Raw genomic sequence first — 57,671 nt, 5'->3', positions numbered from 1 at the left:
ATTGCCATACTGCTGGGCATCTTCACCACTTTCAATGCAGACTTTAAGGCTATAGAACAGGAATGGGGTAATGCCAAAGCCAACTATGATGATAAACAGGGCGGCAGTGAAAGCATGACGAAGAAGAACAAAGATGGCAGCATCAGTAATAAAGACCAGACAAGACTTACGAGCTCTTTAAGCAAAGGAAAAAGATTGGTGTTTGTAGCAAAGCTGGATAATTTTTTTAAAGATAACAAAACACCTAACCCATTATATTTTACAGCGTATTACTATACAAAATTTGATACCCTTACACAGGCATTTGAAATAGACAGCACTATGCCTGATAATGATCTGTTCAGGCCTGATCCATCAAAGATCCCGATCTATTTTGCAAAAACAGATTCTACTGTTATAAAGAATACACATGCAACGCTTAACAGGAAAGTAGTAACTACAGAAGTATATAAAGTGTTGCTTGCACCAGATGAATATATTGCACCATCTACTGCATTTTTTTGTCAGCCAATACCTGTTGCAGATGAATACAAAGAACAATATAAAAGCGCGTACCGTGCAAAGATGTGGGTGAGCGATCTCAACAGTGCATACTTTATTTATAACCCTGCTGGTAATCCAATACTGGAACAATTCCAGGAACAACGTTTTGAAGCATTGCGCAGTGTAAAAGATTTTTCAGGTGCAGATAAAAAGCTGATGGATTATTACACGTTCATGCCGTCGAATAAAGATTACGATAGCCTGCGTGCATTGGCATTACGTATTACAGCGAATGCAAAAACACCGATCGATAAAATGATCGCAATACGCGATTATTTTTTGAGCAAAGATGAGTTTGGCCAACCATTATTTAAGTATTCAGATAATCCTGGCATTCCCGGTATTCCAAGTGCAAGCAAACTCAATTATTTTTTGTTTGAGAACAGGAAAGGTTATTGCGCTTATTTTGCCGGCGCAACTTTATTTATGTTGCGTGCTATCGGTATTCCTTCACGTGTGGCTGCAGGCTTTCTTACGATTGACAGAAGCTCTAAAAACCCCGGCTGGTATTGGTTTTACGAAGACCAGGCCCATGCATGGACACAGGTTTTCTTTCCCGGTTTTGGCTGGATAGATTTTGACACGACTGTTCCCGATGTAAACACACAGCAGGCACCGCAACCTGATGAAACACCGCCATTAAATATGCAGGATGCCTATTTTGTGGCAGATGGAATTGTTACTTCCGTGGATACAGTTGCCAAAAGAATAAAGCTTGATGTAAAAAGGGTTTTGTTTCATGATAAAGATTATGAAACAGATGCCGCAAAAAATATTGAACTCGATGTATCGATCGCCAGCATTTCGAGAGATACGGGTGCAGTAAAATTAAGCGTTGTAAAAGAAGGCATGCATATAACAGCCGCCTCTTATGCTGAATCATTGAAAGACCTGAAAGCAAATGACGATGATAGCATAAATGCTGTTTTAGCAAAAGTGCCGGCACCTGTACCTATAGATCAAATAAAGATCATTGACCCGGAAAGCAAGAAACAGCAAAAAGAAAAAGAAAATGCGCAACAGGAACAACCAACAGACTGGATAAAAGTTTTGTGGTTATCATTAGCTGTTATTGGTGGCGCAGTATTACTTGTATTATTAACACCATGGTTTATCTGGCAATATTTTAATGCAGCTGCCCGCAACGCAAAAGATACAAGGAGTAAAGCTTTCAATAGTCATCGTGCAGTTATGTATTATATGAATCAGATCGGCTACAACAGGACAAATGCAGGGCCTTACGAATATGCAACAAACATTGATAAAAAATTCAATACAACGTTCGCATCATTCAGTAATGTCTATCAAAAATTGAAATACAGTTCTTTGCCATTATCAACAAAGGAAGTGGAGAATGTACAAACATTTTATAGCCCCTTTATACAAGGCATCAGGAAACAGGTGCCATTCAAAACACGGTTATCCAAATTCATGAACATTTATAATACTATTGCATATTTCACTCAAAGCAAAAACAAATAATAATATGGAGCAGGAAATACAGTTGGAACAGGCATTAAACAATATTCAACGGCTCATAGAAAATATCGAGAAAGTGATTCGTGGCAAAAGAGCACAAATACAATTTATATTAACAGCCTTGCTAGCAAAGGGCCACATATTGATGGAAGACAATCCGGGTACCGGCAAAACGGTAATGGCAAAAACGCTGGCGCAAAGTATTTCCGCCAAAGAAGATCATCATGGTGTTAATTTCAAACGCATCCAGTTTACACCAGACCTGTTGCCAATGGATCTTATCGGCTCGCATATTTTTGATGATGTTCAAAAAGAATTCATCTTTAAAAAAGGCCCGTTGTTTTGTAATGTATTGCTGGCAGATGAAATAAACCGTGCTTCTCCGAAAGTGCAATCTGCATTGCTGGAATGTATGGCAGAAAACCAGATCACCATGGGAGACATTACGTACAAACTCGAAAACCTTTTTTTCACTATTGCTACACAGAACCCGATCGAAATGGAAGGAACCTATCCATTACCTGCAGCGCAACTGGATCGTTTCTTTATAAAAATAATTTTCGGTTACGTGGATGAAGCGACAGAGCTTGATATCTATAAAGATTATCTCGGCATACAAAACAACCTCGACCATATTGAACAGGTGCTGAGCATGGATGAAATTCTTTTCCTGCAAAAAGAAACTGAAAAAGTTTTTATGCACGAAGAGATCATTGCAGCTGTTCGCAATATTGTATGGGGCACACGTAAACACAGCGACATAACATTGGGTGCATCTACACGCAGTGGTATTACTTTCTTAAAATGTTTAAAAGCATTTGCGTTGGTCAACGGCAGAAGTTTTGTTACAGAAGATGATATAAAGATCTTAACGCATCCTGTGCTGGATCATCGTTTGATATACAGGAATAAAGATGCCAAGCAAAAAGCACTGGCAGGTATTTTAGATAATGAATTAGCAAGGTTAAGCAAGCTGAATATTAATAATTAATTTTTTTGAACCAGGCTGCAGAAAAAAATAAGCATCGTTGCGTCGCACTCTTGTACTGAAGAACAGCTATTAGCCCTTGGCTGTTAGCAAATAGCTAAAGGCTAGCAGCTAAAAGCCGCATATAGTTCTAAACGTACAAGTGAGTGACACAACAAAAGATGAATAAACAACAAAAGCCGGCGAACAAAATATTTCTATAAAAACATAATGCTCAAATCAATAACATATCGTGTTCTCTTAATTGTTCTTTGTACATTATTCATTGTCCATTGCTCCTTTGCACAAAGCCTTTCTATGACCTCTAAAAGCAAAGCACAGGCACGATATGAAATTGATGCAAAACGTGCAGGTGTTGATCCTTCATCGAAAGATGCACTGCCAAGAAGCAGGGAATTTATAAGACTTGACAGCACTTACTATGTAGGCTGGATGTATGAAGGCATGTACAAGTATGATCGCAGCGCTGATTATCTCGGTTATAAAAATGCGATCATTCCTTTGCAGAAAGCATTTGACCTTATTGAAAATGATTATGGCAAAGCATTTCATACACTGTATAATAACGTAAATAACCTTATCGCAAATTTCAATCGCTACCAGGATCTCTACATGATCTTCTCTGCATTGAAATTTTGTTATGACAATGTTGAGATGCCTGACAAATCGATGCAGTTAATAGACCGCATACAAGCTTATAATCTTAAAAATGATATCGGCTTTGAGCTAAGCTATCAACGTTCCTGGATGTATCACCGCAACCGTTTCTTAACTTCAAAAGATTATAGTTTTCTAAAAAATTCTGTGCAGGAAAATGAAAAGATGGCCTTTCAATGGTGTTATGCAGGTCTTGCTTTTATTAACAGATATAAAGCAGATAATGATGCCATCTGGGGACCCGCACAAAGTGAAGAAAGAAAACTTACGATCTATCATAATCTTGCTTTGCTGCATTGCTATAATAAAAACTATGACAGCAGTGAATATTATTACCAGCGTCTTGCAGATGGTGGCCGTGTTTCGTGGAACAACTTTGGCGGTATGCAAAGTGAAATAGGAAATTTTGCTATAGCCCAACAGTATTTTACTGAAGATAAAGACAAAAGCTTCGAAAGATTTTTAAGAGAACCCTATTACTATCTGCCGGAGTTGTATATATATGCAGGCAAGACAAAAGAAGCCATTCAGATGTGCAATGACATCATTACTGCAAGTGGCTCCACACCTGGTTTTGGCTGGTATAATATTGCGCTTGCAAGAAGTTATTTGTACGATGCACAATTAGACAGTGCAGAAGCTGCATTGAACAAAGCAGCTAATTTTAAAGAATTGCATATCGGTACAACGCTTACACAAAGTCAGTATGAGTTTACTATAAATTTATTACGCATACAGCTTTTTGATAAAAAGATAGAACAGGAAAAATTTCTGAATAACGGCTGGTGGTATTCGCCAACAAGCCTGTACAATATTGCTACATATAAAGCGCAAAAAATGACCGCTGAATATATAGTGGTAAATCAACTAACTTATAATCCCGAGCGTGACAGGCTTTTATACGATCTCTTTTGTGCAGAAGCAACCACTTCCTTTGATGAAGCATGGTATTTAATGAAAGATTTTAGCCCGAAATATTTTATTGATAAATACACTACATACCAGCAAACAGATAAGCGCAACAATATTCAACGCTATTTTAAATTATTTGCCGCAAAATTTAAATGGGAAAAAGGCGATGAAAAAGATGCGTTGAAAGATCTTGAAAATATAGACAGAATTTCGCTGGTAGATACTGCCAATGAAAAATTATTTATTGCCCGTTTGTATGAAGGGCTTGTAAAAGCCTATGACGATAACGGTAACAAAAACAGGTTTAGTTCTTATTCTAATGCCTTATATGAAGATTACCCGCAATTGCTGCCTTTTACAGGTATAAAAACATCTGTAAAGCTTTCTGTATCTGGTACAGATGATGCCGTGATAAAAGATGTGGTGGATGAGATAAAAGACTGCAATATCAATACCTCCGGAAAAGATGCTACACTTTCCGCCACGATCATATTCAATAAAAGAGGCAGTTCTTATGAAGCTGTTATAACAGTGCGAAGCGCCAATGGTGTTCCGGTTGTAAATAACGAAAGACTGATCTTTAAAAAAGCAGATGGCGCCGGTAAAGAAATTGCACTGCGTATGTTTGGTAAAGGTGGCTCATTGGTGTATGATCCTGAACCGGCGAAACAATGAACAACGATTAAGTAAGACATCCCGCATTACTGCAGGATGCCTGTATTTTTTGCCGAATAAAGTTATGTTGTACAAGAGTGCGACGCAACAGTTGCCGCTATGAAAATGCCAAAGTCAGGTTCATAAATATCTACCCGTAATACCTACTTCATTAATGCAAAGAATCCATGATTGATTGAAAGTAATTTCTTAATTGCAATTGTTCCGCCGTCATCTTACTAACAGGAATATTCGTGTCTTCATAAGGATCGGTAACGATATTATAAAACAACCCCGATGAATCATATAGTTTATAAATACTGTTCTGTGCAAAACGGTAAGTAGGCTTGTCTGTATATCGGTCATTATTATAATGATCGAATACCCAATCACGAATTTTTGTATTAGGATCAATAAGGGAGTTATAAAAACTTACACCATCCAATTGCCCGTAGGTAGTGGGTTTGGGTGTTTGCGCAAGGTCTGCAAAGGTGCTCAGAAAGTCTGTAAAATCTACAAGATTATTATTGATCGTATTAGGCTTTATGTGTCCTTTCCAATACACCAGCATTGGTACATGTGTGCCCCAAATTGTTGTTTGTTGTTTGCCACCTTGCACCGTTTGACCTTTATACTGTGAAAAAATATAATGAGGCGTACCATTATCACCGATGAAAATAAAAATCGTGCTTTTTGTAAGCCCCATACTATCGAAACGCCTTATCAGCTGCCCCACCTTTTTATCCATGTAGTTGATCATTGAAGGGAAGAAACTCGTATCGCTGTTAGAAGGAGAATTATCCCATGTGGCATATTCCGGATCATCTGGTGTTGGACTAAATGGATCATGTGCAAGGCTCATAGGATAATAAATGAAAAATGGTTTTTTCTGAGCTTTACTTTTTGCTGCATATGACGTAATGGAATCTACAAGTATATCATCGCAATATTTTCCTATCACACTATCAGGATTCAGGTAAGCGCCGTTTACATACAGTTCAGGGCTTTTATAACGGCCAATGGTTAGTGGGCTGTTATCATGACTGGTATTCCTGTCTTCGTAAGGATTAAAAATAATATACTCATCAAATCCAAAAGTGTGTACGCCAAGATCTCCATTATCTAATTGCCATTTACCCGCTACATAAGTATTATAGCCCGCAGTCTTAAACATATTGGCAAAAGTGCGCTGGTCAAGCGACAATGCGCCCCATCCCGTATAATTGCGAAAATTATATTTACCTGTAAGTAACATAACCCTTGATGGTGAGCACATGGGCGAAGAATAACATTGAGTAAACTGCATGCCAGCATGAGACAACTTATCAAGGTTCGGTGTAATGTAAGACTGACCACCGGTGTAAGTTGGTATTTCATAACCAACATCGTCTGAAAGTATCAACACGATATTTGGTTTTGATGACCGTGCATCATCAATACCTGTAGCATTTATTGCAGCAGAAGTATTGTTTTCTTTAAATTCTTTGTTACAGCCTGAAAAGAAAATAACCGCAGCAAGCAAAAAGAATAATGAATAATTGCTGCTGCAAAAAGAATTGCGAATGAGTTTTTGGAACGTACGCATAAGGTTCAGTTTACGAGGTTTATAATAATTTTTTGAAGGATATTGTTTATGTACCCGGCTTTTGAATTGCAGTTAAGCTTTGGTTGCGTCGCACTCTTGTGCTTCTCTTTATATTGCAGCAGCTAAAATACAATATAAATTTCAGGCGAATTAAAAACCGTTATACAGTGATCTTTGACTCTGCTATGACTGTCAATTTTTGCATTAACACCGGAAGAATAAATACCCAATACGCAGGGTTACAGAATGCATTGAGTATTTTAGGGTAGAAAATTACGTAAGGCAGGCGATTTTAAAAAATATAATTCTGTAGGTTTGAGCGCAATAACAGGAAAAGATGAATGTAAGCAGGTATATTAAGGCATCTATAAGCGTTTATAAGGAGATAAGCATACAAAAAAAATACAATAAAAACTTCCTTTTACCTTATCTGCATGATCTCGAAAAAAAATATGACGGGCAGTTTTCGGTTGAACAAAAGAAAAAGATAACTGATTATTATGGCTTATTTATTACATCATTCTTATGCAGCAGTTATAAAAGATTGTATGGAAAAAAGCTTACAGAAGCTGAAAGGAAAAGAGCAACATTATTCGGCATTTTAACACCTGTAGGCGATGATCTTTTTGATATAGATAAACTTGATCATAAAAGCATAGAACAGATAACATTTGACCCGGAATCTTTTAAAGCAGTTACTTTTTCAGCACAGGTAGCAAAAGAGATACAAAGCTTTTTACTACATAATGTTCCTCATAAAGAAGCTTATATAAAAGCTTCAAAAGCTGTTTTAGATATACAGGCAGAAACCGTAAAGCAAAAGAATACTGCAATTACAAAAAAAGAAATTGAACAAATCACATACACAAAAGGAGCTGTCTCTGTTATAATTTATCATCAATGCCTGGATGATGCGGCTGATAAAGAGATGCAGGAAGTATTATTTCTTATTGGGAGTCTTTACCAGCTTGGCAATGATATCTTTGACCTTTACAAAGATGTACGCGACAATATTTATACTTTGATAAATACTTGCGATAATTATATTGAACTTAAACAAAAATTTATTGAAAGAATCAAATTACAAAATCAAAAAATAATGGCGCTTCCTTATGCAAAAAAGAACAAAGAAATTTTTTGCATCATAATGAACACAATTAACGCAAGAAGCGCGGTTGCACTTGACCAGTTCATATCTTTTGAAAAGAAAAAAGGAGAAATAAACTGGTGGCAGCTTGAAAGAAAAGATATGATTGTTGATATGGAAAAGCCATCTAATTTTCTTAAATGGTTTTATTATATATGGAAACTGCCGGGATTAATGTGAAAATTTGAAAATGTGCAAATATGCAATTTAAGAAAACATGGCTGACTTTAGTTTCACTACTTTCATTTTGTATTTCAGCGAATGCACACCAAAGTGATTCATTGCTTATTAACGCATTAGTGAAAGATATTGCTGCTGCCCAGGTTGCAACAGATGGTGAATTTTATGCAGGCATGTTTCCCTCTTTTCGTGAATGCGGTGGTGCACCACATAACTATCAGCCGGACAATAATATATTCTTCACGGCTATTGGCGCTTTTGCATTGCGTAATATGCTGCCTTACTTAATCGGCGAAAATAAAAAGGTTGCTCAAAATATTATTTCAAAAGCAACTTCAACGTACCCATATTACAAAGATCAGTTTGGAGAGCCATTCTATAATTTCTGGCCAACGCATGCACCTATTATGCCGCACACTTATTACTTTAAATATTTAAAGAGTGTATTCGGACAAGGAGAAGATGCCGATGATACCGTAATGATATTAATGACAGATAACAATGATGACAACGCAAACACCAATGTAAAAAAGAGATTAATAGATGTCGCTAATAAAAGTAACGGGCGTAAAATTATTTCAACTTATAGAAAGTATAAAGACATTCCAGCATATAGTACTTATCTGGGCACACGTATGACTCCTGATTTTGATTTTGCGGTGCAATGCAATATCCTGTATTTTATGTATGACAAACACTTAACTTTTACTGTACAAGACAGCGCTACACTTGATCTCATCACACAAATGGTGAAGAATAGAGAGCACATGAAAGCGCCTGTTTATCTTTCACCATACTATGTAAAATCTTCGATCTTATTATACCATCTTACAAGATTGATGGGAGCATTTCATATTCCTGAACTTGAAATTTACAAACCACAGCTGGTAGAAGATATTCATGCATTACTTGACAAGAGCACGAATGTTATGGATCAGATAATTTTACGAACTGCATTACTAAGGCTCGGAAAACCTGCACCATCATTGGATTTACAGAGCATTACAGAATTTGAAAAAAGTAACCAGCAGCAATACATTTTCTTTCAGGCAAGAGCGGCATTCTCCTATCCTACACCATTCAAACAAATCTTTTTACATTGGAGTTATATAACCTATTATTTCTATTGCCCTGCTTACAACAAGATCTTGTGGCTTGAATACCTGGTAGAAAAAAACAAAAAGCTGTAAGATTTTGATCTTACAGCCTGAATAACACAGTACCAACTTGCCATACAACTGCTTTATTTAATACCTTCATACAAAAGTGATCTCCTGATGCGAAAAAATTTTTACTTTGCAATTGACATACCGACCCTGCAAAGAGTTAATCTATAAAAACATTTATACAATCGCGGAAATTTAAGCCAGTGAACATCAGATAAATAATATCTTTAAAAAAATCCTTAAAACCGTACTGCAACTTCATGACTAACTGCTTTAAAACCTTTAAAATAATTAGCTGTATTGTTTTCCAGTATTTATTAAACAACGTTGTCTTGTTTGCACAAGCACCGGCAATAATATCATTTTCTCCAACGACGGTTTGCCAGGGTGATGCTGTGACTATAACAGGTACGAACTTTACAGGCATAAAGAGTGTAAAGCTCGGAACTGATACGGCATCAAAATTTACCGTTAACAGCGCTACATCTATTACAGCTTATGTGTCTGTTAAAGCAACAACAGGAACTGTAATTGTTACAACAGGTAATGGGGCTGATACTACAACTGAAAAACTTACCATTAATCCCTTACCTGTTCCCGGCTTGGCTGATATCAATAATCCAGACGCCCCTTTTACTTATTGCAATGGTTTAACAACAACCTATACTTTAGTAGTAGGCAATAGTACAACACAGGCAGGTTCAGGTGCAAGCTATGACATAGATTGGGGTGATGGTTCAGCACATTTTACACAAACGGACTGGGCTGCAAATGCACAAACCACGCATACCTATACCAACCAGGGCTATTTTAAAATAAAATTCACAGTTACTACATCGAATGGTTGCAGCAAAACTGCAACATATAATTTTTATAATGGTACCAACCCCCTGGCAAGCATTACCACTACAGCTTCAACAGTAAATTTATGTGCACCGGCAGATGTTACTTTTGTGATAGGTAACTGGGCCAATAATTCTCCGGGTACAACTTACCAGCTGGATTTTGGAGATGGTACTTCTCCTGTTACTTTACAACATCCGCTAAATAATGCGGATACAGCGCAGCAGGTAACACATACTTATAAAACATCATCTTGTCCGAAAACAGATTATACAGCTATATTACAACCCACGAACGCCTGTTATACTACTACCTATACAGTAAACCAGATCATAATAAGGGATAAACCAATTGCTGATTTTGCTATAGATACGCCTGTATGCGTTACTGACGCAGTTTGTTTTACCAATAAAACAACGGATGGAAGCAGTGGTAATAATTGTAACACCATAAGTAATTATACATGGGATTTTGGAGATGGTTCCACTTCTACTGCAACAACACCGCCATGTCATAATTATACAGATGCTGGTACTTACACTGTTACATTAACAAGTTCCAACGCAACCTGTGGCGGGGATATCAAAACCAAAACAGTAGTGGTAAAAGAAACCTCGCAAAGCCCGGTTGTTTCAGCAACACCAGTTAGCTATTGCCAGGATGAAACGGCTGTGCAATTAACAGCAACAGGTACGGGATTGTTATGGTACACATCTGTTACAGGAGGTACAGGTACTTCAGTAGCACCGACACCTTCAACTGCAATACCGGGCACTACTACCTACTATGTTAGCCAGACCCTGGCAGGTAAATGTGAGAGTCCGAGAGTACCTGTTACCGTTGTTGTTCATGCCATACCAGCAGAGCCCGGAGTAAGCACACCTGTGAATCTTTGTAAGGGCCAGGCAGCAACTCCACTTACAGCAACAGGTACAGGATTGTTGTGGTACACTACTGCTATCGGGGGTACAGGTTCATCAACTGCCCCTACTCCATCAACTGCTGCAACAGGCACTTTTAATTTTTATGTAAGTCAAACAGTAAGTGATTGCGAAAGTAAAAGAGCAGTGATAACTGTAAATGTTGAATCATTACCGGGAGCACCGGTTGTTGTATCACCTATAATTTATTGTCAGAACCAACCTGCTGTACCATTAACTGCAAGTGGTACAGGATTACGTTGGTACACAACAGCTACAGGAGGAACAGGAAGTACAGTAGCTCCAACACCTTCTACAACTACTGTTGGCAATTCAGATTATTATGTAAGCCAGTCAACTAATTGTGGTGAAGGACCAAGAGCATTAATAACTGTAACAACAAAAGCAGCACCATCTGCAACGATAAGTTATCCTGTTACGAATCTTTGTAATGTAAACAATACTGCACAAACACCAAACCCGCCCGTTAATGTAAACCTTACTGGATCTACAGGTGGAACTTATACTATTTCTCCATCACCAGGTTTACCTGTTAATGCATCAACAGGCACCATCGACCCTTCGGGAGCTACTGCAGGAACATACACTATTTATTATAGGATAACAGGAACAGGAGGTTGTTCCGATTTTGTTACTTCCACTACAGTTACAGTAAACAGTACACCAAATGCTTCCATAACTTATCCTTCTATCTGTACTTCAAACGGGGATGTAAAAGTTCAGCTTACCGGTTCATCAGGTGGCTCTTATACATCTACAGCAGGATTAACGATCAATGCTGCAACAGGCACCATTACAGCTTCAACAAGCATACCCGGAAATTATGTTGTTACATATACAATTGCTCCTTCATCTCCCTGCCCAGGATTTACAACAACAACAAATGTTACTGTTACAAAAGCGCCGAGTGCAACTATAACTTATAATGTTTCCAATCTTTGTAATGTTACCAACACTGCATCAACACCAAATCCGCCAATTGATGTAGTACTTACAGGCAATACCGGAGGCACTTATTCTATACAGCCTGCAACAGGCTTACCAATTAATACAATTAATGGAAGAATAGATCCATCGGGTGCTGCGGCAGGAACATATACTATCTCTTATACAATTCCAGGTTCAGGTGGTTGTACTGATTTTGTAACAACTGCAACTGTTACAGTGAACGGAACACCTGAAGCAACGATAAGCTATCCACCAATATGTACTTCAACCAATGCAATAAGTGTACAGCTTAACGGAACACAAGGTGGTAGTTTTTCATCAACAACAGGTCTTACTATAGATGCTGCTACAGGTGTTATAACAGCTTCAACAAGTACTGCAGGAGACTATATTGTAACTTACAGCATAGCTGCATCTGCACCATGCCCCGGGTTTACAACAACAACAAAAGTTACTATCACAAAAGCGCCTTTTGCAACTATTTCATATGCTGCTACAAACCTCTGTAATGTTATTAATTCAGCCAATACACCTAACCCTAAAGTTGATGTAATGCTTACCGGTAACAAAGGCGGTACTTATACTGTTTCACCATCAACGGGATTACCGATCAATACTGTAACAGGTACTATTGATCCGTCAGGTGCAGTTGCGGGAACATATACTATATCTTATACTATTGCTGCTGCAGGAGGTTGTGCTGAATTTGTAACCACAACACAAATAACCATCAATAGCACACCAACTGCTGCTATACAATATCCTGCTTCTTCTTATTGTCGTGGTGTAACAATTCCACAAGCTGTTACATTTTCCGGAACAACTGGTGGAACATATAGTTCAGCACAAGGATTATCTGTTAATTCAACAACAGGTGCAATAAATCCATCATTAAGTTTACCGGGTACTTATACCGTAACCTATACCATACAACCATCTGCACCGTGTCCCGGTTTTGTAACAACTACAACTGTTACAATTAATGATAGTCCTGTTATAACATTTTCATCTTTGGTACAATCAATTTGTTCCGGCGGAACGGCTGTCTTTAAACCTTTATCAACAGTTGCCAATACTCTTTATACATGGTCTGTTACAAGTGCACTACCTGCAGGTGTAACAGGTGTAACTTCAGGAACAACCTCTGATCCAAATGCAAGCATATCATTGTTGTTTACAAATACAAGTTCAGTAAGTCAGTCTATCATCATACATGTTGTACCAACAAATCCTACACAAAATCCCTGCGATGGTGCGCCTACAGATCTTACGCTAATAATTAATCCAATACCTGCTGCATTGGTAACAGATACTTTTAAATATTGCATGCATACACCACCGGAAACATTAACGGTAAATGCCGTACCGGGAAATACTGTTAACTGGTATGATGGAAATTTAAATCCTTTGAATGCAGCACCTCTCATTAATACAAATACACCTGCAACATTCACATTTTATGCAAGCCAGTCGAACTCGTATGGATGCGAAAGCGGGAAATCAAAAGTTACAGCAGTTGTAAATGCAACAGCGAAGATCATTAGTTCAAGCTATACGAATCCTACAGCATGTGGTATTCCTTCAGGCTCTATTGTGTTGAATGTACTTGATCTTAATAATAACGCAATGCCGAACATTTCATTTATTGTTCACTACACAAAATTTCAAACAGCTTATGCAATCGTTGCAACAAGTGATGCAAACGGAAAAATAACTATACCGCTTGTTGCAGGAACTTACTCAAACATATATGTCGAAAGCAATAATTGCCTTTCTCAAAAAATACCTGATGTATTTGTGTTGAAAGATCCTGACCCGCCTGCACAACCAATTGCCGGTTATAACGGCCCTTTATGCAGTGAAAATATGTTGAGTTTATCCGCATCATCACCAACAAGTTCAGAAACATACCCGATAGATTATGTATGGGTAGGACCTGCATTTGGCCCGCTTGCAGATACTACAAGAAATACTGTTATAAGCTTTCCATCTGCGCCTGTATCTTATGCAGGAACATATATTGTCTATGCTATACAGAATAATTGTATTTCACCTGCAACCAATTTTATTGTTACTATAAAACAATCCCCAACCAAGCCCCAGGTAACTACAAGAAGTCCTTTATGTGTGGGAGATAATCTGAGTTTGCAGGCAACAAGTTCTATTCCCGGCAATAGCATATTAAGTTTTGTTTGGAATGGGCCGGGCACAGGCTTTCCCGTAAACAATGCTTATGCTGCTATCAATAATGTACAGGTGCAGGATGGCGGTGTGTATTCAATAACTGTAACGTCGGCGCAAACAGGGTGCAGTTCCACAACAGATACACTTATAAAGATCGGGAACTATCCTATTGTAAAATTTGCACAGGATACACTTACTGTACCAACCGGATACCTGCTGAATTTAGCAACAACTATTACCAATGCAAATGATCCGAATGTGTTGCCCATGAAATCATATGCATGGACACCGTCGCAGAATATCAATTGCAATGATGCTATTTGTTCTGCTCCTGTTGCTGCTGTAAAAAATGCAGGTTGTTATTATTTAAATGCGACAAATGTTTACGGATGTGTTGGCCGTGATACTATTTGCGTAAAAGTTTTCTGCCAGAGTTCGCAGGTGTTTATGCCCAATGCATTTACACCAAATGGCAATGCATCCAATGCGGTATTTATGGTAAGAGCTTCGGGTATTGCATCTGTAAAATCTTTCAGGATTTTTAACCGCTGGGGAAGATTAGTTTTTGAGCGTACCAACTTTTCGCCAAACAGCGCTGCTTACGGATGGAATGGATTAATAAACGGAAGACCCGCAGATGTTGGTGTGTATATTTATACTGTTGATGTTATTTGTGAGAATGGTGTTCCATACACGTACAAAGGAAATGTAACGTTGCTTAGATAACAGCAATGTAATGATGAGTAAAAATATTTTGGTCACCGGCTTTTTGTTCATTGGTTAAGCATCGTTGCGTCGCACACTTTTGCTGCAGGAAGAGAAGCTGCAGTGAAAAGGCAAAAGTGAAAAGTGAAGATGCACGTGCTTGACTTTTGACCTTTCACTTTTCACTTGATCAGAAATGTTCGGAACGATGAAGTGAGTGACACAACAGGCGATGCTATAAAAAACAAAGCTGGTATCATAAAAATGAATTGATCTTATACAAAGTTGTAATAAATAACTTTTATGAAAACGTTTTGCAGGATGATATTGATGCTATGCATTGCAATGCAAATGCAGACTGCCGCAGTGGCGCAGGATGTTGGTTTCTCACAGTTCTATGATCAGCCGCTTTTACGCAATCCTGCACTGGCTGGTATATTTACGGGCGATATACGATTTACGGCATCTTACAGGAACCAATGGCAAAGTGTTACCATACCATACAGAACTTTTGGCTTAAGCTCCGAAATAAAATTTCCGGTGCAGATCATGGGTCGTGATCTTACGCTTACAACCGGCCTTCAATTGTTAAGAGATGTGGCGGGGACATCAGAATTTAGTACCACGCAGGCCATGCCCGCACTTAATGTAAGTATTCCTGTTTCAGAAAATTCTTTTCTTTCTGTTGCATTCATGGGTGGTTTGATGCAGCAAAGATTTGATCCCTCCAAACTCGTGCTGAACGACCAGTTTGTTGCAAACAGTGATGGCAGTTTTTCTATACTTCCCTACAGCGGTCAGGTATTTAATAATACCAGTGTTAACTACTTTGACCTTTCCACAGGCATCTGCTACAGCACTTCTTTTAATGAGAATACAGACTTCTATTTTGGTGCTGGTTTGTTTCATATAACTAACCCTGAAGTTGGTTTCTTTGAAGACAAAAAAATTATGCTGAATAAAAAGCTTGCGTTTAATGTTGGCTTATCATCAAGAATTGATGACCGGAATGAAATTATTTTATATGGTGATTATTTTGGTCAGCATAAGAAAGATTTCAACTATGCAGGCGTAAGTTCTTTCCAGGCAGGCATTATGCTGGATCATGACCTTAGTGTTTTTGATGATGATGATAAAGGAATAACTGCTGGTTTATTATATCGTTTGGATGATGCGATCATTCCTGTGATACAATTGCAACTTGGAAAATTCACCATTGGCACAAGCTACGATATCAACATAAGTAAGCTTTCAGTTGCTTCGCAATCGAGGGGGGGATTTGAAGTAACCCTCTCTTTCAAAAGTTTATTTCAATACAGACAGGGAGATTTGAAAGGAGTTGTGTGCCCGCAATTTGGTGGCAGAAGGAGATAGCTTAAAGGCTTTGGCTGCATACCTGCAACATTGAGGTTGGCTTAAATAAATCTTTATTCAGCCCGGCAGGTAATTTTATTCCTGGTTTTGAAATATCATTGAATAAACTAAATTTAGAAAAAGTAATTACTATCAGGTTGCTCACAAATAAATAGAGACAATGAAAGGCAGCGAAAAAATTCTCGGCTATATTCAAAAAATAGTACCGCTTACGCAGGAAGAAGAAGAGCAATTTTATAATGCATTCAGGCCACTTCATGTAAAAAAAAGACAATTTATTATACAACCAAATTTTCCGGTCAGGCAGAGAAATTATGTAGTGGATGGCGCCTTTCGTGGTTACGTTATAGATGAGGCTGGTATCGATCACACCATTCAATTTGCGGTGGAAGACTGGTGGATATCTGATTACAACAGTTATATTTTTCAAAAACCGGCAACCATGTTCGTGGTAGCGCTGGAAGACAGTCTTGTTTTGGAACTCACGTATGAGAAAGAACAGGAACTAAAAAGATCGAATCATAAATTTGAAACATTCTTTCGTGTTATGGCAGAACGATCCGGTGCGTTTTTTCAGAAACGAATTATTTCTTCACTTACACTAAGCGCAGAACAACGCTATAATGAATTTCTTGCAACGTATCCATCAGTTGTACAACGGCTACCGCAATACGCCGTTGCATCTTATCTTGGCATGACCACAGAATTTCTTTCCAGGATCCGTAATAAAAAAACAAAGAAAAAAAGTTGAACTGGTTCAACTGTTTTTCTTAGCCTGGTTCATTGTAAAACTTTTATTTCTATGCCAGCTTTGTGTTCGAAAACAAAAAATATATGTCACAGAAATTAAAAAACAAAGTTGCAATTGTTACCGGCGGTAGCAGTGGCATTGGACTGGCAACAGCAAAATTATTTGCATTGGAGGGTGCAAAAGTTATTATTACAGGTCGTAATCAGCAAAACCTCGATCAGGCCTTAACAGAAATTGGTAATGCTGCTATTGCAGTAAAGGGAGACGTAGCCAATCTTGCCGATATTGATTCTCTTTACGCAACTATTCATGAAAAATTTGATAAGGCAGACGTTTTAGTTGTAAATGCCGCGGTATATGTGCTGGCACCATTGCCGGTCTTTACAGAAGCGATGTTCGATAAGGTAACCGATATCAATTTTAAAGGAGCATTTTTTACAGTGCAGAAAGCGTTGCCTTATCTTAATGATGGTGCTTCCATAATCCTGCTTTCTTCTACTGTTAATGAAAAGGGGTTTCCTAATCATGCAGCTTATGCTGCCTCAAAAGCAGCAGTGCGTTCGCTGGCAAGAAGTTTTTCTGCAGAGCTGCTTGATAGAAAGATACGCGTAAACGTAATTACACCGGGCCCTGTTGACACACCCATTTTTGATTCCATTACTGATACAAAAGAAGATGCAAAAGCTGTAGCTGCCAATATGGGAAATTTTACACCGGTGAAAAGAATTGGCAAACCTGAAGAAATAGCATCTGCTGCTTTATACCTTGCATCAGAAGATTCATCGTTTATGATAGGTGCAGAAATGTTACTGGATGGTGGTATCCGTTCACTTTAATTTTTCGGGTAAATCCCTTTCAGGTTTTTTGAAAGGGATTTCTCTTTGCAAAGTTCTTTTGCAGAAGCTCCGCCAAGAATGAATGTCCATCAATCCGGGGTTTCAGCAGATTATCAGTAAATTTTATTGTTATTACGCCAGCAGTAGTAATACTATTCATCTTCTCTTGTGTCACTCACTTGTGCGTTTTGTTCTATACTGAGCTTCAAAAGCCTTTATATTTAGATGCTACTTGCTTATACAGTTCATTTTTTATTGGTAAGTCAGTCTCAGCAGTGACACTGCTTGCCGCGGTAAGGAAAAATGAATAACAGCTTCTCCGTTTGCTGTATTAAGCCATTCAGGTGAATTGAGTAATTGCAACTGACCTGCCTGCTCTAATTGCTTGTATTGCTCATCTGTAATATTTTGTGGCGAGCCCATTTGCTTCCATGCTTCATAAGCATTGCTGTGATCTTTGTCTATGCGGTAATGCTGCAGCAATATTTTTTTGGCAGGAATATTTTTGATGGTGACAGTAACCGGCGATGCTTCATTCAAAACATCTGCATCATAATAATTCCACACCATGATGGCTGCCGTATTTTTATCAGCACCTGCCAATGCATGAATATCTGCACTGCTTCCATGCACACTGTTTTTAAGTATGCTGTCTAATGGAATTTGATTTGTGTTCTCAACAATTATTTTGTTGCCTTGCATTAATCCATACATGCGAAAAACATTGAGCACAGGTTTATCAATGCCATTCGTTGCAAGATCTCTGAATCCATCAAACCATTTTTGATTTTCAAATTCAAATGACCAGTTTGTAAGTCCCGCCAGGTTCACTTTATATCGTGCAGCAAGGTCATATATTCTTGCAAAAGAAGAAGCCGTATAACTTGAATATAAAGTACCATTGCGGTATGCATTTTCAGGATTGGTTGCCATACCACACGCTGCACAACCTTCAGGATCGCATTCTGTAATATAGATGGGGAGACGTTTGTAAGAAGATGCGTTTACTATTTCAAAACCTTTTGCAACATCATTTACTTGTGGCGACATGTTCATCTGCACATGACCATCTACAACCTTTGGGCTTCCCTTTGCATGAAAGCTGATAAAATCAAGTGGCGCACCTTTTTTTCCTGTTGCATAATTTTTTCCTTCAGCACAGTGCAGTAAAAAATCTTTTAACCATGCTGCAGCTTTATCCCATCCCGGACCTGTTGTTGCAGGACCGCCAACACGTGCAGCAGGCAATGCCCTTTTTACTGCATCTGCAGCATAATCATAGATCATAAAATATTCTTCTTCCGTGCCTTTCCAGTAACTGATATTCGGTTCGTTCCATACTTCCCACAACCAGGATTTTACTTCAGCTTCACCATAACGCAGAATAGAATGTTTCACCCACTGATATACCAGTTCACCCCATTTTTTATAATCGTTTGGCGGATATGCCCAGCCTGTATAAATACTGTCATATTTCACACCGGGCTTCCAGTAATGACGGTAAGGTTGCGGATGTGTTGACAATGCTTCGGGCATAAAACCAATCTCTGCAAGCGGTTTCATGCCGCGTTGAATATAAGTATCAAAGATGCTGTCAACAATATGCCAATCGTAAACAGGGTTTCCCTTTTCATCTTCTGTATATGCATTCGTTGAGCCCCATTTTAATGCAGCGGTTCCATCACCTGTGGTTAACAAATTGTGGCATCTTACATAAACAGGAACGGGGCTTAATGCAGCAATTTCACTCAACAGTTTTTTGCCGTCTTTCATGTATGTATAGTTAGGCTCATCATAACCGAAATGTGCCCATAAAGGTTGCAATGGTTTGCCTTGTTGTTTCAGATCAACTGTTATCTGCGCAGCAACTGTGTTGTATATAAATGTAGAAATTACAATTAATAAAAAGAGAGAAGAAAATTTCATTGGCACTATTTGAATTGAAAGTTATCATCCTTTCATTTTATAATCTTATTTTTTTAGCCGGTCTGTATTACTACTATTTGGCTTTACTTGCGTCGCATGCTTGCTAAGCACAAGTCACGCCTCATTTCTGCGCTGGTATGTTGTTTTTATATTAACATGCTGGTCTAAGAGGGGAAGAATATTTATGCTTTTATTTTTTTATGCCAGAAATAATAAGACAAGATGCCTGGTATTATCCATGCCAGCAGAGTAATCATCAGGGGGTCAAACTTACCTGAAGATGCAATGCCTGAATAAATAGCCCCGGCAAGATCAAAAAACAAACCCGCATAGGCCCACTCTTTTATCCTGTTGAGACCAGGTATTAGAATAACAATAACACCAAGCAATTTTGCAAAACTGATATATTGTATAAAATACACAGGATAACCAAGTCTATCATGTATCAATTGAATAGCCTGTTGTGTAGGCTGAAGGCCATCTACAGAAGAGAATATCATCAACGCTGCGAAAATAATAGTGCTAATCCAGTAAATGGTGTTGGTAGTTTTTGATGTCATAGGAATGGTTTATTTTCCTGAAATATTTTTTTGGGAATAAAAATAAGTTTTTCATTTTATTTTCATGTCGCAAATTTTTCTTGCCAGATTACGGCACAAGTCGCCCTGCTGCCAGGGTTTGGTTGCCTGCTTGCACCATTTGGTGGGTATCTTTATCTGCAGTATGAAATATATTCTTTAATGAATTTTCCTTTTTCAGCAACGTTTCCTTAAGGGCCTAGCTCATAGCCAGGAGACCTTGCGTATTATAAATACCAGATTATTGGATGCCTGTTAAAACACAGCTATAATACATTACGGTAAGCTATCCGCAACGGCCCATAACCTGCACTCAAAGCCACAATGGAGACCTTTCGTCGAAAGGATTTTTATTTATTGTTCGTACCCGCAGAATCTTTTCATGAAACTCTTCGAAGACTGAAAAATTGCACTTCATACAACAAAACCCGCAAACTACTCACCCTGGTGCCAGCTGATTGCTGCAAATAAGTTTATTTGCTGAATACCAGTTTTAAAAATTACCAGCATGAATAACGAACTCCTTGAATTAAAACTTCAGTTAAACAAACAAAAGAAGAAAATGCAACAGTTAACATTTTTGTTTTCTTCAGTGCTCTTATTATTTATCTCTTTCTTTATTTTTTCCTTCAAGGACAATGATGATAATAAAGTTTTACGTGCAAAAGGTTTGGTGATCGTTGATGAAAATGGTAAGGAACGCATCTTAATAGGCGCTCCGCTGCCTTATGCAAAAAACAGGATAAGAACTGACACAGCAAGGGTACGTGCATTATGGTCGAAAAAATTTCCTGATGCTGACCAGTACATGAAATGGTATAAAGATTATAACCATCAATCTGATGGAATACTGATCCTTGATGAGCAGGGATATGATAAGGTTTGTCTGGGAGATGGTGTTCCTGATGCAAATATTGGTCCGCGCATTGGTAAGCAATCCGGTTTGATCTTTTGCGATGATGAAGGATTTGAACGCGGAGGATTGGGTATTTTAAATGTTGGTGAAAAAACAAATCGTGTTGTGCTGGCACTTGACGGAGCTAATGGTATGGATGCAACCGGTATTTCGGTTTTGGAAGATGGCGAAACCGGGTTCTTCGCTTCCGGTCCAAAAGGTTACCATATGTTCATTGGTTCTGCCCCTGCAGAAAGCTATACACCTGAACCCTTTTTTGGTGTAATGATCAATCAAAAGAAAAACGCATTGTACCAATTAAATACAGCAACAGCAGATACAGTAAGAAAAGTAAAATAATTAGTGATCTTTCAAATTGTTTGCAGTTAATGTGTTAATGCCACCAGCTTTTTTATTTACCCGGCTGCAATACACATGGCATCTTTCGTTGTGTCACTCACTTGTACTTTCTACACTATGTTCAGCATGAAGAAGGTTGTACCCATTTCTAAGGCGAGTCTCATGTGTAGAGCATTGCGTGAAGCGGACTCGCCGTGTTGTTATAGTTAACTATACGGCGAGTGCCACAAAGCCTGCTCACACTGCTCTCAGACACTCGCCTGAGAAGCAAAATCGTTTGGAGACTCGCGGAGTAAGGAGAAAGTAATTAATGGAGCACGTATGCAGGGCAGATTTAACTGAAGGCGAGTGCAACAAAACCTTTGCAAAAAGCTGTCTGACACTTGCTTGAGAACTTGTGTGCGTGAGACTCGCGGAGAAAGGAGAGGATTAATAAAAAGAGCCGAATAAATTTCATTGCTGCTATTTGAGTTGAAAGTTATCATGCTTTCATTTTATAATTTTATTTTTTTATGATCCGGTCTGCATTACTACTATTTGGCTGTGATTGCGTCGCACTCTTCGAGGTTCTGTTCTATACTGTGCATCGTGTATTGGGCTTTTGAAGCTTCGAAGTTCAAATGCAACTAATTACTGAAGCTCAAGTATGCTGCTCGCTTAAGATTGAGGCAAAGCTTTTGAAGCGCAGGGATATTAAGCCTTGCTCAGCTAACCCGCACAGGAAGCTGAGCACGAACCCACACCTCATTCCTGCGCTAGCATGTTGTTTTTATATCGACATTCTTAGGACAACTGGGGCAAAGTCTTGGCTGCATACTTACTCATTTAATAACTTGCATACTTAGACTAGTTGGGGTAGCATTAAACAATTTTATGTATTTGGACTACTTGAGAAGGTAGACCAGTCAAAAGTATTTTCCTTAACTCTCTTATAATTATTATTTAAGTTTTCTTCCATTAGACAAAGTGCTGTTATCCTGCGTGATATATTGACGATCTCTCTTGCCTCTTCCTTCTTAAGTGGTCTTTTTATAATACTTTCCTCTCTATAAGAAAGCCATTTCTTTATAACTTGATAGCCTCCGATATGATAATTCCACACTTTTAGTGGTATATTTTTCCAGTACACATCAGCATTCAGAAAAACATCAATGGTAGTTTCTCCCAGTAATTTATGGATTAATTCTTCACTATAGCCAGTTGACTTGAAAGATGCATACTCATCTTTTGAAAAATTTCGTTCTTCATATTTGCCTTTACCAGGCATTACTCCTTGAACCGTTTTATTTCCCCAGTTTGCTACTATGGCTAAATTATCTAACGAAATTATAGATCCATCTTTTTTAGAAATTATTGCAATGTCTTTATATAATTGAAGAACATTAATCGTTACTCCTTCAATTTCAATTTCTGCGTTCATAAGACCGACAATCTGACTGCCTAATTGAGAAGAAGATTTAAAATCTTCTTTATTATTTGGTAAAGGAATTTTTGGAAAATCAATTGATAAATTAGTGGAATTTTCCTTGAGATATAATGGGCAAAAAAGAATAGAAAAGCAATGAAACAAAATCTCTTTAGATAATTCAACAAAATCTGATTTTTCATCGTACCCTATTGAACTTAAATATTTATATGTATTTACAGATAAATTTGGAATGAATAAATTCTTACCTGATTGAAAAAGATTTTTTTCAATTGACTCTTTAACCTTATAAGGTATAGCAATCGGATTTCTACTTATGGTTTGTTTATCAAATAAATATTTTGTGAATGCGGCTGGTATGCCTTCATTTTTTGATTGTGACTTAAATCTTGTTATCAAGAAAAAATTATCTTCTTCTATTTCATCAATTAGTTCAGGTCTAGGTCGATTCCAAAGTGGGGTAACATCTGAATAAAAAGCCCACACAGTGTCAAAAGGTCTAAGAAGATATTTTTTGATTGAATCTGAATTAAACTTTTCCTTCTTCAGTATTTTAGCTCTTGCATTTTCAGCAACAAATCCAGAGTAATTTTTTGTTAGCCCAACAAGAACAGTTTTTAGTTCTTTAATATTCTTATCAAGATCAAAATATAAATCCATTTTTGATCTAAGTTCCTCAAAGTCAAAATTCATTAAATCGCCACCTCTACATTCTTCAAGACCGACAAAAAATTTAAGAAAAATATGAGTTATTGAAACCCATTTCTGATAGTCGGCAAATGTATTTTCTTTGGGATATAAATTGTGCCAATTTTCTTTGGAAGTATAAAAAGTTGTATAGTTATTTAAATTTTGGCTAGCGATCAAATCCTTTAGTTTCTGTTTTCCCCAAAACTGTCTAAAATTGACTTTCGCAGATTTTTCTGTCAAATCAGACCTTTCTGTTTTTACTAATGTAGTGATAGTTGTACCAGTTCTAATTCCTGCTTTATTAAAAGAAGTTGAAAACACACTCGGGTCTGGTAATCCATCAGGAGTTGTTTTGCCCGTTTCACGACTGTCTCCATTCATACAATCGATCCAAATATTGTCAAAATTGGAAAGAAGGTGTTTTCGCATTACCACAAATGATGGGTCTCTTAAGTAAGAAAAGTTCGAAATAAAACTCACAATTCCCTTTCCAGTAACTTCCGCGACTCTTCTTTCAGACAATCTGAAAAATCGAACATATAGTTCATCTAAATTGAATTTTTTAATCCCCCATTCGCTAATTAATCCTTTCTTATACGGATCAACCAACCCTCCTTCTTCTTCTGGGCTTGCTCCAGCAAAAGCATTATACGGAGGGTTTCCCAAAATCACTAATATAGGTTTTTCTTGTTTTACAAATTCAGCAGCATCCTTTTCTTCTTGCATTTCAGGGTAAGCTATCAGTTGTTTATCTTTCTTTTTAGGAGCATTCCATCCTGTAAGTGAATTAGTGAGGTAAATTCCAACGCGGTCTGATTCTTCTATAAAATTAGCTCCTAAATTTTGGAGTAATAGTCCCAGTTGTAAATGAGCAATGACAAAAGGTGCAGGAAGAATTTCAAAACCAAAAATTCGGTTTCTTGCGGCTTCCTTTAAGTCTTCGCCTGAAAGTGCATCGGCGCCCTCTTCCTCATGTGTTTTATGAATCCTTTTTAGTACTTCTACTAAGTAAGCACCTGTACCACATGCTGGATCTAAAACAAACACATTATCATTAGCCAAACCTCTTTTTATATTAAGTTCTTTACGCAATATGAAGTCCACCTTTTCAACCATATAACTCACAACTTCATGGGGCGTATACCAAACTCCTAAATCCTTTCTCAATTCAGGATCAAAGGCTTCAAGAAATGGTTCATAGAAATAGAGGACTGCTTCGTTTTCTTTGAATCTCTCAAAAAACTCCAATCTTTCAATTCGATTAAGAGTATCAGTTGCCCAGTCAAGCACTTCAATAATTCCCAGGCGTCCTAATTGGCTTGGATTTGCAACTCGCTCAAATAAAGCTTTTATCATTGGCACCTTCAAATACCACCCTGCTAATCGCCAATCAAATTTTTTTGATTGCACAGTTTTATCTTTATTGAATAATATCCAAGCAGAAAAGACTCCATAGAATATCGTTTGAATTAATGTCGATTTAAAGAAATGGCTTCCTTTTTTTCCAGCAAAAGAAACACCTAATGTTTCTTCAAGAGCCTTTTTCACTTCATCCAAAGCAGGCAATTCCAATTGTTCTATTCTAGTTTTTGCGTCCCGAGCATACGATGCTAAAAACCAAGCTACGTCTTTTGGCTCAAGTAATGGAGCCGTATGAAGCATTACCCGTAAAAGAAATTGTTTTAAACTTTCGCCATGAATAGAGTCAATATTTTTTGGATTTGAAGCTAGCTCCCAAAATTCCTTTTCACTTCCTGAAAGGCTATATTTTTCCAGAAATTTAACTTCTTTATTTTCATCTAATACTACCAATAAAAATTGGTAGTAGTTTGTAACTAATACCTGCCCATATCCTTTAAGATATTTTTTAATTTGATCAGACTTAGCAATTTCATCAACATCATCAGACGTACCTTTTATTTCTATCACTCCTCTAGATGGCGGTGTCCCGAGGAAATCATTAATTCTATCCTGATCTTTTAAAAATTGATCTTTTGTAAATAGTCCTCCATCCGGAATACCCGAGCCAGTATTTTTTGTGTTAATTATTGCTCTAATAGTAGGTTTAAGAGAAGAACCTATTTCATTCAAAAAGCTTTCAAGTGAGCCATAATAAGAGGTTTCTTTTACAGCCATCCCAGATCGCTTGATCGTTACTAAATTATGAATGTACTTCTCAAGAAAATTCATTTAGTTATTTTATAATGTCAATACACGCTAGATACAAAAATATGCTGCTAAAAATATGAAACATTTTTACTCTTTGTTCTAAATCATTTTCGTTTCGATATAATCAATTTAAAATAATCCGCCTTAATCATTTTGCCCATTTTAGTTTCTACAGTACAAGTGTGCGACGCAACCACAGCTTAATAGCAGCACTACAGCTTAGTACATAAAATTCTTACACATTTCCCTTCTTCATTTCCTTCACTGCATAATCACAAGCTCTTGCAGTAAGCGCCATATAAGTAAGCGATGGGTTTACACAGTTGCTGCTTGCCATGCAACTGCCATCGGTAATAAATACATTGGACACTTCGTGCATTTGGTTGAATGCATTAAGCACAGATGTTTTGGGGTCTTTGCCCATGCGTGCAATACCCATTTCGTGGTTGGCATTGCCGGGAAAAGAAATGCTGCCGCTAACCTTTACATCTTTATAGCCTGCAGCAGTTAATATTTCTTTGCCTGTTTCAGCAATGTCTTTGTGCATGGCTTTTTCATTATCGCGGAAGTTGCAGTCGATGGTAATGGTTGGTCTGCCCCATGGATCTTTTTTATCGTGGTTGAGTGTAACGCGGTTATCTGCATAAGGCAATGTTTCGCCAAATGCATAAATGCTGAAACTCCATGCACCGGGCTCTGTAAGCGCATCTTTAAGATCCGCACCAATTGTGGCATCGTGCGATTGACGACCACGATAGGCACCACCTGCAAAATGATAACCACGCAGAAAATCCGGAGAAGGTTCGTGTATATTTTTAAATCGCGGAATATAAATGCCCGTAGGTCTGCGACCATAATAATAACCATCTTCAAAACCATCTACACTTGCAGAGATAGAAAGCCCTTTATGATGATCCATCAGGTTGCGGCCCACCTGGTCGCTGCCATTACCAAGTCCGTTTGGAAACCGGTTTGATGTGGAGTTCAATAAAATAAATGCAGTAGCTACCGTTGCTGCATTTAAGAAAATAATGTTTGCATAAAACTCTTCTGTTTGTTTTGTTTCGGTATCGAGTATTTCAACACCAATGGCTTTTTGTTGTTGTTCATCATACAAAACTTTGTTGACCAAACTATGCGGACGCACAGTAAGATTACCTGTTGCATATGCTGCAGGCATGGTGCTTGCATTGGTGCTGAAGTATGCACCAAACGGGCAACCCCTGTGACAAAGATCTCTTGCCTGGCAGTGTCCCCTACCCTGCACAGGTTTCGTAAGATTGGCTGTGCGACCAATGATAACTTTTCTATCGTTATAAACAGATTCAATTTTTTGTTTGAAAGATTTCTCCACGCAATTCATTTCGAATGGTGGCTGAAATTTTCCATCGGGCAACTGCGGTATGTGCTCAACAGAACCACTTACACCAATAAAACTTTCTACATAATCATACCACGGCGCAAGATCTTTATAACGTATGGGCCAATCCACACCATGACCATCTTTTAAGTTGGCTTCAAAATCAAGATCGCTCCAGCGGTAACAGGCTCTTGCCCACAACAGCGAACGACCGCCTACAATATCTCCACGAATCCAATCGAAGCGTTTTGTTTCATCGTATGGATTTTCTTTATCGTTGATGTAAAAATGTTTATTGTCTTCTTTGTAAGAATAATGCCGGCTTTGCACATAGCAGCGTTCCTTGTCTTCTTTGGTTAAGTGCAAATGATGCTCAAACTCCCACGGGGCTTTGGTTGCAGTCGGGTAATCTTTTATATGCTCCACATTTCTTCCCCGTTCAAGCATTAATACTTTCAAACCTTTTTCGCAAAGTTCTTTTGCAGCCCATCCGCCGGTAATGCCGCTGCCTACAATGATGGCGTCGTACGTGTTTTGTTTTTTCGCTTTGTTGTTGAGATGGAGTGTATCGCCTGGCATCTGTCTTTTATTTGAAAATGAGTTTTAAAATTAGGGGAAAATATTTTTATGTACTTAGCAGTTGTGGCACTATTAAGCTTTGTTGTGTCACTCACTTGTGCGTTTGGTTGTTTGCGCGGCAGAGAACAATGTTTGCAAGTGCGCATGATTTTGCTTTATAAGATGCGAAGATCAGATTGGCTATTGCATTTCTTTGCTCCCCTTTAGGGGATGGGGGGCTTTTCTTTCTTTTACTTTTTGTCTTGACACAAAAAGTAACCAAAAAGTCAAGAACGGATGATATACAGCCCATCCGTTCATTCGCCCTGAGTTAGCTGTGGTGCTACTGTGGCTTGTGCTTTTGTGGTTGCATGGGCATGGATTATTGTTTGCAAGTGTGTAAATAATTTGAACTGAAGTAAAAGTGCGAAGATTGAATTATGGAAACGGCATCAGGAAAATGGCGTTACGAAATAATTTTAGCTTTTTCTCTGGAACCTTATCTTTTAGTTCCTTTAAATCAAGGTAAAAGAACAAAAAAATAATATTTTTTTATCCTTATTTAAGTATAAAGTTTATTATTCGTATCACATCTGACAATTATGCACTACTGTGCGTATTTCAATTTTAGAAGATATGAAATTCATTCTAGCTTGCATTCAGTTCATTGATTTCTGATGCTTTCTTTTGTTCAACTCAGTAATTAAAGTGTATTCAGTTACACATTCGAAACGCCCCTCCGCTGCGCGGAGCGTCGGGAAATTAGAAATGCCAGGGTAAAATTAAAGACGCAAATCATTATGAGTATTGAAAGTTTTGGTGGTGCGCGGGGAGTAAGTCTCTCCCACTAAAATTTTCAAATATGAATAAAGGAAATGTCGACAACACACCGACAAACATCAGAATTGAATTAACATTCAATTGCAAATTGTCTTTAACTGAACATGGCAATTTCTATGAAAAAGAGAGATGCTCCAGAAAAGGAAAAAAGCCAAAAAATGTTTTTTGCAAAATTTATTGGCTAGGTTTTCTTAAGCCTGAGTTTATTCTTAAGGTCGTGGAAGTTATCAAAACCATGTTCTAATCCTGGTTTTTTTATGATCAAAAGTTTACCAAATCTATATTCGTTCTTACACTTAACTCGGGCAGAGTTAAATGTTATACTTGATGATATAGGTAAATATTATAAGCCCGTTACTATACCCAAAAGAAAATTCGGGGAAGACCAAATAGACAACAAAGGAAATATAAGATACAGGGAATTACTCGTGCCTAAAGGATCTTTAAAAATTGCTCAACAAAGAATAAATGATCTTTTACAGAACATACCTGTACCTGATTATATGTATGGTTCAATTCCTGGAAAAAACCATATCCTCAATGCACAAAACCACTTAACTCAAAAATTTTTTCTAACTATAGACTTAAAGAAATTTTTTTCCAACATTACTCATTATCAGGTGCATCAAATGTTGCATAATAACGGATTCTCATATTCTACTTCACATATACTAACAAAACTTACGACCTTTCAAAAATCACTTCCCCAAGGTGCGCCATCTTCCCCAGTTATCGCAAATCTTGTTTTCCTAAATACTGCCAAACGACTTTTTGAATTTGGTAAAAGTCATGAAATCACCTACACCAATTATCTAGATGATCAAAGTTTTTCTTCACAATACAGCTTTAAGCATTTAGTACCTAAAATTCTAGAAGCAATAAGAGAAGGCGAATTCTTTCCATCACACAATAAGATACACTATAGAACTCGTAGTTGCGAAATAACGGGTCTCATAGTTAAGGGTCACTTACTGAATCTGATACCAAAAATGAAAAAGAAAGTCGAAACAAATAATTTTGTAAAAGCGTATGCTAAGCAAATTCAACATGCCAATATCCGGTTCAGGAGTTCAACAGTGCTTGGTCATTTCTAACAATTCTGCAATACTTTTTACTATTAGATCAATTTGCCTAGTCAAAAAGAACAAAAGAGATAAGTTTTTTCTTTATTTCCTCTTGAAAAAAAGTAACAAAAGTTCAAGCATGGAAAAAAGATACAACACATCCGTGCACACGCATTGATTGAGCCTTGGTACTACTGTTGCTTGGGCTTTTGTAGTTGGATGAACATGGTTCATATTTGCAAGTACATTGATGTGTTGTCTTGGTAAATGCGAAGATTGAGTTATATAACGGCATCAGAGAAAAAGCGTTAAGAAATTTGTTGAGTGAAGCGTAAACAGCGAAGATTTTCAGTTTTATTCTAAAGCCTTTCATAAGTCTTTACTGAAAAATATTCAACAGCATAATAGTAAGCTTCTTCGCTGTAGCGTAACGAAATAAATTTTAGCTTTTTCTCTGGAGCCTTGATCTTTTGGTTCTTTTGCATCAAGGCAAAAGAACATAAGAAATAAATTTCTTCTCTTTACTTTTTCTCTTGAAAGAAAGAGGCAACCGTAATGGGAGGTTGCGAAAAAAAGTTCAAGAACGAATGATATACAGCACATTCGTTCGTTGTTCCTTGATTTGACTGCATTGCTACTGTGACTTGTGCTTTTGTGGTTGCATGAGCATCAATTAGTTTTTGCAAGTGCCTAAATAATTTAAAGTGAATTAAAAAAGTGCGATGATTGAATTATGGAAATGGCATCAGAAAAATGGCGTTAAGAAAAAGATGGAATGAAGCGTTAAGCAACGAAAGCTGCATGGCTCTTCGTAAAAGTATTTAACACAGCTTTGCTTAATTGATAACAAAATGCTTGGCTTTAAACTCTTTCGTTGTAGTGTAATGAAATCTTTTTTAGCCATTTTTCTGGAGCCTTGACTTTTTTTGTTACTTTTTTGTGTCAAGACAAAAAAGTAAATAACAACTTGCATTATTTTCACCGAATGGCGGTTACACATCCATATATCAAACAATTATTGCAGTGTATAGACCTTGAAGAAAAAGAACAGGTAAAACAATACAGTCTTGACCAGGTGCATACACTGAAGTCATTAAAGGCAGAAGGTCTGGCACTGCACCCAATTACTGTTACAAGAAAGAATTTTGGCTATGCAGATTATCCTGAGATAAGTTTTAAACTCAACTTTCCCACAGAAACAAACCAGTTCAAAGATGGCGCAGCCATTGAATGTTTTATTAGTGGTGAAGAACCAATAAAAGGATTATTATTAAATCTTGATGGTAAGAATGGAGAGTTCAGGTTGTTTGCGCCTGACTTCCCTGACTGGATAGAAGATAATGGTGTAGGTATAAAACTGGCACCTGACCAGCGTACTACTACTATCATGAAAACTGTGCTGAACAATCTTGAAAACAATAAGCACTTGTTTGCATTGTTCCAGGAACTACACGATGGCAGGTCGAAAGAACGAAGTATATCAACTGTAAGAACTGAACTTATTGATTTTCGTAACAAGCGTTTAAATAAAAGTCAGCAGCAAGCTGTTACTGCCATACTGCAAAATGAAGAGATGATAATTGTACATGGTCCGCCGGGCACAGGTAAAACCACTACACTTATTGAAGCCATCATACAGCTGATAAAGAAAGGAGAAAAAGTTTTGGTATCTGCACCAAGCAATACGGCAGTGGATAATATTGCCAAAGGGTTGATCGCACAAGGTGTGAAGATTGTAAGAGTAGGTAATACGAGTAAAGTTGATGAAACCATTTTTCCATATACAGCAGAAGGAAGATTGGCTAACAGCAAACAACAGAAAGAAATAAAGCAATTAAAAATAAGAGCAGAAGAATTCAGGAAGATGGCGCTGAAATATAAACGCAGCTTTGGCAAGGCGGAAAGAGAGCAACGCAACCTTTTATTTAGGGAAGTAAAGAATACGAGAACAGAAATGAAAAAATTGCAGTCATACAACGAAGAAAAATTATATGCAGAAGCTGACGTAATACTCGGTACGCCGATAGGTTTGTATGATGCAAAGATCAATCATATTAAATTTCAAACATTAGTAATTGATGAAGCAGGGCAATGTATTGAGCCATTGGCATGGTGCATATTTCCATTAGCAGAAAAGTATGTGCTTGCAGGTGATCATTTACAATTACCACCAACCGTATTAAGTGATGAAGCCGCAAGATCAGGGCTTAATAAATCTATTTTAGAAATAAGTATTGCGGGCATAAATAACATTCACTTGTTAAATACGCAATATAGAATGCGGCAAGCGATAGCAGGATTTTCAGGTAATTATTTTTACAATGGATTGTTGCTAACGGCTGCGCATTTAAGCAACATTGCTGATCATATTTATTTTATAGATACTGCAGGCTCCGGGTTTAATGAAGCGCATGGCAGCGATGGTGTAAGTTTGCAAAACGAAGGCGAGCTACGTATTGCACAAAAGCTTATCGAGACAGAGCATCTTGACGTAATGCAAACAGCTTTTATTTCTCCTTATTCGGGGCAGGTTGTTTTAGCAAAAGAAATGTTGCCCGCAACGATGCGTATTAGTACTATTGACAGTTTCCAGGGACAGGAAAAACAAACAGTAATACTTTCTTTGGTACGTAGTAATGATGATAGCGTGATTGGATTTTTAAAAGACTATCGCAGAATGAATGTTGCTATAACAAGAGCCAAAGAGAAACTTTTTGTAATTGGCGATAGCGCTACTATTGGCGCTGATCTTTTTTACAATTCATTCCTTTCTTATGTTGAGCAATATGGTATATACAAAACTGTATGGGAGTTTGAGTTGTGAGACCGTATTGTTATTAATTTTCTCCTTGACGCAAAAAAAAGCTTGCATCAGGGCAAAAGAACATTGGAGATAAATTTCTTTCTTTTACTTTTTGTCTTGACACAAAAAGTAACCAAAAAGTCAAGAACGGATGATTACAACACATCCGTTCGTTGTGCCTTGATGTGGCTTATGCTTTTGTAGTTGCATAGGCAAGGATTAGGAATTGCAAGAGCGTAAGAAGCATTTTCTTGTTATATGCGAAAGTTGAATCCTGAAAAAAGGCATCAGAAAAATGGCGTTAAGAAAAAGATTGAATAGAGCGTTAAGCAACGAAAGCTGCATGGCTTTATGCAAAAGTATTTAACACAACTTCGCTTAATGGATAATAAAATGTTTGGCTTTGGACTCTTTCGTTGTAGCGTAATGAAATTTTTTTTAGCCATTTTTCTGAAGCCTTGATCTTTTGGTTCTTTTGCATCAAGGCAAAAGAACAAGGAAAAATAGTTTTAATTAGAAGTAAACACTTTCACATAATCCACATACATACTACCCGTTGCAATTAGTGCGGGATTAAAATTGGTAAAGAAATTGCCGCCTACCGCAAGATTCAATGTGATGCGTTCTGTCTTACCAAAGAGATTGGGAACATAGCTGCCTGTTTTTGTTTCCACAACATTGCCATCAAACAGAGAAGTTAAACTATTCTGCGACCAGATCATTTCATATACATGATAACAGGTGGTGAGGTCTACATTGGAAGTAATAAAACCAACCTGGTTTTTTACGAGGTTACGATTGGTGGCACGTCCGTAAAAATAATTGGTCTGGTATTTAAAAGGCTCCTGCCCTTTTGCCTCCAGATAATCTATTTCTCCCTGTGTTGGCCATGGATCGCCGTAACTCCAGTATGCGGGCCACATACCATAACCGGCAGGCAATTTGATTCGTGCCACAATACGCACTTTGGGCGTGGCAGTTGAAGCAGAGATATTTGTTTTACATTCTATTCTGCCGGAAGTATAATTGAAGGTTTTAGGTGTTGCATCAAAAGGCGTAGTGGCGCCTGTTACTGTTTCTTTCTTAGCAGTGATCACCAGGTTGCTGTTTACCAGTTGCATATTAGCTGCCTGGTAATATTCCAGTTCATTATTAAAGGCGCCCCCAGTCCAGATATTCCATTTACTAAGGTCTGTATCAAAATTATCTTCAAATACTTTGGTATAGCCTGCTGCCGTTACAGCAGATTCATTAAAAATATAATCACAGATGCCTGTTGCGTTTACACTGGTATTATTTTCTGCAACGGGTGCAGCATCTGCTTTCTGTGATGCAGTGGTATTCATTTGCTTTTTACAGGAAAGCAGGCCAATGGTACATAACAACGCAAATAATGCGTTATAGCTGATGTGTCTTTTTTTCATATGCAATCGGTTTGATTAAAAAAGATATTGAATATACAATTAAAATAAACAGGAAAATTATACGGAATAAAAATTTATTCTTTAGAGCGCCCGACAGTAAGATCTGCTGGTGTTTCCAGTTACCATCTGAGGCATGTTTTAAGGAAATGAATTTAAAAAAACATTTTATAAATGAATAAATATTCATTTATATTTGCTGCGTGAAATTACGGGACGAAAATAAAACAGATCAGATATTCAAAGCTACACTTAAGCTGGTAAAGGAAAACGGGCTATCGGGAATTACCATGCAGTCTGTGGCAAAAGAAGCAAAGATTGCAACAGGAACTCTTTATATTTATTTTAAAAACAAAGAATCAATAATCACAAGCCTGTTTGACCACTGTGTAAAAAATTCCGCAACTATATTCTTTCAGCATTACGATGTGTCTGCGCCTTTTAAGGTAGGCTTTCATACTATATGGTCAAACATAGTACAGCACAGGATCTCAAGGTTCGAAGAAAGTATTTTTATTGAACAATGTTTTCATTCTCCTTATATAGATGAAGAAACAAAAACAACCCTAAAAAAAATGTTTGAGCCTTTGCTTGAGCTTTTAAACCGTGGAAAAGAACAGCATATCATAAAGAACATTGACTCATTCTGGCTAACATCTTTCATGATTGGCACTATTAATGAAATCGCAAAGCGTGTTACTTATTTCAACAAAAGACTGACAAAAGAAGTACTTGACCTGAATTTTCAGATGTGCTGGGATGGCATAAAAGCATAAGTTTTATTCATAAAACTGAATTTTTATTCATTATAATCTATTTACCGGCTAAAGCAATTTTGAATTATGACATACAAAAAAATTGAGATTGTAATAATAGTTTTCACCCTGTTTCTTCTGCCTGCATTTAATACACATGCACAGGAAACAAAATCGCTAACGCTTAACGAGGCTATTGACTTAAGTGTTAAGAACAGCAAACAACTTAAACTAAGTAAGGCTCGTATTGATGAAGCAATTGCCGCTACTAAAGAAGCCACCGAAAGAAAATTACCCGAAGCCAATATCAGCGGCTCTTACCTTAGACTAAACAAACCTGATATTAATTTAAAAACAGGCTCAGGTGGTGCTGATAGTACCGGTGGTGGTTCTACTATAAATGTTACACAAGCTTTGTATGGGATTGCCAATGTGTCTTTTAATATTTATGCAGGCAGTAAAGTAAAATACGGAATTGAATCTGCCAAGTATCTGGAGCAGGCCAGCCGAATGGATGCGGATAATGATAAACAGGAGATCATTTTAAATACAGTATCTGCATATATTAATCTTTACAAAGCAACTGCCGCGGCCAAACTTGTTGATGAGAACCTGGCGCAATCAAGACAGAGAGATACGGACTTTACGAACCTTGAGCAAAATGGCCTGCTTGCAAGAAATGATCTTTTAAAAGCACAGCTTGAAACATCCAATTTTGAACTTGCATTGGTTGATGCACAAAACAATATTCAGCTGGCAACAGTAAATATGAACCTGATGCTGGGCCTTCCTGAAAATACAATCCTTACACTTGATTCAGCAAGTATCAACCCGCCTGTCGAAGTAAAATCTATTGAAGAATACGAACAGCTTGCTGCACAAAACAGGAACGATGTTAAAGCCATTGACTACAGGAAAAAAGCAGCAGGGGCAGGCGTAAAAATTGCCCGGGGAGATTATTATCCTTCTATTGGTTTAACAGGCGGTTATGTTGCTGCAGATATTCCACACTTCTTAACAGTTACCAATGCTATCAATGTTGGTGTAGGCGTTAAATATAGCTTATCATCCTTATGGAAAACAAATACCAAAATACAAAAGGCAAAAGCACAAGAGCAGGAACTGGAGGCATCCGCCGCCATGCTGACTGACGAGATACATCTTTCTATCAATAAGGCCTACCAGGATTATTTCTCGGGTATCAAAAAAATTGAAGTGTATAGTAAAGCTGTTGATCAGGCAACTGAAAACTACAGGATTAGTAAAAACAAATACAATAATAGCCTGCTTACACTTACAGACCTGCTTGATGCCGACGTAGCACAATTGAGAGCAAAACTTAATCTCGTCCTGGCTAAAGCAGATGTAGCATTGTCCTATCAGACATTGTTACAAAAAGCAGGCATACTCTATCAATAATTCAATCAAAACTTTCTTTTAAAGGCGAATATTTTTTATGGCAACAACACAAAACACAGGCAGTGATACTGCTCCAAAAAAAAGAAGCAAAACATTTTTAATTGTATTAATTATTTTATTGCTTGCCGGCGGATCGTTTGGCATCACAAAATACATACATGCATTGCATCATGAAGAGACTGATGATGCGCAGGTAGAAGCCAATGTCAATCCCGTTATTCCAAAAATCTCCGGCTACGTAACTGAAGTAAGGGTTAAAGACAATCAAAAAGTAAGGAAAGGAGATACCTTACTGATACTTGATAACCGCGATCTCAAAATAAAATTAGCACAGGCAGAAGCTGCACTCGCCACTGCAGAAAGCAATCTTTCCATTGCAAAAGCTTCTACCAGTGCAGCACACTCAAATATAGCAACAGCGGAAGCATCTGTTAAAACGGCCGATGCGCAGATAGAAGCAGCTAAAGTTAATGTGTGGCGCACCACACAGGATTATAACCGCTATGCAAATCTTATAAAAGATCATTCTATTACACAGCAACAATTCGAGCAGGCACAGGCTGCAAAAGAAACAGCAGAAAAGCAATTGCTGGTATTGCAGGAACAAAGAGCACAAGCTTCTAAACAAACAAATGCAGTAAGCTCCCAAAGCAATGCAACATCTACACAGATTGGTTTGGCAAATGCAACTATTAAACAAAGGCAGATAGATGTTGATGATGCAAAGCTTAATCTTTCATATGCCGTTGTGTTAGCGCCTGCAGATGGTATTGCATCAAAAGTAAATGCGCAGGCCGGGCAGTTCTTACAGGCAGGTCAGGCAACATTCAGTATAGTGCAGGACAATGATATTTGGGTGGTTGCAAATTTTAAAGAAACACAATTCAATGATCTTAAGATCGGCCAGAAAGTTATTGTTGAAGTAGATGCATTGTCAGGTCATGAGTTTGAAGCAACACTTACTTCTTTTTCACCGGCAACAGGTTCACGTTTTGCATTGTTACCTCCTGATAATTCAAGCGGAAACTTTGTAAAAGTGGTGCAGCGCTTACCTGTAAAAATAGAATTTACCAACAAGAATGATTCGTTGGTAAAACAATTAAAAGCAGGCATGAATGTAACTGTTGATGTGCATCTTGATTAAACAACAAAAGAAGATTTTGTTACAAGCTGCAGCATTTCATAGCAGCATCGTTGCGTCGCACTCTTGTACTGTTGAAGAAAAGGCGACAAGGCAATAGGCAAGGAGGCAAATAGTTTTAGCTTTCACTATTCGTTGTTATCTGTTCACTGTTGTTATAACCGTACAAGTGAGTGACACAACCAAAGCTTCATAGTAGCAATACAGTTTGCTCCATAAAAATAATACTGCAGTAATTTATACATATGTTACAACAAAATTCATTGGTAGAATATGGCTCACGAAGAGTTATCATTACAATAACTGCAGTGTTTTGTGCAGTGCTTGAAATTATTGACACCACTATTGTAAACGTGGCGCTGAATAATATGAAAGGCAGTCTTGGCGCTACTTTGAGCGAGGTAAGCTGGGTAATTACTGCATATTCTATTGCGAATGTAATCATCGTACCGATGACGAGCTGGCTTTCGCAACAATTTGGCAGGCGCAACTATTTTGCAGCATCGGTAATTATTTTTACGGTTGCCTCTTTTATGTGTGGAAATTCAACAAGTATCTCTGAGCTTATTATATTTCGTTTTATACAAGGTCTTGGTGGTGGTGCGTTGCTGGTAACTTCGCAAACAATTATTACGGAAAGTTATCCTCCTGAAAAAAGAGCAATGGCACAGGCCATTTATGTGCTGGGCGTTATCATTGGCCCTACACTTGGCCCGCCGCTTGGTGGTTATATTGTTGATCATTTTTCGTGGCCGTATATTTTTTATATCAATATTCCTGTAGGCATTGTTGCCGCATTGCTTGCGCTGCAATATGTAAGAAGCCCAAAGTATGCAGAGAAAAGGCCTGCAAGTGAAGTGGATTGGCTGGGTATATTTTTGTTAACGGCAGCAGTTGGTGCCTTGCAATATATATTGGAGAAAGGACAGGAAGATGATTGGTTTAGTAGTAACCTCATCATAGTGCTAACAGTTGTGGCAGGCTTAGGGCTTTATTGTTTTATATGGCGGGAGATGACTTACCAATACCCCATTGTAGAATTGCGTGTATTGAAAGATGGTAACCTGCGCATGGGTGTAATACTTTCTTTTGTGCAGGGTTTTGGTTTGTTTGGTTCCACGTTTATTATTCCGTTATATACGCAAACTATTCTTGGCTGGGATGCAACACAGTCAGGAATGTTAATGATACCAAGTACACTGATGGTTGCATTTATGATGCCGATCATTGGGCAGATGATACAAAGAGGTGTGCCCCATAAATATCTTATTGCGGTTGGAATGATCATTTTCTTTGTGTATAGCCTGCTTACCTATAAGATCATTACACCACAAACAGGTGCAGAAAATTTCTTCTGGGTATTAATGATACGTGGTGTTGGTCTCGGACTTTTATCGGTACCAATTTCAACCATGGCACTCTCCACATTGAAAGGCGTGGAAATAGGTCAGGGTGCTGCATTTTCAGGCATGATGCGGCAACTGGGTGGTTCATTTGGCGTGGCATTAATTACCACTTACCTCTCAAGAGATATTATCGGCCATCGGAGTAATATTGCCAATCATCTTGATATGTACGACCCGGATGTACAAAACAGGATACATGGAATTGCAGCGGGTATGCAGGCAAAAGGTATGGCTCCAAATGTTGCCCTTAAAAGCGCTTACACACTAATGGACGGAACTGTAAGTGTACAAGCCACTGTACTTTCTTATATGGACATCTTTTTATACGTGGGTTGTATGTTCCTTATATGTGTACCATTTGTATTGATCTTTATCAAACGGTCGAAGGCCAAAGTAAGTATGGCGGATGCAGCGCATTAAAGACAAACCAATAAATCAATCGTGCTATAATAATTTATAAAAGCTATCATGTCAAGAGTAATTGTAGTTACCAATTTTTCAGATTCATCACGCAATGCACTTAAATATGCGTGTGAATTTTTGAATATTCCGCAGACGCAGGTTTTACTGTTGAATATTTTTGGCTTCCCCGGTTCTTTAAGTGGCGATGCTATTGCCATTGCAGCAATGAGTGAAACAATAACAAATGATGAAAGGCTTTTACAGAAAGAATATGCATGGGTAAAAGAAAATTACTCCAACATAAACATAGCAAGAGAAATGGTAACGGGGTCCTTTATAGAAGTGTTGCATGAGTTTGAAAAAGATCCTGAAACTTCTTTGATCATAATGGGTGCAGGTGGTAATTATAATGATCTGCTTTCATGGGATACAAATATTATAGATGCCTTTGTTGATCTTACGATTTCTGTGTTAGTTGTGCCTGCCTCAGTCCAGTATAAGCCCGTGAATAAAATTGCCTTTGCCTGTAATTATTACCGAAAAAATTTACACACACCTGTATCAATGATCAGGAAACTAATACAGTTTACACGGGCAAAATTGTATGTAATAAATGTTGTATCACATGATGAAACGATTGATGAAGAGGCCATAAAAAGCAAGCATCTCCTGCAGCGGAGCCTTGAAGATATCAGTCCAACCTATTATGAACCTGCTTTTGAAAATATTTTTACAGCCATTGATCAATTCACTTCAGCAGAAAATATTGATATGCTTATTGTTATTCCTACGCGCCACGGAATATGGTATAATATCTTTCATCACAATCATACCAAAGGTTTGGTGCACCTGAATCATATTCCCCTATTATCCCTGCGGCAAAGGGAACGGTTTATATAAAACTTTTGCAGACTTGATTGCCGCTGAAATACTTTCTGGCGTACAAATGTGCGACGCAACAGCAGCATAATAGCAGCAATACAGCGCGGCACAAAAATTTCTATACATTTATCTTACACAAAAGCAGTATTTCTTTATGCTTTAACCGCCTTAACTTTATACTATAAAGCTTAGTGGTATGGAATTTATAGATTATTACAAGATTTTAGGTATAGAAAAAAATGCAACAGCAGAAGACATCAAGAAAGCCTATCGCAAATTAGCCAGGAAACTGCATCCTGACCTTAATCCCAACGATAAAGAAGCGCACAAAAAATTTCAGCAGATCAATGAGGCCAATGAAGTTTTAAGCGATCCTGAAAAAAGAAAAAAATACGACCAGTATGGTAAAGACTGGCAGCATGCAGAACATTTTGAACAGCAAAAAGCACAACGTGCCAATCAACAGGGTTATGAGCAACAATTCTATGGCGATACAGACAGTGATTTCTCCAGCTTCTTTGAGTCTATGTTTGGTGGGTCAGGGCGTAAGAGTCAAACAAAATTTCGCGGACAGGATTATAATGCCGAACTAACACTTTCACTCAACGATGTACTCAACACACACCAGCAAACCTTTACCATTAATGGAAAGAATATCCGCATCACTGTTCCTGCAGGCGTAGAAAACGGGCAGGTAATTCGTCTTAAAGGTTATGGTGCACCTGGCGTAAACAATGGCCCCGCCGGTGATCTTTATATAACTTTCAACATTGCACCGCATCCTGTTTTTAAACGTTCCGGTAATGATCTTTACACAACAGTTACGATTGATCTGTACACAGCTTTACTGGGTGGCGAAACAATCCTCGATACACTAACAGGAAAAGTAAAGCTGAAAGTAAATCCTGAAACACAGAATGGCACCAAAATAAAGCTGAAAGGTAAAGGTGTTCCTGTTTACAAGAAAGCAGGCGAAAGCGGTGACCTCTATATAACCTACGATGTAAAATTGCCAACACATCTTACAGAGAAGCAAAAAGAATTGTTCACCGAATTATCAAAACTTAAATAACTCGTCTTATGCAAACAGAAGACATGATACCGTTGCAGCAGTTTTGCACACATTACCATATTGAGCAGTCGTTTGTATATGCACTGAAAGATGCCGGCCTTATAGAGGTCATTTATACAGAACAGGAAATATACATACCGGAAAACCAATTGAACCAGTTAGAAAAAATGGTGCGTTTAAATACTGAAATGGATATTAACCTGGAAGGAATAGAAACCATCACACATTTGCTGCAACGCATGCATGATATGCAACAAGAGATCATTCAACTCAATAACCGCTTACGTATGTACGAAAATGATTAATGTTTTGGCGTAAACTATAAAATAATATTTTACCTGTCTGCATTACTACTATTGTACTCCGGTTGTGTCACTCACTTGTACTTTCTTTTCTTTATGCAGCAAATTGCAGCACACTTTTATGCCTTTTAATTTATTTTTTTTCTGAAAGGCTTCAGAAGAACAGATCATTTAATTAATGTGGTAATTTATCTCTTATTAACCCATACACCCATGTTCCTGCAACAGCGCTTAACAAAACAGCAATAATAACAGTAGCGCCATTACCTATCAATGCAAACAAGGGGCCGGGGCATGCGCCTGTAAGTGCCCAGCCAAAACCAAAGATCAATCCGCCAATAATTTGCCCTTTATTAAATTTTTTAGAATGCAGTTCAATGGCTTCTCCATGAATGGTTTTTATCTTGAACTTTTTGATGAGCCATATGCTGATAGCTCCCACTACCACTGCAGAACCAATCACGCCATACATGTGAAAGCTTTGCATCCTAAACATTTCCTGTATGCGAAACCAGGAAATCACTTCTGCTTTTACGAGTAGTATACCAAATAAGATACCTGCGAACAAATATTTAAGATTATACCACCACGGATGTTGCAGGTTTGATTCATTAATACATATAGTATCGAGTGAACGCACTTCAAAATCTGTGTTCTGTTCCTTTAATTCAATACCATCTAAAATATTTTGCATAACTACAATTGTAAAATAAATGGAAGAATGAGGTTAGACATAATAAAGCCACCCGCCATAAAACAAATTGTTGCAATCAATGAAGGCCATTCAAGATTGCTTAAGCCCATAATTGAATGACCAGAGGTACAACCACCGGCATAGCGTGTACCAAAGCCCACTAAAAACCCTCCACCGATCATCATGATAAAACCTTTAAGCGTAAGCAATGCAGGCCAGTTAAATAGTTGTGTTGGAATAAGCCTTGCGTAATCTGTAATACCATATTTATTAAGATCAGAAACCAGTTTTGGATTTAGCTGAATGGGCTGATAATTGCCCAAAAGGTTTGAGGCAATGATTGCGCCAAACAAGATACCGGTCACGAAAAATAAGTTCCATAGTTCTTTTTTCCAGTTGTATTTGAAGAAAGGAATATTTGCCGGAAAACAGGCAGCGCATATATGCCGCAAAGAAGAAGATATGCCGAAACTCTTATTGCCCAGTAGTAATAATATGGGCACGGTTAAACCTATTAACGGACCGGAAACGTACCATGGCCAGGGTTGTCTTATCCATTCAATGAAACTCATAATAACGGGTATTTGATATTAATTATACAACATATATGCTGCAATCTTGCAAAATCAACGTCAGTTGCATAAGTAATGCAGTTTATAAACCTGCAATTTCTTTAATAATTATGTAAATACCCATTATTAATACAAACCATCCAAAACCTTTTTTCAATTTTTCACCATGTATTTTTTCGCCAAGTTTGGAACCAATGAAAATACCTGCCACAGCAAGCGCTGTAACGGACAGTAACAAGCCCCAGTTTATAGTTGTATGGAAAATATCACCTGTAAAGCCAAGAAGGTTATTAATTGCTATAATAAGCAATGAGGTTCCAATGGCCTGCTTTACGGAAAGATGAAATAAAAATATCAATGCAGGTATAATAAGAAAACCACCACCAGCACCCAGCAGGCCTGTAAGTAATCCTATTCCTAAACCACTGTAAATGATCTTGCCAGGTTGAAATTTTTCAGCGCATTCAGGACAATCCTTTGGCTGCGTACCTACTATCATTTTAACTGCAGCTATCATCATTACCACTGCAAAAAGCAGCATGGTCATAAGAGATTTGGTAATTGCATAACCCATTATTGTAAACAAATTATCGGGGATTATATGCAGTAAAAATTTTCTTGTTACTAAAACGGTGATAGTTGAAACAATACTGAAAGTGAGTGCGGTTTTTATATTTACATTACCCTTACGGTAGTTCTTTACTGCGCCTACCAAACTTGTAGAACCAACAATAAACAAAGAGTACCCGGTTGCAAGTAATGGTTGTACACCAAAAAGATAGACTAAAACCGGGATTGTTAAGATTGACCCGCCCCCACCGATGAGGCCAAGAGATATACCAATAAGGATGGCTGCTATATAACCTAGCGCTGTAATCATAATTATATGCAAAGCTGCATTAACAGACTTGCACCAGATGTAACATTTGTCACATCAGCTGTATTTAAAATAACTACTTACGTATGCAAATATCTTCTTTCTAAAGCTTATTAATTATAAAACAGCAGAAACTTTTACATTATCATGTAAGCTTGTTCAATAAAATTTAGAATGTACAAGTGTGCGACGCAACGAAGACGCGCAAAGCAAAAATGCCGGGACACAAAAAAATTATAAGTTAAGTATTAGTTTAGTAAAGCGATCTGATCATTTAATTCATGCATATCAATACCAAGGTGGCTTTCTTCGTAATAACACTTTCCATTTTTAATAAGGAGTACCTGTGGCGATTCGTGGTAAACATTAAATAGGTCGGCTATTTTATTTGAAACATTGCGATAGCGGATGAGATCCACAAAATAGAAATCAGCCTCAGGAATCTCTTTAGCTCTTTCCAACCTGTTAAGCACCAGGCTGCTTGTACCACAGCGGGTACTATGTTTAAATAAGACCTGTGGTTTTTGAAACGATTTTTCTTTGATGCGTATTAATTCATCTATCTCAGTGAGGGAAATCCAGTTAAGCATGTGCAAAAATACAACAGAAAAATTATCTTCTGAAATACATAGGATCATGTGACGGGCAAGTCCTCGACTTACGTGTATCGTATGCGCTGGCGCAGGATGCAAACATGGCAACCAATATACAGAATACAGTTATTTGTAGTAGTGATTTTTTCATAAAACCAGGTTTTTCGATTTTTGATTTTATCGGGAATATAAAGTTAGAATAAAACAACAGAAATAGCATGTTTATTGTGCAAAAGCGTATTAAATGTTATTAAAATCTAAAAGATATGCTGTTTATTATGATATTTTCTGTTAATGCAAACGGTAGTACATGTATAAGACTTTGGTTGCGTCGCACTCTTGCGCTTTCTAAATTCTTGTCTTAATAGTAATAAATGTTAAAACAATTATCCGATAAATTAAAGTAATGCATTGATAGCTTTTGAATCTTTGGTTTAATTAAAAAATAATGTCTCCGTTTACGGTGATAAAATTGCGTTTATTTTTCATTCTACTTTAACAGCATAAATTTTTTTAAAAAAATTATTCAAATGCAATAGCATCATTAGGCCGTTATCATTTAAATTTCCGCTCATACAAAAAATGTATAAGCACTGTTACATTAACAAACCGTTGACCACAATATTTGTTTAATAATAATTTGCAGCATATCTTCGCAGCGCAAATCAGAAGTTGATCATCTTTAACTGATTATAGTCATTAAGCCAACAGCCCTAACGATCTACTGCTAACCACAGCGCTTGCCAGGAAGAATTTTTTAGATTAAAAATTAGAAACAATGAACAGTAATGTGAGCCATTCCATTATTACTATGGAATCAGACGATTTAAGCAAATTGGTTACAGAAGTTAAAGAAACAATTGCGGTAAACACAAATTTCAAGCAATTAAGCGCAGCCGATCTCTGGAATATCCAGCGAAATATGAAAACTGCACAAAAAGTTTCCAGAAGAAGGGACCCACAATCTTATTAACAGCAATTCAGTAACCATACCATACTGATATTCGCAAGTCAATTTCATATCAGTAACCTCATTAAGGTCTTCGCCGGAAGACCTTTTTTATTTGACACCCGTAATTAATAACTTCGGCACATGAGAATGAAAATAACAACCTACGTTATAATAGTGTTTTTCCTGTCTGTTATTTCTTTTCATTTTACTGCATGCAGTGATGGAAAAACAGAAGAACATAAAGCTGAGAGGCCTGATACTATTCCACAACCTACCAAAAATGATATTACCATCCGGGGTAATTTTAGTGATCAACGTTCATTGAAATTTGATAAAAAAATTATTGATGCGTTTCTTTCACGTTATCCTAAATTAAGATCATACAAAAAAGATATTGATACATTTTACGCCAAAAGAAATTTTGCTTTTGCGTGGTACGATAATAATGGTTTGATAGAACAGGCTGCCAACCTATATAACCGAATGGAAAATATAAGTGAAGAAGGGCTGCCGGATAGTATTCCTTATAAGGATGCTTTCACAGACTTAATGAAGAATGATGCGCTGGACAGTACAAATACTGCAAATGAATTTACAGAGCTCATGCTTACCGCTCAATATTTTATTTATGCAAGAACTGTATGGAGTGGCCTTGATGCAAAGAGAATGAAATCGCTCGATTGGTTCCTGCCACGAAAAACTGTTTCCTATAACCAATTGCTTGATTCATTATTAACAGGAAAAAACATTCTTGATACAGCACCTGTTTACAGGCAGTATGCGCTGTTAAGAGCACAACTAAAAAAATATAAAGACATAGAGAGCAAGGGTGGCTTCCCAACAATTAAAGCAGATAAGAAAACATACAAGCAAGGAGATTCATCTGCAACAATTGCAACTATCAGAAAATTTCTGTTTGTAACAGGCGATCTTTCAAATGATAATAACAGTGCAATCTTTGATACTACACTTACAATTGCCGTTAAAAATTTTCAACATCGTTATGGAGAAAAAGAAGATGGTGTTATTGGGTCCGCTATTCTTAAAAAGATGAATATTCCAATCAGTAAGTTAATACAACAGATCATTGTAAACATGGAGCGCTGCCGCTGGGTTCCTGTTAATCTTGTTTCAAATTATGTGGTTGTAAATATCCCCGCTTACAAATTATATGTTTACGAAAACGACACAGTTGCTTTTAGCATGAACGTCGTTGTTGGTCAGCCTGCGCATAAAACTGTTATTTTCAACGGCACTATAAAATACATCGTGTTTAGCCCTTACTGGAATGTACCTTCGGGCATTTTAAAAAATGAAGTGCTCCCGGGCATAAGAAAAAATTCAAATTACCTTGCCAGTCATAATATGGAATGGAATGGTGGTGCCGTCCGTCAAAAACCAGGGCCCAATAATTCACTTGGGCTTGTAAAATTTTTATTTCCCAACAGCTATGATATTTATTTACATGATACACCTTCCAAATCTTTATTTGGCGAAACCAATCGTGCATTTAGTCATGGCTGCATCCGAATTTCACAGCCACAAAAATTTGCTGAGTATTTGTTAAGGCACGATTCATCATGGACTACAGAAAAAATTGTTGCAGCAATGAATAGCGGTAAGGAGCAATATGTAACCCTTAAAGAAACAGTTCCTGTTTTTATTGCGTATTTTACTACGTGGGTAAGCAAAGATGGAAAAATAAATTTCAGGGATGATGTGTATGGAAGAGATAAGCGTCTTGCAGATATGATTTTTTCAAAAAAATAATTTTATGTAACAAGCAGTTGAACTTTGTGGCATCGCCTGTTGTGTCACTCACTTGTGCGTTCGGAATAATATTTAGCTTTTTCAACGTGCTTTTTAATAAACTAATATAGCATGACTTATAAAATTAAATTAGTATCTCAGACAAATGCGGCTATTTTACTTTTATCTTCAATTGCACTTCTAATGATTTCTATATGGATTTTTGTTCCAGATGGATTAAGTCCCTTGGCTTCCTATTCGCTTACAGCTATAATCGGCTTTCTTATGTATTTTCTTTGGCAAAAATTTGTAACAGGAAGAACAGAATGGACAATAAGTAAAGATCAGATAAGTATTGTATGGACAAAAAAATTCGCTTTGTCAAACGTAAAAGATATTAATCTAAAATGGAACGACATTGAAAAAATAAGTAAAGGTTTTGATCCTCACTATTACAATTTAAAAATAAAACTCGCTTCAGGTACTACATTAAGATTTTATCATGACAACTTAACTACAAGAGATGATTTTGATGAGATAATTATTGTATTAAATCAAACACTAAATCATGAGAAACGAGCTGAGAAAAAAAATATATCAATCAATTAATTTTTTATTCATCTTTCTTATATCACTTATCTCAATTATATCAACTCCATTTGCAGGCGCATGTTCAACAGCATACAACAATGCATTCAACATTTGATTTAAATAAACAATACGCAATGCTTTGGCTTTTGCAGATGTGGAAGGAATCCATTCGAGTATCTTAAACAATGGTTGAAATAACAAAGGCCAATAATGCCCGGGACCAATTACATACCATGGTCTTATAAATGTTGAAGGGATAGTTGTTGCTCTTATTGTTGTTTCTCCTTCTGCGCGGCATTGCTGGTAATCTTTCATAATACCTGTTGGCGTTTGTGCAACACTTACATATACAAAATGTTTTACACCTGCATGCAATGCTGCAATAGCAGAAGCTTTTGCAGAAGCAAGATCAATTGTTTTGAATTGTTCTTTCTTCTTTGGTCCGGGATGCGGCACGCCGAGCAATTGTACAAAAGTTGCATCAGCAGGAATATCTTTCATAAATGAAGCTGCTTCAAAAGGGTTTGCTATAATAATATTACACCCAGGAGGTAATTTATTTTCAGAGCCATTACGGACTAATGCAGTAACCATATAATCTTTCTGCTGCAAAAGCGGGATAAGTCTTTTGCCTATATAACCTGTGCCGCCGGTAATGAAAACATGTTTCATGCAAATAAATACGCTTACAAAATAAAAAAAAGATTTAGCAGTAAAAATTTTATTGTTTTCATTTCATTCTCCAGTACTTTCATAACAAGCAATTTCTAATTTATTGAACGATCTTGCCGTATCAAATGTTGAGTAATGATGTGAACGATAAAGTGATTGCGACGCAACAGGCGATGCCATTCTTACTGAAGCTGGTATTAAAAATATTTTTCTTTAAATTGTTTGTATATGTCACAAAATATTCGTTGGGGAATTCTTGGTGCCGGCAAGATCGCAAAAAAGTTTGCGTCTGACCTGCGTCTGGTGAAAGATGCGGAGCTCATTGCTATTGGTTCAAGAAATATTGATACGGCCCAGGTATTTGCCAGAGATTACCCGGCAAAATACCTGCATGGAAGCTATGAGGATTTGGTAAGTAATCCGGAAGTTGACACAATTTATGTTGCTACCACTCATAATTTTCATTACGAGCACACGATGCTTTGTCTGCAAAATGGTAAAGCAGTATTGTGTGAAAAACCTTTTGCCATTAATGCAAGAGAAGCATCCGCAATGATAGCATTGGCAAAAGAGAAAAATATTTTTTTGATGGAAGCATTATGGACAAAATTTCTTCCACACTTTATAAAAGTAAAAGAGCTTGTAGCATCTGGACAGATTGGAGAAGTAAAAAGTGTGTTGGTAAAATTTGGTTTTAAACCGACTGAGCCCATAGCTCCAAGAATTTTTGATCCTGCACTGGCAGGCGGTACTATGCTTGATATTGGCATTTACAATGTGTTTATGGCGTTGGGTATTCTTGGCAAACCAACTGAAATTGAAGCAATAATGACGCCTGCATCAACAGGTATCGATGAGCAATGCGCCGTTACATTCCGATATTGGAATGGTGCATTGGCACAATTGTTTTCAAGCTTTGCATCTAACATAGCAACAGAAGCAGATATACATGGCAGCAATGGAAGAATAAGACTGGCCCATCGTTTTTATGCGCCGGATACAACTATTGAATATTATCCCGGATGGATCGACAGCAAAGAAGTTATTCCGGTTGAAAAAGAAGCGGGCTGGGGTTATCAATATCAAATAAGGCATGTATGTGATTGCCTGCGTAGTGGTCTTACAGAAAGCCCGGTTATGTCTTTTGCTGATACAATGTTATTAATCGAAACACTGGATGCGATAAGAGCAAAAGCCGGAATAAGCTATGAAGCGGATAAAGTAGTTTAACGTTTATCGTTTGCTGCAGGTTATTACGTTACAAAAGACTATTTACCATTATCCATTCACCATTATGCTAATTCAATCACTGTTATCTCCGGCATAATACCTACACGGCCGGGGTAACCAATAAACCCATAACCACGATTTACGTACAACATTTGCTTGCCTTCTTTATATAAACCAGCCCATTCTTTATAAAACCATTGCACAGGGCTCCATTTGAAGTAAGGATTTTCTACACCGAATTGCATACCATGTGTATGGCCGCTTAACATGATATCTATATCAGGATATTTTGTTCGCACTTCTGCATCCCAATGAGAAGGATCATGACTCATCAAAATTTTGAATGGATATTTTTCACTTCCAGGATAGGCTTCATCCATCTTACCATATTTAGGAAACCGCCCAAAAGCGCTCCAGTTCTCAATTCCAAGCAATGCAATCGCATCACCATCCTTTTCTATTGCAACATGTTCATTCATCAATAGACGCCAGCCAAGTTCTGCATGAATTTCTTTCAGCCTTTCGAGGTTTGCTTTTTTTGCATTATCAGAAGGCCAGGAAACATAATCACCATAATCATGATTACCCAATGTGCTGTACACACCCAGCGGTGCAGAAAATTTATTGAACACATCCATATATTCATGCATTTCATCTGCACGGTCATTTACCAGGTCACCCGTAAATAATATAAGATCCGGCTTTTGATCGATCACCATTTGCACACCGCGTTCCACTGCAGCTTTATCTGTAAAGCTTCCGCTGTGTATATCACTTACCTGAACAATGCGCAAACCTTTGAAAGCCGCCGGCAGATTACCAAACGCAAGCTTTACTTTACGCACACCATAGTTGTATTTGTTCGAAAACCCGTAAAGCAATGAGCTAAATAAGCCACCGCCAATTGCAATACCCGTCCACGTTAAAAATGCAGAGCGGCTGATAGATGGTTTTTGCTGCACAAAGTCTGCGCCGGTATTGGGAAAGAGTTTTGCCATCAGCCACAATGCCCCGCGGCGCAGGTCATCAATTAAAAAAAATGTACTCGCCAATATTTTAGCAAAAAATAATCCAACTAGTATGGCAAAAATATAATTGCGAAAAACAATACTTGTTTGAAGTGCCTGCACATAAGGAAATAATAAAATGGTAATAACACCTGCTGCCGAAATGATCCAGTAAATACTATAGATTGTTATTCTCGTTTTATCACCGCTGCTTTGCGTCACAGTCCTCATCGCCATAAATACATAAAGATCTATCAGCAACATAACTAATATTACAACCCACCACCCGCTTGTACGCATACAAAAATTTTTACCAAGTTAGTAGAAATAAGCATTGCATTATTACAATAAAACAAAAAGGAATTGAAAATGTTTTGTTGCACACAAAGACGCGGAGGCACAAAGATAATTTTTAGGATACCAGCTTTAGTTTTTCATAGCATCGCCTGTTGCGTCGCAATCACTTCATGGGTTGGAATGATAATCATCTACAAATAAATCTCATGTTTATATTTGGGTGAAATTATTTTTATCTCTTCCTTGTCTCTATTTTCAAGGGTAATTTTATTTTTTAATTTATAAACAAACTCTTCATTCTCTCTTTTATAAATTTCTTGTGCCTTATCACAGTCTTCGTATTCTTTTTTTATAATAATTTCCCCTGTAGAAATGTTGTAATCAACATCCTGCCAGTATTCACATACTTTACCGGCGCTGGAAACATAGCCTATCAATTCAAAATTATTGTTTTGAAATCTGTATTTATCAATAAACGACCATTTCCAACTACTTCCACCAGACTCATATACTAATAGTATTCCGTTTTTAATTTCTATACCTTCAAATGGATCACCCATCATCCCACCATCTTTGCTATTGCCAATTGCAGTTTTTGATCGATGCCATATTACCCAATTTCTATTTTCCTTTTTGAAAATGATAATTTCCCTATCCACGCCTTCTACTTCATCTTCGGTGTCGTTAACATTATAAACCACAATTTTTTCATCAACACTATCTTTATTTAAATCACCATAAATCTCTTTAACAGGCCTGTATTGCTTGGGAATAGAATTCTCTTGTCCAAAAGAACTAGTAAAAATAAAAGGCATAAACAATAATAGTAGTAAGTGTTTTGTTGACATATGATTATCATTTCATCAACTCCCTATACAAATCAATAATTTCATTCACCTGTTTTGTAAGTGAATAATATTTTATAACAAACTCTCTTGAACGATCGCTTTCATCAAAATACTTTTCGGGTTGTTGTGTGTACGCAACGATCTTATCAGCAATATCAGCAGTAACAAATTCATCGAACTTATGCCCAATACCACCAAAGTCTAATTGCTTTATACCACCAACATTACTTATAACAGGCACGCAACCACAACTCATTGCTTCAAGTAATGCCAATGGTAAACCTTCAAAATCACTGGTAAGTAAAAATATATCTATACGTTTATAAGCTGCATAAGTGTCGGTAAGCATTCCTGGCAATTCAATAACGCCTTCAATATTTAATTCTTTGATGCGCTGTCTTAACAAATCATCACTCGGTCCATCGCCAACCATTAAGAATTTTATATTGGGATTCTTCTTATGGATTTCTGCTGCTACTTCTGCCCAGCGGTCAACACGCTTCTGCGGACGAAACCTTGCCACCAAACCAATCGTCAATGTTTCTGCAGGCTTTAGTTCATGTCTGTGTGTGCAATGAAATTTGTTTGTATCAATACCATTCAATATCGTAACAGGATGATTGGTTTTAAAGAACCAACCTTTTTGTACTTTGCGTATCACCTCTCCTACTTCATGCGATACATAAATAACACTATCAAAAAAGCCATACGTCCACCCACTTAAATAGTAATTGTATTTGCTATAGAAGTTTACAAGATTATGTTCGCTGTAAATGTATTTTGTTTTTTTTCCGGTAAAAATTTTGGCTACAACGCCCATCCAGCCTGCAACAGGAAGATGCATGTGCACTATATCATAATTGCCTTTTTTTATATCTTGAAGGAATCTGATATATTCAACTAAAAATTTCCAGGTGGTTATTTTATAGAAATAGAATTTATTGATGTTGGGTGTAACATCATCTTTCAATCCAAGTTTTTTATGATCCAACACAAATAGATCAGAGTGAACCTGTTCTTTAAATTCAGGTTGCGCAAAAAACTCACGCAGTAAAACTTCAGCGCCTCCATAACTAAACACACGAATTACATGAGCTACTTTTATTTTATCTGCCATAGATGAATGTCTGATGTGTGATTTTTATTGTTGAATTATTTGTTGCAGTACAAGAGTGCGACGCAACGGAAGCACAATAGCAGCAATCAGTTTGGTTCATAATTTCTTCTACGCATACTCGCCAACGATCTCCATAATGCGTTGCTTCGTTTCATCGCTGAATGTTGTTTTATTTGATGTTCTTGCATTGCGATTACTTACGACCATTTCATTCATGTAATTATCTACATGTTTTGATTGCGTCAGTTGCATAAAGTCCATCACGTTTTTGATAAACGCTTTCGGATCTTTTACAAAATCTTCATAGCGTGTTTGCAACACATTCAATCCAAGCTTTTCAATTTCGTATTGTGTTGTCTCCATCAGTTTGCGATATTGAAACGCTGTGATCAGCGGCGCATTACCTTTTAGTTTTTCAGCTTCTGCTTCTTCTTCCTTTGAGTATGCACCGATCCACCAAAGTTTATCAATACCCATGCGTTGCCAGAAACCAACTTCAAGCCATGAACGCACCGTGGCGATTGGTTCGCGTGCAATACTCACCACAATCAGATCAGGGAAAATACTGGTAAGATATTCCAAACGTGCAGGACCAGTAAACTTCATGATCAATCTTTTTTTGCCCTGGTATTTTACCTGCTTTGCAAGAAAAGAACGTATGTGATGAATCTCTTCCGGTGTTGCTTTTTCATTCAATAAAAATCCTCTTGAAAAATCTATGCGATGCCCTGTAATGCTTTCCCAGAAAGCGTATCGCTCGATGGGATTAAATATAGCAAGCTTTAAAAATGATCCAAATTTTTGTCTTGTATTTTTGCTAACACCAACAAATTTCCAATACTTCACAAGACTGTACATATTATTACTCCAGAATCTTCTGAAATAATTTATCCATGTTGACTTCGTTAAAATTTCCTGGTAATTACTGTGCCATGCGAGGTCTTCGTGCTGAAAAATGATCTCAGATAAAATAGTTGTGCCGCTACGCCCGCTACCAAAAATCAGTATCGGTTTTTCTAACAGCTCTTCATATTTTATTGGCTTATCATTCATAAGCAGTGAAAATTTTTTATTTACCGGACTTTTATTTATTAATTAACCTTTCGTTGCGTCGCACTCTTGTGCGTTCTGTTCTATGGCAACACTTACTTTTATTTTTTTAGTTTATTTACACTTTTCTGCATTCCCTTTCGCATTAATAGAAAACCAATAAATGCAACAATAATAAATCCAAGCATAACATCATATGGACTAGCTTCTGACTTACCTGCTCGGTAATCAAAAAATACTCTCAACATTTCTTCTATTGAAGAAAGAATCAGAATAATACCAACAACAGTGCGCCAATTCATTGCTTATATATTTCCTACTATTTCAAGAATCTTCTTTTTTGTTTCTTCACTTATTTCGGTCTTTGCAGATTTTGCCGCACGATTATTCCTGTTCTGTACAGAAATTTTTTCCATGAATTTATCAACCTGTTTTGAATGAGGCAATCCCAGATGATGCATCATGTTTGCAATAAATCCTTTTGCATCTTTTACAAAATCTTCATAACGCGTTGTATAAACATCTGGCTTCAGTTTATTGATCTCGTAAGCTGTCGTTTCCATCAATTTTTTATACTGAAACGCGACAAACAATGCGGGATCTTTTGCGTATTCTTTTGATTTTTCTTTTTCTTCTTCCGTATAAGCTCCATTCCACCACAATTGCTCTGTCATCTGACTGCTCCAGTGAATCTCAAGCCAGGAACGGATCGTAGCAACAGGCTCTCTTGTTATTTGTACAAACTGTGCATCGGGAAAAACGCTGAGCAAATATTCCATGCGTGCAGGACCGGTAAGTTTAAATGCAAGTCTTTTTCGGTTTTGATACTTTACCATTTTAGCAAAGTGCAAGCGCATTTGTTGTTTCTCTTCGTCAGTAGCTCTTTCATTCAGCAAAAAACCTCTTGAAAAATCTATACGTGGTCCGGTAACAACTTCCCAAAAATCATAACGTTCAATTGGTCTGAATAAAACCTGGTTGATCAATGATTTATTGTTCTGTGTGTTCATGCCTGTTATATGCCATAAGCCATTATCAAATAAACGACGCAAATAATTTATGGTTGCTGATTTTGGAAGAAGCTCCTGCCAGTTATTATGCCAGGCAAGTTCTTCATGATGAAGAATAATATCAGAAATAACAGTGGTACCGGAACGGCCGGTACCAAAGATTATAATTGGTTTTTGAAGTAAATATTCGTTTTTCGATAGGAAATTACTCATAAGCAGGGTTGTGTTTTATTTAGCGGGATGCAGTGCCAGTGAAGGATCAAGCATAGGATCCCCAAGCCCATGCAATATATATCTCCTTCTTTTTTTCAATGCGTCTTCAACTGGTTTTCGGAAAATGATATAGATAGCAAAAACGATGGTCATGTTATACCAGAGGGTTGACTCCCAGACCCGGCTTACAAATAAACCTGCAAAAATTGATATGAAGTAAGATATACTCGGAACACCAAGAATGATCTCATTGTATTTGGCTGCAAACATATAGTTCTTGTAAGAATGGTATAAAATAGTGCCCACAAAAATGAGGAAGAAAATTTCACCAACTATGCCATATTCTACTGCAAACTCAAGAAACGTATTATGCATTACATGGTCTTCTACCTCCGGAGAATAAGTACCAACAGCAAATAACGCAGAAGTTTCATCTCCACCTAACCCAAACACCGGATCTTTTTGTAGGGCCATAAGACCACCTCTCCAATATAGCCAACGGTCTCCACCGTCCTCTTCTTCCGTCTGGTAAATAAACCGCTCAACTGTTGGAGAATCTTTAAACAAGTAGGCACAAATTCCTGCTAAAGCAATGGTTATTGTTACTATAATAACTTTTGCCCCCCATCGCATATTCCATAAGGCAAGCATGCCACCAAGCCCACCAAGTATAATGAAGCTTAGCAACCCATTACGGGAGGCAAGATTCATGATCACAAATAGCAACATCCCCAAACCACATACATGCACAAACCGCTTGAACATACTTGTTTTGGATTCGAATATACCGATATAAAGGAACGCACCGAGCGCATTCATATTTGCAGAAAAATCACCATGGTGTGCTTCTCCGAAATGCAGTGTATCAAACTTCTCCGTTTCAACGCCAAACAGCAGCATATCTAAAAGCACACATCCTATAAGATAGGGCGCCATATCTTTCATAAGGTTTAAGGCGCGGTAAAGAAGATCTTTATCATTATTAATAAGCACCTTAAGATATAAAAAGAAGAAGACCAGCTTGACCACCTTCATAAACATTTTAATGTAAATGAAAACGCCCACTCTGGTAAACAATAGTGATGTAATATATTTCTTTATTTCAGGATGTGTTGACCAGATGATCATACCCCAGATGATGAAAAAACCAAATACTATATATAACAACGAAAGTGCGTAAGGTATTTTTGTTTTATTATGTTTGATATAATCATATAGAAAGAATGGCATGATAAACGCAATGGCGTAAGTCTCTGCTTTTGATGAGGAATCTTCAGAAGCAAAAGAGCCTTCTATACAGGCGATAAAAAGCAATACCGGTACTACATAGGCGCGGTCCAACATAATCAAAGGGACTGCGACAGCCAATAAAGGCAATGGATCATCCAGGTACATAGACAAGGAACATGTACCAAGGATCGCAAAATTGGCAATCCAATACCACGCATCTTTTAACTTTAAATTCATTGCCATAATAAAAATTTTACCATATTTATTTCAGCCATACTATTTGCTGAAAAATATTATTCAGTACAAGTGTGCGACGCAACGAAAGTCAAATATTTTTACTTCTGACCGGCACACAAAAATAAACATTACCTAATTCAACCAAGCCGCATAATTTGTTTGCTGTACCGCCTGTTCCACTTCTTTATAATTCTCTACATCTTCACGCCAATCATTTGCTCCAACTTTCTGCAAAACCGGCGCAAGTTGTATTTTATCAACTTCTAGAAAAGTAAAAGTCTGATCGAGTATTTGTTGCCAGTTGCCAAAATCTTCGTAATAAATAACTATCCTGTCAAGACCTTCTGTCAATTCCAATAACCGTTTATTAAACCCATCCAGCATAGCGAGCCATGAAGTAAATTCCGCTATTGGAATCTTTATCTTTTGTTTCCCAACATTATCATCTGAATGGTAAAGCTTCGTTGTTCTGCCACGATATTTTGATAACGCTGTTTCAAGAATATTCTTTCGCAGGAGCACGATAATTTTTGCATCTTGTTTTTTTACCTGCTCCCATATATAAGGTGTTGTCTTAACCTGCGAAAGCATTAACTTAAATCCCCGGGCTTTTTCATTTTTGTCTTTTGCGTTAAAAAAAGCATTGAGATGTTTTGTGATCCTTTTTTTGATGCTAAGTTTATTTAGCGCTTTATTCATTTTCATTAGCACACCACGGGCTTTACCCTTACCAAGATAATTAATGAACGTGAAATGCCATTCGGGATGATGTATCTTTTCATTTGTATGAAACAGTTCACCTGCCGCAAATACCTGTGGGTGTTCATCAAGTGTTTTTGTTAAAACAGTTGAGCCGCTGCGTTGTGTGGTAAAAATGATAAATTTTGTCATCGTTTTAAATCACATTATCAATCCAGGAAATGCGCATAATTTTTTTGTTTAAGCCATGCTGCCATTTCATCGTAATTCTCGATCATATCTTCCAGCTTATCAGGATTTAATTTTTTTGATACCGGTGGTAACTGAATATTCTCAACATTAATGAAGTTAAGCACCTTGCTTATTGTTGCATCCCAGTTCTCAAAATCTTCATAAGTGATCTTTAGTGTATTCATTGATGATGTAACATTCTCAAGCTCTTTCTGAATACCTGCAATCTCCTCCATCTTTTTTTCGAGCTGAGGGATATCAACATTGAACTTCGGTAATTTTTCGGCAACATTGCCACTGTTATGATAAACACCTGTATCTCTTGCACGAAGATCTGACAAGGTGTTCTTCAAAAGATTTTCACGTAGCAGGAGTATTACTTTTATGTCGTTCTTTTTTATGTATTCAATCATTCCGGGAACATAGAATGTTTGAAAATG

General features: G+C 37.4%; 44 protein-coding genes (2 of these 44 only partly in view). 23 read left to right on the top strand and 21 right to left on the bottom strand.

Annotated features, from left to right (window positions below):
- The 3 genes from FRZ67_RS20840 to FRZ67_RS20830 form a co-directional block, all read left to right on the top strand.
- A protein-coding gene (locus FRZ67_RS20840) for a transglutaminase-like domain-containing protein (RefSeq protein WP_147192505.1) crosses the window boundary here: on the top strand, positions 1-2,025 show its 3' portion. Its footprint begins 600 nt before the window's first position; the window shows 2,025 of its 2,625 coding nt (coding positions 601-2,625); its start codon lies off the left edge, out of view; the stop codon is at positions 2,023-2,025.
- Positions 2,026-2,029: 4 nt separating this feature from the next.
- On the top strand, positions 2,030-3,013 hold the full coding sequence (locus FRZ67_RS20835) for an AAA family ATPase (protein ID WP_147192504.1): 984 nt from the start codon (positions 2,030-2,032) through the stop codon (positions 3,011-3,013).
- Between the two features lie 294 nt (positions 3,014-3,307).
- Positions 3,308-5,254: a tetratricopeptide repeat protein gene (locus FRZ67_RS20830; RefSeq protein ID WP_147192503.1), complete on the top strand. Its 1,947-nt coding sequence runs from the start codon at positions 3,308-3,310 to the stop codon at positions 5,252-5,254.
- Positions 5,255-5,405: 151 nt separating this feature from the next.
- Here FRZ67_RS20830 and FRZ67_RS20825 read toward each other — a convergent pair whose 3' ends face one another.
- Positions 5,406-6,818: a sulfatase-like hydrolase/transferase gene (locus FRZ67_RS20825; protein WP_147192502.1), complete on the bottom strand. Its 1,413-nt coding sequence runs from the start codon at positions 6,816-6,818 to the stop codon at positions 5,406-5,408.
- A 337-nt stretch (positions 6,819-7,155) separates the two neighbouring features.
- On the opposite strand from FRZ67_RS20825, the gene FRZ67_RS20820 reads away from it, so the two are divergent.
- From FRZ67_RS20820 to FRZ67_RS20795, 6 genes are all read left to right on the top strand, one after another.
- On the top strand, positions 7,156-8,145 hold the full coding sequence (locus FRZ67_RS20820; protein ID WP_147192501.1) for a hypothetical protein: 990 nt from the start codon (positions 7,156-7,158) through the stop codon (positions 8,143-8,145).
- Between the two features lie 20 nt (positions 8,146-8,165).
- The gene (locus tag FRZ67_RS20815) at positions 8,166-9,335 is read left to right on the top strand and encodes a hypothetical protein (protein WP_147192500.1); all 1,170 of its coding nucleotides are present in this window, start codon (positions 8,166-8,168) and stop codon (positions 9,333-9,335) included.
- A 308-nt stretch (positions 9,336-9,643) separates the two neighbouring features.
- Positions 9,644-14,953 carry an Ig-like domain-containing protein gene (locus FRZ67_RS20810; protein ID WP_158638420.1) on the top strand — a complete coding sequence of 1,770 codons (5,310 nt, stop codon included), beginning with the start codon at positions 9,644-9,646 and terminating at the stop codon, positions 14,951-14,953.
- A gap of 282 nt (positions 14,954-15,235) precedes the next feature.
- A complete protein-coding gene (locus FRZ67_RS20805) occupies positions 15,236-16,306 on the top strand; it encodes a PorP/SprF family type IX secretion system membrane protein (RefSeq protein WP_147192498.1) in 1,071 nt (356 codons plus the stop codon).
- A 160-nt stretch (positions 16,307-16,466) separates the two neighbouring features.
- Entirely contained in the window at positions 16,467-17,057 is a 591-nt protein-coding gene (locus FRZ67_RS20800; protein WP_147192497.1) for a Crp/Fnr family transcriptional regulator, read from the top strand.
- An 83-nt stretch (positions 17,058-17,140) separates the two neighbouring features.
- A complete protein-coding gene (locus tag FRZ67_RS20795; RefSeq protein ID WP_147192496.1) occupies positions 17,141-17,893 on the top strand; it encodes an SDR family oxidoreductase in 753 nt (250 codons plus the stop codon).
- Positions 17,894-18,145: 252 nt separating this feature from the next.
- Here the strand turns inward: FRZ67_RS20795 and FRZ67_RS20790 are convergent, their stop codons facing one another.
- Both FRZ67_RS20790 and FRZ67_RS20785 read right to left on the bottom strand, forming a co-directional pair.
- A complete protein-coding gene (locus tag FRZ67_RS20790) occupies positions 18,146-19,819 on the bottom strand; it encodes a GH39 family glycosyl hydrolase (protein ID WP_147192495.1) in 1,674 nt (557 codons plus the stop codon).
- Between the two features lie 182 nt (positions 19,820-20,001).
- Complete coding sequence (locus tag FRZ67_RS20785; protein ID WP_147192494.1) at positions 20,002-20,379, bottom strand: DoxX family protein; 378 nt, start codon at positions 20,377-20,379, stop codon at positions 20,002-20,004.
- Between the two features lie 526 nt (positions 20,380-20,905).
- Between FRZ67_RS20785 and FRZ67_RS20780 the strand changes: the two genes are divergently transcribed.
- On the top strand, positions 20,906-21,652 hold the full coding sequence (locus FRZ67_RS20780) for a hypothetical protein (RefSeq protein ID WP_147192493.1): 747 nt from the start codon (positions 20,906-20,908) through the stop codon (positions 21,650-21,652).
- 871 nt (positions 21,653-22,523) lie between these two features.
- Here FRZ67_RS20780 and FRZ67_RS20775 read toward each other — a convergent pair.
- On the bottom strand, positions 22,524-25,958 hold the full coding sequence (locus FRZ67_RS20775) for a type ISP restriction/modification enzyme (RefSeq protein ID WP_147192492.1): 3,435 nt from the start codon (positions 25,956-25,958) through the stop codon (positions 22,524-22,526).
- A 214-nt stretch (positions 25,959-26,172) separates the two neighbouring features.
- Positions 26,173-27,876, bottom strand: a complete 1,704-nt coding sequence (locus FRZ67_RS20770) for a GMC oxidoreductase (RefSeq protein ID WP_147192491.1) — start codon at positions 27,874-27,876, stop codon at positions 26,173-26,175.
- A gap of 1,076 nt (positions 27,877-28,952) precedes the next feature.
- On the opposite strand from FRZ67_RS20770, the gene FRZ67_RS20765 reads away from it, so the two are divergent.
- Positions 28,953-29,789: a reverse transcriptase family protein gene (locus tag FRZ67_RS20765; RefSeq protein ID WP_147192490.1), complete on the top strand. Its 837-nt coding sequence runs from the start codon at positions 28,953-28,955 to the stop codon at positions 29,787-29,789.
- Positions 29,790-30,744: 955 nt separating this feature from the next.
- On the top strand, positions 30,745-32,583 hold the full coding sequence (locus tag FRZ67_RS20760; RefSeq protein WP_147192489.1) for an AAA domain-containing protein: 1,839 nt from the start codon (positions 30,745-30,747) through the stop codon (positions 32,581-32,583).
- A gap of 488 nt (positions 32,584-33,071) precedes the next feature.
- Here FRZ67_RS20760 and FRZ67_RS20755 read toward each other — a convergent pair whose 3' ends face one another.
- Positions 33,072-33,986, bottom strand: coding sequence for a glycoside hydrolase family 16 protein (locus FRZ67_RS20755; protein ID WP_147192488.1), 915 nt, complete (start codon positions 33,984-33,986; stop codon positions 33,072-33,074).
- 200 nt (positions 33,987-34,186) lie between these two features.
- Here FRZ67_RS20755 and FRZ67_RS20750 point away from each other — a divergent pair, with 200 nt between their 5' ends.
- The 7 genes from FRZ67_RS20750 (at position 34,187) to FRZ67_RS20720 (ending at position 41,365) form a co-directional block, all read left to right on the top strand.
- A complete protein-coding gene (locus FRZ67_RS20750; RefSeq protein WP_147192487.1) occupies positions 34,187-34,759 on the top strand; it encodes a TetR/AcrR family transcriptional regulator in 573 nt (190 codons plus the stop codon).
- A 66-nt stretch (positions 34,760-34,825) separates the two neighbouring features.
- Positions 34,826-36,157: a TolC family protein gene (locus tag FRZ67_RS20745; RefSeq protein ID WP_147192486.1), complete on the top strand. Its 1,332-nt coding sequence runs from the start codon at positions 34,826-34,828 to the stop codon at positions 36,155-36,157.
- 37 nt (positions 36,158-36,194) lie between these two features.
- Positions 36,195-37,301: an HlyD family secretion protein gene (locus FRZ67_RS20740; protein WP_147192485.1), complete on the top strand. Its 1,107-nt coding sequence runs from the start codon at positions 36,195-36,197 to the stop codon at positions 37,299-37,301.
- A gap of 242 nt (positions 37,302-37,543) precedes the next feature.
- Positions 37,544-39,124: a DHA2 family efflux MFS transporter permease subunit gene (locus FRZ67_RS20735; RefSeq protein WP_147192484.1), complete on the top strand. Its 1,581-nt coding sequence runs from the start codon at positions 37,544-37,546 to the stop codon at positions 39,122-39,124.
- Positions 39,125-39,172: 48 nt separating this feature from the next.
- Positions 39,173-40,006 (top strand): universal stress protein, encoded by an 834-nt coding sequence (locus FRZ67_RS20730; RefSeq protein ID WP_147192483.1) that lies wholly within the window; start codon positions 39,173-39,175, stop codon positions 40,004-40,006.
- 178 nt (positions 40,007-40,184) lie between these two features.
- Positions 40,185-41,060 carry a DnaJ C-terminal domain-containing protein gene (locus FRZ67_RS20725; protein WP_147192482.1) on the top strand — a complete coding sequence of 292 codons (876 nt, stop codon included), beginning with the start codon at positions 40,185-40,187 and terminating at the stop codon, positions 41,058-41,060.
- 8 nt (positions 41,061-41,068) lie between these two features.
- Entirely contained in the window at positions 41,069-41,365 is a 297-nt protein-coding gene (locus tag FRZ67_RS20720; RefSeq protein ID WP_147192481.1) for a chaperone modulator CbpM, read from the top strand.
- 172 nt (positions 41,366-41,537) lie between these two features.
- Here the strand turns inward: FRZ67_RS20720 and FRZ67_RS20715 are convergent, their stop codons facing one another.
- From FRZ67_RS20715 to FRZ67_RS23830, 5 genes are all read right to left on the bottom strand, one after another.
- On the bottom strand, positions 41,538-42,056 hold the full coding sequence (locus FRZ67_RS20715; RefSeq protein WP_147192480.1) for a YeeE/YedE family protein: 519 nt from the start codon (positions 42,054-42,056) through the stop codon (positions 41,538-41,540).
- A gap of 2 nt (positions 42,057-42,058) precedes the next feature.
- Positions 42,059-42,628: a YeeE/YedE family protein gene (locus FRZ67_RS20710; RefSeq protein WP_147192479.1), complete on the bottom strand. Its 570-nt coding sequence runs from the start codon at positions 42,626-42,628 to the stop codon at positions 42,059-42,061.
- An 82-nt stretch (positions 42,629-42,710) separates the two neighbouring features.
- Positions 42,711-43,508 carry a sulfite exporter TauE/SafE family protein gene (locus tag FRZ67_RS20705; protein WP_225975421.1) on the bottom strand — a complete coding sequence of 266 codons (798 nt, stop codon included), beginning with the start codon at positions 43,506-43,508 and terminating at the stop codon, positions 42,711-42,713.
- 245 nt (positions 43,509-43,753) lie between these two features.
- Complete coding sequence (ytxJ, locus tag FRZ67_RS20700) at positions 43,754-44,095, bottom strand: bacillithiol system redox-active protein YtxJ (RefSeq protein WP_147192478.1); 342 nt, start codon at positions 44,093-44,095, stop codon at positions 43,754-43,756.
- 22 nt (positions 44,096-44,117) lie between these two features.
- Positions 44,118-44,249, bottom strand: coding sequence for a hypothetical protein (locus tag FRZ67_RS23830; RefSeq protein WP_262713651.1), 132 nt, complete (start codon positions 44,247-44,249; stop codon positions 44,118-44,120).
- 627 nt (positions 44,250-44,876) lie between these two features.
- Here FRZ67_RS23830 and FRZ67_RS20695 point away from each other — a divergent pair.
- The 3 genes from FRZ67_RS20695 to FRZ67_RS20685 all read left to right on the top strand — a co-directional run bounded on the left by FRZ67_RS20695 (position 44,877) and on the right by FRZ67_RS20685 (position 47,408).
- A complete protein-coding gene (locus tag FRZ67_RS20695; protein WP_147192477.1) occupies positions 44,877-45,071 on the top strand; it encodes a hypothetical protein in 195 nt (64 codons plus the stop codon).
- A gap of 120 nt (positions 45,072-45,191) precedes the next feature.
- On the top strand, positions 45,192-46,820 hold the full coding sequence (locus FRZ67_RS20690) for a L,D-transpeptidase family protein (protein ID WP_225975420.1): 1,629 nt from the start codon (positions 45,192-45,194) through the stop codon (positions 46,818-46,820).
- Positions 46,821-46,931: 111 nt separating this feature from the next.
- A complete protein-coding gene (locus FRZ67_RS20685) occupies positions 46,932-47,408 on the top strand; it encodes a hypothetical protein (RefSeq protein WP_147192476.1) in 477 nt (158 codons plus the stop codon).
- Here the strand turns inward: FRZ67_RS20685 and FRZ67_RS20680 are convergent.
- Entirely contained in the window at positions 47,397-48,062 is a 666-nt protein-coding gene (locus FRZ67_RS20680; protein WP_147192475.1) for an SDR family oxidoreductase, read from the bottom strand. The genes FRZ67_RS20685 and FRZ67_RS20680 overlap by 12 nt on opposite strands.
- 228 nt (positions 48,063-48,290) lie before the next feature.
- Between FRZ67_RS20680 and FRZ67_RS20675 the strand changes: the two genes are divergently transcribed.
- Positions 48,291-49,292, top strand: a complete 1,002-nt coding sequence (locus FRZ67_RS20675) for a Gfo/Idh/MocA family protein (RefSeq protein WP_147192474.1) — start codon at positions 48,291-48,293, stop codon at positions 49,290-49,292.
- Positions 49,293-49,354: 62 nt separating this feature from the next.
- On the opposite strand, the gene FRZ67_RS20670 is transcribed toward FRZ67_RS20675, so the two are convergent.
- From FRZ67_RS20670 to FRZ67_RS20630, 9 genes are all read right to left on the bottom strand, one after another.
- Positions 49,355-50,599, bottom strand: coding sequence for a metallophosphoesterase (locus tag FRZ67_RS20670; protein ID WP_147192473.1), 1,245 nt, complete (start codon positions 50,597-50,599; stop codon positions 49,355-49,357).
- 188 nt (positions 50,600-50,787) lie between these two features.
- The gene (locus tag FRZ67_RS20665) at positions 50,788-51,444 is read right to left on the bottom strand and encodes a hypothetical protein (RefSeq protein ID WP_147192472.1); all 657 of its coding nucleotides are present in this window, start codon (positions 51,442-51,444) and stop codon (positions 50,788-50,790) included.
- A 7-nt stretch (positions 51,445-51,451) separates the two neighbouring features.
- Complete coding sequence (locus tag FRZ67_RS20660) at positions 51,452-52,561, bottom strand: glycosyltransferase (protein WP_147192471.1); 1,110 nt, start codon at positions 52,559-52,561, stop codon at positions 51,452-51,454.
- Between the two features lie 108 nt (positions 52,562-52,669).
- A complete protein-coding gene (locus tag FRZ67_RS20655) occupies positions 52,670-53,614 on the bottom strand; it encodes a sulfotransferase domain-containing protein (protein ID WP_147192470.1) in 945 nt (314 codons plus the stop codon).
- A gap of 98 nt (positions 53,615-53,712) precedes the next feature.
- Complete coding sequence (locus tag FRZ67_RS20650; protein WP_147192469.1) at positions 53,713-53,913, bottom strand: hypothetical protein; 201 nt, start codon at positions 53,911-53,913, stop codon at positions 53,713-53,715.
- Positions 53,914-53,916: 3 nt separating this feature from the next.
- A complete protein-coding gene (locus FRZ67_RS20645; protein ID WP_147192468.1) occupies positions 53,917-54,834 on the bottom strand; it encodes a sulfotransferase in 918 nt (305 codons plus the stop codon).
- Positions 54,835-54,849: 15 nt separating this feature from the next.
- Positions 54,850-56,307, bottom strand: a complete 1,458-nt coding sequence (locus tag FRZ67_RS20640) for an O-antigen ligase family protein (protein WP_147192467.1) — start codon at positions 56,305-56,307, stop codon at positions 54,850-54,852.
- 126 nt (positions 56,308-56,433) lie between these two features.
- On the bottom strand, positions 56,434-57,192 hold the full coding sequence (locus FRZ67_RS20635) for a sulfotransferase (protein ID WP_147192466.1): 759 nt from the start codon (positions 57,190-57,192) through the stop codon (positions 56,434-56,436).
- 17 nt (positions 57,193-57,209) lie between these two features.
- Positions 57,210-57,671, bottom strand: partial view of a sulfotransferase family protein gene (locus tag FRZ67_RS20630; RefSeq protein WP_147192465.1) — the 3' portion only. It continues 279 nt past the right edge of the window; 462 of the gene's 741 nt are visible here — the last part of the coding sequence; its start codon lies beyond the right edge, outside the window; the stop codon is at positions 57,210-57,212.

It is taken from the genome of Panacibacter ginsenosidivorans, from assembly GCF_007971225.1.
In the GTDB taxonomy this organism is placed as follows: Bacteria; Bacteroidota; Bacteroidia; order Chitinophagales; family Chitinophagaceae; genus Panacibacter; species Panacibacter ginsenosidivorans.
This window is presented reverse-complemented; position numbering and strand designations above follow the sequence as displayed.

Coding starts and splice junctions, on each gene's coding strand:
- FRZ67_RS20835 (WP_147192504.1), top strand. CDS start 2,030: ATGGAGCAGGAAATACAGTTGGAACAGGCATTAAACAATATTCAACGG.
- FRZ67_RS20830 (WP_147192503.1), top strand. CDS start 3,308: ATGACCTCTAAAAGCAAAGCACAGGCACGATATGAAATTGATGCAAAA.
- FRZ67_RS20825 (WP_147192502.1), bottom strand. CDS start 6,818: ATGCGTACGTTCCAAAAACTCATTCGCAATTCTTTTTGCAGCAGCAAT.
- FRZ67_RS20820 (WP_147192501.1), top strand. CDS start 7,156: ATGAATGTAAGCAGGTATATTAAGGCATCTATAAGCGTTTATAAGGAG.
- FRZ67_RS20815 (WP_147192500.1), top strand. CDS start 8,166: ATGCAATTTAAGAAAACATGGCTGACTTTAGTTTCACTACTTTCATTT.
- FRZ67_RS20805 (WP_147192498.1), top strand. CDS start 15,236: ATGAAAACGTTTTGCAGGATGATATTGATGCTATGCATTGCAATGCAA.
- FRZ67_RS20800 (WP_147192497.1), top strand. CDS start 16,467: ATGAAAGGCAGCGAAAAAATTCTCGGCTATATTCAAAAAATAGTACCG.
- FRZ67_RS20795 (WP_147192496.1), top strand. CDS start 17,141: ATGTCACAGAAATTAAAAAACAAAGTTGCAATTGTTACCGGCGGTAGC.
- FRZ67_RS20790 (WP_147192495.1), bottom strand. CDS start 19,819: ATGAAATTTTCTTCTCTCTTTTTATTAATTGTAATTTCTACATTTATA.
- FRZ67_RS20785 (WP_147192494.1), bottom strand. CDS start 20,379: ATGACATCAAAAACTACCAACACCATTTACTGGATTAGCACTATTATT.
- FRZ67_RS20780 (WP_147192493.1), top strand. CDS start 20,906: ATGAATAACGAACTCCTTGAATTAAAACTTCAGTTAAACAAACAAAAG.
- FRZ67_RS20775 (WP_147192492.1), bottom strand. CDS start 25,958: ATGAATTTTCTTGAGAAGTACATTCATAATTTAGTAACGATCAAGCGA.
- FRZ67_RS20770 (WP_147192491.1), bottom strand. CDS start 27,876: ATGCCAGGCGATACACTCCATCTCAACAACAAAGCGAAAAAACAAAAC.
- FRZ67_RS20765 (WP_147192490.1), top strand. CDS start 28,953: ATGATCAAAAGTTTACCAAATCTATATTCGTTCTTACACTTAACTCGG.
- FRZ67_RS20760 (WP_147192489.1), top strand. CDS start 30,745: ATGGCGGTTACACATCCATATATCAAACAATTATTGCAGTGTATAGAC.
- FRZ67_RS20755 (WP_147192488.1), bottom strand. CDS start 33,986: ATGAAAAAAAGACACATCAGCTATAACGCATTATTTGCGTTGTTATGT.
- FRZ67_RS20745 (WP_147192486.1), top strand. CDS start 34,826: ATGACATACAAAAAAATTGAGATTGTAATAATAGTTTTCACCCTGTTT.
- FRZ67_RS20740 (WP_147192485.1), top strand. CDS start 36,195: ATGGCAACAACACAAAACACAGGCAGTGATACTGCTCCAAAAAAAAGA.
- FRZ67_RS20735 (WP_147192484.1), top strand. CDS start 37,544: ATGTTACAACAAAATTCATTGGTAGAATATGGCTCACGAAGAGTTATC.
- FRZ67_RS20730 (WP_147192483.1), top strand. CDS start 39,173: ATGTCAAGAGTAATTGTAGTTACCAATTTTTCAGATTCATCACGCAAT.
- FRZ67_RS20725 (WP_147192482.1), top strand. CDS start 40,185: ATGGAATTTATAGATTATTACAAGATTTTAGGTATAGAAAAAAATGCA.
- FRZ67_RS20720 (WP_147192481.1), top strand. CDS start 41,069: ATGCAAACAGAAGACATGATACCGTTGCAGCAGTTTTGCACACATTAC.
- FRZ67_RS20715 (WP_147192480.1), bottom strand. CDS start 42,056: ATGCAAAATATTTTAGATGGTATTGAATTAAAGGAACAGAACACAGAT.
- FRZ67_RS20710 (WP_147192479.1), bottom strand. CDS start 42,628: ATGAGTTTCATTGAATGGATAAGACAACCCTGGCCATGGTACGTTTCC.
- FRZ67_RS20705 (WP_225975421.1), bottom strand. CDS start 43,508: ATGATTACAGCGCTAGGTTATATAGCAGCCATCCTTATTGGTATATCT.
- ytxJ (WP_147192478.1), bottom strand. CDS start 44,095: ATGCTTAACTGGATTTCCCTCACTGAGATAGATGAATTAATACGCATC.
- FRZ67_RS23830 (WP_262713651.1), bottom strand. CDS start 44,249: ATGAAAAAATCACTACTACAAATAACTGTATTCTGTATATTGGTTGCC.
- FRZ67_RS20695 (WP_147192477.1), top strand. CDS start 44,877: ATGAACAGTAATGTGAGCCATTCCATTATTACTATGGAATCAGACGAT.
- FRZ67_RS20690 (WP_225975420.1), top strand. CDS start 45,192: ATGAGAATGAAAATAACAACCTACGTTATAATAGTGTTTTTCCTGTCT.
- FRZ67_RS20685 (WP_147192476.1), top strand. CDS start 46,932: ATGACTTATAAAATTAAATTAGTATCTCAGACAAATGCGGCTATTTTA.
- FRZ67_RS20680 (WP_147192475.1), bottom strand. CDS start 48,062: ATGAAACATGTTTTCATTACCGGCGGCACAGGTTATATAGGCAAAAGA.
- FRZ67_RS20675 (WP_147192474.1), top strand. CDS start 48,291: ATGTCACAAAATATTCGTTGGGGAATTCTTGGTGCCGGCAAGATCGCA.
- FRZ67_RS20670 (WP_147192473.1), bottom strand. CDS start 50,599: ATGCGTACAAGCGGGTGGTGGGTTGTAATATTAGTTATGTTGCTGATA.
- FRZ67_RS20665 (WP_147192472.1), bottom strand. CDS start 51,444: ATGTCAACAAAACACTTACTACTATTATTGTTTATGCCTTTTATTTTT.
- FRZ67_RS20660 (WP_147192471.1), bottom strand. CDS start 52,561: ATGGCAGATAAAATAAAAGTAGCTCATGTAATTCGTGTGTTTAGTTAT.
- FRZ67_RS20655 (WP_147192470.1), bottom strand. CDS start 53,614: ATGAATGATAAGCCAATAAAATATGAAGAGCTGTTAGAAAAACCGATA.
- FRZ67_RS20650 (WP_147192469.1), bottom strand. CDS start 53,913: ATGAATTGGCGCACTGTTGTTGGTATTATTCTGATTCTTTCTTCAATA.
- FRZ67_RS20645 (WP_147192468.1), bottom strand. CDS start 54,834: ATGAGTAATTTCCTATCGAAAAACGAATATTTACTTCAAAAACCAATT.
- FRZ67_RS20640 (WP_147192467.1), bottom strand. CDS start 56,307: ATGGCAATGAATTTAAAGTTAAAAGATGCGTGGTATTGGATTGCCAAT.
- FRZ67_RS20635 (WP_147192466.1), bottom strand. CDS start 57,192: ATGACAAAATTTATCATTTTTACCACACAACGCAGCGGCTCAACTGTT.